Annotated in this window: 39 protein-coding genes and 1 tRNA gene (1 of these 40 cut by a window edge); 23 read left to right on the top strand and 17 right to left on the bottom strand. The window is 48.3% G+C overall.

From position 1 onward, the window contains the following. On the top strand, positions 1 to 861 hold the 3' portion of the coding sequence (locus DXZ20_RS14020) for a pentapeptide repeat-containing protein (RefSeq protein WP_163663598.1). 525 nt of this gene lie to the left of the window's left edge; only the last 861 of its 1,386 coding nucleotides appear in the window; its start codon lies off the left edge, out of view; its stop codon occupies positions 859 to 861. Between the two features lie 75 nt (positions 862 to 936). Here the strand turns inward: DXZ20_RS14020 and DXZ20_RS14025 are convergent, their stop codons facing one another. From DXZ20_RS14025 to DXZ20_RS14040, 4 genes are all read right to left on the bottom strand, one after another. Continuing rightward, a complete protein-coding gene (locus tag DXZ20_RS14025) occupies positions 937 to 2,619 on the bottom strand; it encodes a hypothetical protein (protein WP_163698776.1) in 1,683 nt (560 codons plus the stop codon). 50 nt (positions 2,620 to 2,669) lie between these two features. Beyond that, positions 2,670 to 3,146 (bottom strand): QcrA and Rieske domain-containing protein, encoded by a 477-nt coding sequence (locus DXZ20_RS14030; protein WP_163698778.1) that lies wholly within the window; start codon positions 3,144 to 3,146, stop codon positions 2,670 to 2,672. 70 nt (positions 3,147 to 3,216) lie between these two features. Beyond that, positions 3,217 to 4,899: a cytochrome c biogenesis protein gene (locus DXZ20_RS14035; RefSeq protein WP_163698780.1), complete on the bottom strand. Its 1,683-nt coding sequence runs from the start codon at positions 4,897 to 4,899 to the stop codon at positions 3,217 to 3,219. Positions 4,900 to 4,989: 90 nt separating this feature from the next. Further along, positions 4,990 to 6,789, bottom strand: a complete 1,800-nt coding sequence (locus DXZ20_RS14040) for a cytochrome c biogenesis ResB family protein (RefSeq protein ID WP_348918633.1) — start codon at positions 6,787 to 6,789, stop codon at positions 4,990 to 4,992. A 722-nt stretch (positions 6,790 to 7,511) separates the two neighbouring features. On the opposite strand from DXZ20_RS14040, the gene DXZ20_RS14045 reads away from it, so the two are divergent. The 7 genes from DXZ20_RS14045 to DXZ20_RS14075 all read left to right on the top strand — a co-directional run bounded on the left by DXZ20_RS14045 (position 7,512) and on the right by DXZ20_RS14075 (position 12,183). Then, entirely contained in the window at positions 7,512 to 8,501 is a 990-nt protein-coding gene (locus tag DXZ20_RS14045; protein WP_163698784.1) for a globin family protein, read from the top strand. A 21-nt stretch (positions 8,502 to 8,522) separates the two neighbouring features. Beyond that, positions 8,523 to 9,164, top strand: a complete 642-nt coding sequence (locus DXZ20_RS14050) for a cytochrome c3 family protein (RefSeq protein WP_163663612.1) — start codon at positions 8,523 to 8,525, stop codon at positions 9,162 to 9,164. 56 nt (positions 9,165 to 9,220) lie between these two features. Then, positions 9,221 to 9,970 (top strand): cytochrome c3 family protein, encoded by a 750-nt coding sequence (locus DXZ20_RS14055; RefSeq protein ID WP_348917924.1) that lies wholly within the window; start codon positions 9,221 to 9,223, stop codon positions 9,968 to 9,970. 73 nt (positions 9,971 to 10,043) lie between these two features. Further along, a complete protein-coding gene (locus DXZ20_RS14060; RefSeq protein WP_163663615.1) occupies positions 10,044 to 10,709 on the top strand; it encodes a Tll0287-like domain-containing protein in 666 nt (221 codons plus the stop codon). Between the two features lie 149 nt (positions 10,710 to 10,858). Continuing rightward, a complete protein-coding gene (locus tag DXZ20_RS14065) occupies positions 10,859 to 11,452 on the top strand; it encodes a hypothetical protein (RefSeq protein WP_163663617.1) in 594 nt (197 codons plus the stop codon). Between the two features lie 15 nt (positions 11,453 to 11,467). Next, positions 11,468 to 11,950: a thioredoxin domain-containing protein gene (locus tag DXZ20_RS14070; RefSeq protein ID WP_163698785.1), complete on the top strand. Its 483-nt coding sequence runs from the start codon at positions 11,468 to 11,470 to the stop codon at positions 11,948 to 11,950. A gap of 14 nt (positions 11,951 to 11,964) precedes the next feature. Continuing rightward, entirely contained in the window at positions 11,965 to 12,183 is a 219-nt protein-coding gene (locus DXZ20_RS14075) for a hypothetical protein (RefSeq protein WP_163663621.1), read from the top strand. Here the strand turns inward: DXZ20_RS14075 and DXZ20_RS14080 are convergent. The 3 genes from DXZ20_RS14080 to DXZ20_RS14090 all read right to left on the bottom strand — a co-directional run bounded on the left by DXZ20_RS14080 (position 12,161) and on the right by DXZ20_RS14090 (position 15,113). Further along, positions 12,161 to 13,021 (bottom strand): pentapeptide repeat-containing protein, encoded by an 861-nt coding sequence (locus tag DXZ20_RS14080; RefSeq protein WP_163698787.1) that lies wholly within the window; start codon positions 13,019 to 13,021, stop codon positions 12,161 to 12,163. The genes DXZ20_RS14075 and DXZ20_RS14080 overlap by 23 nt on opposite strands. Before the next feature lie 85 nt (positions 13,022 to 13,106). After that, entirely contained in the window at positions 13,107 to 14,033 is a 927-nt protein-coding gene (locus DXZ20_RS14085; protein ID WP_163698789.1) for a pentapeptide repeat-containing protein, read from the bottom strand. Between the two features lie 219 nt (positions 14,034 to 14,252). After that, on the bottom strand, positions 14,253 to 15,113 hold the full coding sequence (locus DXZ20_RS14090) for a LysR family transcriptional regulator (protein WP_006517655.1): 861 nt from the start codon (positions 15,111 to 15,113) through the stop codon (positions 14,253 to 14,255). A 115-nt stretch (positions 15,114 to 15,228) separates the two neighbouring features. On the opposite strand from DXZ20_RS14090, the gene DXZ20_RS14095 reads away from it, so the two are divergent. From DXZ20_RS14095 to DXZ20_RS14115, 6 genes are all read left to right on the top strand, one after another. After that, the gene (locus DXZ20_RS14095; protein WP_163698791.1) at positions 15,229 to 15,729 is read left to right on the top strand and encodes a redox protein; all 501 of its coding nucleotides are present in this window, start codon (positions 15,229 to 15,231) and stop codon (positions 15,727 to 15,729) included. Positions 15,730 to 15,897: 168 nt separating this feature from the next. Further along, on the top strand, positions 15,898 to 16,764 hold the full coding sequence (locus DXZ20_RS14100; RefSeq protein ID WP_163698793.1) for a hypothetical protein: 867 nt from the start codon (positions 15,898 to 15,900) through the stop codon (positions 16,762 to 16,764). A gap of 132 nt (positions 16,765 to 16,896) precedes the next feature. Continuing rightward, positions 16,897 to 16,967, top strand: a tRNA-Gly gene (locus DXZ20_RS14105). Between the two features lie 215 nt (positions 16,968 to 17,182). After that, positions 17,183 to 17,314: a hypothetical protein gene (locus DXZ20_RS37450; RefSeq protein ID WP_348917925.1), complete on the top strand. Its 132-nt coding sequence runs from the start codon at positions 17,183 to 17,185 to the stop codon at positions 17,312 to 17,314. 152 nt (positions 17,315 to 17,466) lie between these two features. Further along, entirely contained in the window at positions 17,467 to 17,847 is a 381-nt protein-coding gene (locus tag DXZ20_RS14110) for a DUF4359 domain-containing protein (protein ID WP_163698795.1), read from the top strand. A 4-nt stretch (positions 17,848 to 17,851) separates the two neighbouring features. Further along, complete coding sequence (locus tag DXZ20_RS14115) at positions 17,852 to 19,003, top strand: cysteine desulfurase family protein (protein WP_163698797.1); 1,152 nt, start codon at positions 17,852 to 17,854, stop codon at positions 19,001 to 19,003. Positions 19,004 to 19,019: 16 nt separating this feature from the next. Here the strand turns inward: DXZ20_RS14115 and DXZ20_RS14120 are convergent, their stop codons facing one another. The 3 genes from DXZ20_RS14120 to DXZ20_RS14130 form a co-directional block, all read right to left on the bottom strand. Next, positions 19,020 to 19,586: a TIGR04376 family protein gene (locus tag DXZ20_RS14120; RefSeq protein ID WP_163663635.1), complete on the bottom strand. Its 567-nt coding sequence runs from the start codon at positions 19,584 to 19,586 to the stop codon at positions 19,020 to 19,022. Between the two features lie 48 nt (positions 19,587 to 19,634). Continuing rightward, entirely contained in the window at positions 19,635 to 20,669 is a 1,035-nt protein-coding gene (locus DXZ20_RS14125; protein WP_163698799.1) for a hypothetical protein, read from the bottom strand. A gap of 324 nt (positions 20,670 to 20,993) precedes the next feature. Further along, on the bottom strand, positions 20,994 to 22,292 hold the full coding sequence (locus DXZ20_RS14130; protein ID WP_163663638.1) for a hypothetical protein: 1,299 nt from the start codon (positions 22,290 to 22,292) through the stop codon (positions 20,994 to 20,996). Between the two features lie 514 nt (positions 22,293 to 22,806). On the opposite strand from DXZ20_RS14130, the gene DXZ20_RS14135 reads away from it, so the two are divergent. The 4 genes from DXZ20_RS14135 to DXZ20_RS14150 all read left to right on the top strand — a co-directional run bounded on the left by DXZ20_RS14135 (position 22,807) and on the right by DXZ20_RS14150 (position 26,582). Continuing rightward, the gene (locus DXZ20_RS14135; protein ID WP_163698801.1) at positions 22,807 to 24,156 is read left to right on the top strand and encodes a UDP-N-acetylmuramoyl-tripeptide--D-alanyl-D-alanine ligase; all 1,350 of its coding nucleotides are present in this window, start codon (positions 22,807 to 22,809) and stop codon (positions 24,154 to 24,156) included. A 71-nt stretch (positions 24,157 to 24,227) separates the two neighbouring features. After that, positions 24,228 to 24,746, top strand: coding sequence for a M67 family metallopeptidase (locus DXZ20_RS14140; protein ID WP_348918638.1), 519 nt, complete (start codon positions 24,228 to 24,230; stop codon positions 24,744 to 24,746). A 67-nt stretch (positions 24,747 to 24,813) separates the two neighbouring features. After that, positions 24,814 to 25,986, top strand: coding sequence for a molybdopterin-synthase adenylyltransferase MoeB (moeB, locus tag DXZ20_RS14145; RefSeq protein WP_163663642.1), 1,173 nt, complete (start codon positions 24,814 to 24,816; stop codon positions 25,984 to 25,986). Between the two features lie 134 nt (positions 25,987 to 26,120). Further along, the gene (locus tag DXZ20_RS14150) at positions 26,121 to 26,582 is read left to right on the top strand and encodes a GatB/YqeY domain-containing protein (RefSeq protein WP_163698803.1); all 462 of its coding nucleotides are present in this window, start codon (positions 26,121 to 26,123) and stop codon (positions 26,580 to 26,582) included. 84 nt (positions 26,583 to 26,666) lie between these two features. On the opposite strand, the gene DXZ20_RS14155 is transcribed toward DXZ20_RS14150, so the two are convergent. The 7 genes from DXZ20_RS14155 to DXZ20_RS14185 form a co-directional block, all read right to left on the bottom strand. Further along, a complete protein-coding gene (locus tag DXZ20_RS14155) occupies positions 26,667 to 27,716 on the bottom strand; it encodes a fatty acid desaturase (protein WP_163663646.1) in 1,050 nt (349 codons plus the stop codon). A gap of 248 nt (positions 27,717 to 27,964) precedes the next feature. Beyond that, positions 27,965 to 28,402, bottom strand: coding sequence for a 23S rRNA (pseudouridine(1915)-N(3))-methyltransferase RlmH (locus tag DXZ20_RS14160; RefSeq protein WP_163698805.1), 438 nt, complete (start codon positions 28,400 to 28,402; stop codon positions 27,965 to 27,967). 136 nt (positions 28,403 to 28,538) lie between these two features. After that, positions 28,539 to 28,715, bottom strand: a complete 177-nt coding sequence (locus tag DXZ20_RS38730) for a hypothetical protein (protein ID WP_431732075.1) — start codon at positions 28,713 to 28,715, stop codon at positions 28,539 to 28,541. Positions 28,716 to 28,821: 106 nt separating this feature from the next. Continuing rightward, positions 28,822 to 29,409, bottom strand: coding sequence for a hypothetical protein (locus DXZ20_RS14170; protein ID WP_163698808.1), 588 nt, complete (start codon positions 29,407 to 29,409; stop codon positions 28,822 to 28,824). Between the two features lie 185 nt (positions 29,410 to 29,594). Beyond that, positions 29,595 to 31,229 carry a CHAT domain-containing protein gene (locus DXZ20_RS14175; RefSeq protein ID WP_250564909.1) on the bottom strand — a complete coding sequence of 545 codons (1,635 nt, stop codon included), beginning with the start codon at positions 31,227 to 31,229 and terminating at the stop codon, positions 29,595 to 29,597. Positions 31,230 to 31,275: 46 nt separating this feature from the next. Beyond that, on the bottom strand, positions 31,276 to 33,567 hold the full coding sequence (locus DXZ20_RS14180) for a protein phosphatase 2C domain-containing protein (protein ID WP_163698810.1): 2,292 nt from the start codon (positions 33,565 to 33,567) through the stop codon (positions 31,276 to 31,278). Next, positions 33,560 to 33,901 (bottom strand): NAD(P)H-quinone oxidoreductase subunit M, encoded by a 342-nt coding sequence (locus DXZ20_RS14185; RefSeq protein WP_163663657.1) that lies wholly within the window; start codon positions 33,899 to 33,901, stop codon positions 33,560 to 33,562. Before DXZ20_RS14185 ends, DXZ20_RS14180 begins: the two co-directional genes overlap by 8 nt. A 139-nt stretch (positions 33,902 to 34,040) precedes the next feature. Here DXZ20_RS14185 and DXZ20_RS14190 point away from each other — a divergent pair, with 139 nt between their 5' ends. From DXZ20_RS14190 to DXZ20_RS38850, 5 genes are all read left to right on the top strand, one after another. After that, on the top strand, positions 34,041 to 34,700 hold the full coding sequence (locus DXZ20_RS14190; RefSeq protein WP_163698813.1) for a histidine phosphatase family protein: 660 nt from the start codon (positions 34,041 to 34,043) through the stop codon (positions 34,698 to 34,700). A gap of 197 nt (positions 34,701 to 34,897) precedes the next feature. After that, positions 34,898 to 35,737: a hypothetical protein gene (locus tag DXZ20_RS14195; RefSeq protein WP_163663661.1), complete on the top strand. Its 840-nt coding sequence runs from the start codon at positions 34,898 to 34,900 to the stop codon at positions 35,735 to 35,737. An 859-nt stretch (positions 35,738 to 36,596) separates the two neighbouring features. Then, positions 36,597 to 40,076: an AAA-like domain-containing protein gene (locus DXZ20_RS14200; RefSeq protein ID WP_163698815.1), complete on the top strand. Its 3,480-nt coding sequence runs from the start codon at positions 36,597 to 36,599 to the stop codon at positions 40,074 to 40,076. Between the two features lie 7 nt (positions 40,077 to 40,083). After that, positions 40,084 to 43,587, top strand: coding sequence for an AAA-like domain-containing protein (locus DXZ20_RS14205; RefSeq protein WP_163698817.1), 3,504 nt, complete (start codon positions 40,084 to 40,086; stop codon positions 43,585 to 43,587). 833 nt (positions 43,588 to 44,420) lie between these two features. Beyond that, positions 44,421 to 44,596: helix-turn-helix domain-containing protein (locus tag DXZ20_RS38850; RefSeq protein WP_489670954.1), on the top strand; the 176-nt coding region annotated here is incomplete at its 3' end.

Here is a 44,596-nt window from a genome sequence, read left to right on the forward strand (position 1 = left end):
TTTGCTGAAGTTGCCATTGGCTTTATTGAGTCTCCAGAGACCGATGGACACCGCAGCAATATTTTGCGTGTGACGTCGACCGAAGAGTTTGGTGCTTACTTGTTAGAGCAGCTAGGCCGTGGAGATATTGGCGCTATAACAACGACACTAACCACACCCAACATATCTGTTGAAGATGCACGGCAACAGCTAATGGAGACCAATGCCTGCATTCGTTGTGATCTTAGCGGGGTCGATTTGAGTGAATTAGATCTGGATAAGGCTAATTTGGAAGGGGCTGTGCTTGCTGGTGCGAATCTATCAGGCGCTGATTTTTCAGAAGCCTATCTGGTGGGTGCCGATTTGAGTGGAGCCAACCTGACGGAAACAGACTTTAGTCGGGCAAAGCTAGGCTTAGCAAATTTATCAGCCGCCACCATGGATGCTGTTGATTTACATGCCGCCAGTTTGCCCTTAGCGAATTTACAGGATGCCAAGATGCCGAATGCTGAGCTGGGTGGTGCCCATTTGGCAGGGGCTAACCTGATCAACGTGGACCTGAGTAACGCCGATCTAACAGAATTCACCTCCACAGGATTTATTCCCTTTTTAGGACTTCAGCGATTTCGCCTCTATGCCAATTTACGAGGTGCTGATCTCACTAACAGTACCCTTTCCATGGCTGACTTTGATGATGCCGTTTTAGCTGATGCCCAACTAGTGGGTGCAAACTTAACTGACGCAAATCTCAATGATGTTGCTCTGCGAGGTGCTGATCTGACGGGGGCTACTGTTGCTGAAGATATTCTCGCTGAGGCAAGACTGTGTGGTGCAACAATGCCCAGTGGAGACGTGTTTACTGAAGGATGTGAAGATGAGTAATGTCAGTTTTAAGTGCTTGATTGTGCATTTTGCATTACGGCGATCTTTTGTAAATGAAGACGATTACATGAGCGGTCACCCCTGAATTTGAAGTATACAATCTGCTGAAAGCAGCGTTTTACCTTGATCACTGACTACGGTACAGGCAGGTGTGAGTTGCTGTAAGGCAGAGGGTTGTTGCTGTAGCTGTTCTATGGCTGATGATAGCTCTGCGTCAAACTGTCGTAGCCACTGGCGTGGCATATTATCGGCATTAAACGAGTTCTCATCGATCAGCCAAAAATCAATACCGTAGTCAGTAATAACTGAGTGGAGTTTGGATAGGTCTGGGCTATATTGGGCAGCCATCAAGTCTAAAATACGAGATCGAATTTGGCTGTAATAGCCTTGGTGGTAGGCCAAACTATGCCCTGGACTGACAAGCACTGAACGACCTGTAAAGGCTGGAATATTCTCAGCTTCCTTCGCTAAAGAAGCGATCCGAATATCGCGGGGCTGTTGTTGTAAATACCCATAGAGTGCGGTGCGATTCGAGTTCACATACACCACATTGAGAAAACTGTTGAGTAAACCCGGATAACCTACGGTAATTACAGTAAAGCCAATTACCAAGCTGAGAGCGACTCCCTGCCGCCATAAATGAGACTGATGCAAACGTCGGAGAGCTGCGTCTAATAGCGTCACTAATACTATGGCGGCGGCTAGAGAGAAAATGATTTTAATGCTGTGGCGGCTGTAGCGGCTAGGTAAGTGCAGACGAAATAAGAGGGCGTGGGAGGCGAAAAACATGATGACTGAGGCAAGCCATAGCTGATGAAGGATGGCACCGTTGCGGGTGATTGTTTTTAGCAGGGGCAGCCGCAGTCGATAGAACAGGGGCAACAATAATGCAGCGCAAATGGTGACAGGAACAACGGGCGGTAGCAGACCGCTGCGGGCGGCAAATAACCAGTATCTCAGCGGGTTGTTATAGAAAAAGGCGTTACGACTACCGGGTTGAAACTCCGCCATGCCCCTGGCTTGTTCTAGGGTGACCACAGGGCCATAGGGTGAGGTGCCCATGGCGTAGGGTAACAATACAAGACTAGCCACTGCCAGACCTACAGCCAAAAACTTCCAAGCATCTGGTTTTCGTGGCGGCCAGATCACCTGTAGCCCTAACAGCGTCAATGAGACAAACACAGTCTGGGGGTAAAACAATCCCTGGAGACCGAGCACTATGGCACAGGGGATAAGTTGTCGCCGCACTACATACAGTAAAAAGGCCAAAATCAACAAAATGTTGAAGGCTTTAGGGGTGGCGGAGGCTAGTTCATCCCACATCCACAGGGATTGATTGAGAATAATCGTGCTGGTAAACGCGACTAGCGGCACAGGGATAATGGCCATGGCCAGGTAAAAGGCATAGGCTGTGCCGATGACACCCAAAACGGGAGGCAGTAGTTTACTCAATAAAAATGGATGCAGTCCTACTTTGGCACCCAGCCAATAGAGGGCCTTGTAACCACCGGGAGCGACTGATTGAAAATAGTCGGCGATAATATCGTCTGGGAATAGGCCAGGATCAACATAACGTAGCATCCAAAATAGGTGCTGCCGACCGTCGTCTGGAATGGTGTACGGCCCCGCAAACGCAACTCGCCAGAACAAAATGCCATAAATCGTGGCAATAATCAGGCTCGCTGCTAACCAGATACGCTGATTTTTGGGGGTGGAACGGAGGCCGTGTTGATTGATCCAGGCCGCAATAGTCTTCAAGGCATCACCAGAAAATCGATCAGGCCTATCTTACTAGTGTTGCGCCAAGCTTAGGTGGCTTTCACCAGGACCAAATCACCATCGATAATCGCCTCATAGGAGGCTAAGGGGTCGGTGGCAGGACCGGTGGCCACGCTGCCGTCAGTGTTGAACTTTGAGCCATGGCAGGGGCAGGCAAAAGCGTCATCTTTCCACTCGACGCTACAGCCCTGGTGAGTGCACATGGAGTTAAGGGCGATCAGACTATCGGCATTCGCTGGGTCACGAATAACAATTACGGGACCAGCAATAAAGCTTTTCTTGCCTAAATAGCCATTGGCATCTAAATCGGCCACTTTACCGAGGGCGGCAAACCCATCTTCTCTAGGCGTTTCATCAATGGCTGCCGGTGCCTTTGTGGTGGCATCAGGTGCATCGGCGGTTTCTGTAGAGGTAGTTTCTGTGGGATTGCAGGCTGCGATCGCAATCGGCAAAGATGTAGCCAACAGCCCCAACCCAAACAGGTTGCCAAACTCACGACGTTTCATATAAAGTCCTCTCTCTTTTGGTTTTTAAAGCCTGACCCTGCACCTATGGATACCTTTGCAATACCGTTGGTTAGGTACGGGTCTCGGCTGTCTGCATGCCACTCAGCCAACCTTGATGACGAATGGCAGTAATTAGCACAAACAGTAAATCTAAACCGACGACTCCAGCAATCATCAGCTCGGAACCGCCGGTACCAAAACCATAGCTGTGTAGCCCAGTCCCCAAAACAAAGTTGACGCCATACCAAGCCATCAGCACGGCATTAAAGGCCACCACGCTGGCCACGCTAATGCCAAAATTGCCAATCCAACCGACTAAACGACCGTGAAGGGGTATCAGGTAGCAAAGCAATGCAATCAGCGCCCAGGTTTCCTTAGGGTCCCAGCCCCAGAAACGCCCCCAGGAGAAGTGGGCCCAAATGCCGCCAAGGATAATGCCAGCGGTCAGCAGTAGCACCCCCACTTGCAACACCCGATAGTTGAGCTGAGACAACAATTTAATGCGTGACTTGGCATTGGGGGTAAACAGATAGCTGCCCAGGGCTACGTGCCCTAACCCTAAGGCCAGGGCAAAGCTGGCATAGCTGAGGGCGATAGTGGGCACATGAATACTCAGCCAGAAGTTATCCCGCAGTACCGGTACCAATGGTGAAATGCTGGGGTCCAGCACAGCGGGTAGGCTATCGGCCAAAATTAAACACACCACAGACAGGGGAGCGGCAGCCAGCAAATAGTATTTAGAGCGATGCAAAAGCTCGAACATGAGAGCGATGGCTGCAATCCCAAAGCCCACCCATACCACTGATTCATACATATTGGTCACAGGAGGACGACCAGCAATTTGCATCCGAAGCCAAAAGCCGAAGTTTTGCACAGCGACACCGGCCACAAAGGTACCAATGGCCGTCCAGTACAGATTAAAAGGCTGTACCCACAGAGCCACAAGCATTAAGACAAAAGCGATGCCGTAGAGCTGCCAGGCCTTGGCAAAGGGATGGAAGTGGTTGAAAAATACCTCCCGTCGCATCACACCATCTGGGGGATAAACGTCAGGGCTAAGGGCGGCCAGTCCAGCTTTGAGAGACTGGGCCATGGGAGCAAGCATGGGCAGATGATCGGTGCCCGACAAAATTGTCTGCTTGATAATGGCGAAGTTGGCTAGCAGCGGAGCCACAGATTCTGCATCGTAAAGAGTTTGAGCCTCGTTGATGCCCACCCATTTGCCTTTGATATCATTAGGGTGAGGGACGATTGCGATCGCATCATCGTTCACCATGCTCAGCATTAGTTGCAACCGGTCCTCGATGGTCAGGGCTTCCCGTTCGTCGCGAGTCAAATCCTCTTCATCAATCTGCTTACGATGGGCCGCTCTAACCACATCTCCCAACGGTTGGTTGCGCATCAGCGTCTCAAAAGAGAAATGCTTCTGCTCCACATCCAGCCCCGCTAGCTCCTTTAAGGGACGATAGCTGACCAACACAAACGGCTCTTCGTTCCAGTTGCGATTGTTAAGCCAAAGAGACATAAAAGTTTCCATGGCACTTTCCTGAACGCCATCGTGTTTATAGGTCGTTGCCCCATGAATCTTAGCAACGGTCTCCTGCGCAACGGTATCCAGTGGCTTTTTGCGTCCACCCTGCTGCACAGTCATGGTTTGTAGGCTATCCAGGGCGGACGGCTGAAACTGACTAATGGGCAGAACAATCAGCAATAGCCCAAGGCATAAACCAATCGCAAATTTAAGAAGTTTCATGGGATGTGACTTATGAATGCGGATACTCGAATCACAGGGACTTAAGTCCCTATTTTGATACAGATAGGATGATGCAGATAACTATTTCCTCTATGTAGCGGTTTTGCCTGCACCATTAGAGAAAACGTTAAAAATGGGAATCTGTTTGGTACCAACATCTTGGTTATCTTCAGCAGCCCCTAAGATGTCACCCACAAATTTCAGCTTTTTAGCCACAGCTCGACCGTAGAACATGATGGCTACGCCCAGGGTCACCATGAGTGAACCCAGCCAAGTCAGGCCTGTCACCCACCAGGGTTCACGCTTAACCTGCAACGTAGACTGGGCTAAATCACCCGGATTCCACGATGCCTGAGCAACTTTCCACCCCTTAAACCACGTAGGATGATTCATCCACACTCGACGTTCTGTCAATTCACCGGTTTGTGGCTCCATCAGGGTAACCAGACTTGTCCACATGGCCACAGACTCGCTCCCCTCATTGCGCTCCACGATAAAGTCATTGAGTTTAAGGGCAAAGGGTAGCTGCATCAGCTTGGGGCTGAAGGCTACGTACAAGTCGCCTGCCTGGGTTGTAATCGTGGTTGGCTCACCCCATGGCACCCAAGCTGTCTGGCCATTTGCAGTTGCAACCTGCAAAGCGGGTTCCCCACCTTCGGAACCTTCTGGTAAAGGCACAATATCTCGCTCAATTCGTGCCTGTGGCACATAATCTTCAAGGGTGATTTCAAAATCTGCCCAGCCGGGTGTCACTGCTTCGCCTAAACCAAGAGGACCAGATTTAAAGCCTTTAGATGACTTGGCCGCATAATGCAGTTCACCTTTTTTATCTACAACGACTTTAAAGAAGGCATCCGGTTGCGCATTAGCTGAAATTTCGTAGTTGATATCCACAGCCAAAGGGGTGTCTCCGGACAACTGTGCACGAATGGGTTCGAACGCTGGGTTGCCAAAGATAAACCAACGCTCAGTTGCATCACCCATCGATAGCTCCAATTGCACAGCTGGATTTCGCAGCTGCTGCGTTACAGTTTCTGGCTTGCCATCACCATCAAGGCGAAAATCAGGCCAAAAATCTTTGATGGCGAGTTCAACATCCCTCAGCATGATGGTTTGATTCACACTAGATTTCACATCTACTGTTTGAGTCATGTCTGGGAGATTAAGAGTCAATGTGCCCCAGACAGCATTACTGCCTGGAGAAGGCATGGTTAACGCTTGCTGCAGCTCCTGACCAGAGTGCACCTGGATGATTTGTAATTCAGCAGGCCCGATATCCATGCGATCATAGGACGCCGGAGCAACTGCTAGCCAACGCTCCAGGGTTTGACCCATGCGATCGCTACTGAGAGACAGTCTTACAGCTGGATTGTCAATGGTTGCGCCATCTGTAAAGTGAGCCGTCTTAATGGCGTGATTGGTATAGCCCAGTAGAGATAAATCTCCTAGGTGACTGGGAACAACACTGCCATTGTCCTTAATGAATAAGGATGCCTGCTGTGTCTCTTGACCAAGGGCGGCAACTTCCAACAGGTCACCCTCCACCCGCAAGGTACTAACAGGACCACCGTCTGTACGTGCCAACAGCATGCCTTCAACACTTAAATGAATAACCGCCGCTGACCCAGCGATAATCACCACCAAACCCCAGTGAGCAATGGCAAAGCCAACTTTACGAGCCCCCTTCCAGGGATAACGGAGTAATGTGGAAAGACTTAGATTCATGGCTAGGAGAAATATTAGACCCCCAAACCATGGACTCTTATAAATCTCTTGCTGAACAACAGCTGACCCTACCTCTGACTCATAAAATGTTGCACCGATAAGAACAGAGCCAATAATCACCAACAAGGGAACAGCTAGTCTAATCGAACCTATAAATTGAACCACGGCAGAGGTCATAAGCGAGGAATTACCAGATTACTCACATTGCTGGGTTGTCGATAAAACAACAACATTTGACAATCTTCACCGTGATTTGATGTCTTGTTTGTATACATAGGCACAGAAAATCTCTGTTTCTTATCATCGCGACCGATATTATTCAAAAAACGAATCGATCTATGTCGATAAACGCAAATGAACACTTATTTTCGTAATTATTTAGAACTCAAAAAACATATGTGAGTGGAGATGAATAGAAGTGTGAAAGCTTCTTAAATAAAGAGTTTTGGCAGTTTTAGTTTAAATGAAAAAATGTTGTCTTCCAAAATTATTTTCCAAAAGCAAGATGGATTCAATTTTTGCAAATATCAGATGCGTTAAAGGGATTTAGCTGTCATTTTGGTATCTGAAGCCACAAAAAAATAGTTGTGATCGCAATACGGTGATAGTCAAATACGCAGATACCGATCCATAGACATAAAGCTTTGTTACTGCCGAAGCTGGTCTCAGGCATTTGGTTTTATGACGCTGTATTTGTCTTTGATTGCCTTGGGTGCTCTGAAAAGGCATCTGTGGAATCGAGCCCCACAATCATCACTTAGCTTGTTTCAGTGCATTTAGTTGATTTGTTGGAATGCTTTGTGCTTTCCGAGCATCTGTGCATGGCATTTTTTGGTTCCTTGAAACAATGCTTGTGACGAAAACTTGTTGAAGTGAGACTAACAGGAATGTCCTTAAACGTTGAGTTGTTAGAGCAGAGTTTCGAACTTGTGAAGCCCAAAGCCGATGAGTTTGTAGGTAGCTTCTATAACAACCTTTTTACAGACTATCCAGCAGCTCAGCCATTGTTTGAGCATTCAGATATGGCTAAGCAGCAACAGATGCTTAAAGGTGCTCTGGTGATGGTTATTGAAAATCTCAGGAAGCCGGAGGTTCTGAGTAATGCGCTTAAGGGCTTGGGTGCTCGTCATGTCAAGTATGGTGCTTTGCCAGAGCACTATCCGCTGGTGGGCAACAGTTTGTTGAAAACCCTTGAACAATATGCCGGTGACGCGTGGACATCGGATCTCAAAGAAGCTTGGGCCGGTGCGTATGGAGCGATTACTGAGCTAATGCTTGAAGGAGCTGATTATACACAGGAAGAAGTGGCATTAGAAAGTGCGCCTGCCGAAGAGGGTGGTCTCAATGTAGAGCTGCTCGAACAAAGCTTTGCGTTGGTTGCTCCTAAGGCCGATGACTTAGTATCGACATTTTACGAGCATCTGTTTACCGATTATCCAGATGCTCGCCCCTTATTTGAGCACACGGATATGGCCAAGCAGAAGCAAATGCTTAAGGGTGGTCTGGTGATGGTGGTTGAAAACCTACGTAAGCCAGATGTTTTGAGCAAAGCCTTAAAGGGCTTAGGGGCACGTCATGTTAAGTATGGTGCTCTGCCTGCTCACTATCCTTTGGTGGGGAATAGTTTGCTGAAGACTCTGGAGCAATATGCAGGTGATGCCTGGACATCTGATGTCAAGGATGCTTGGGTTGGTGCATACGGTGCCATCACTGAGCTGATGCTTGAAGGAGCTGACTACGATCAGCAGGATATTCAGTTGGAATCTGTAGCAGCTGTGCCAACTGAGGTGCCAGAAGGTATTGGTGCGGGAACAACGGCGGGCATTATCGGCGGCGGTGCGGCGGCCCTCGTCATTCTACTGATGGTGTTGCTTTAATGGTGGTTGCTTAGGGATTTGATGGCACGCTCTTTTAAGCAAAGACTAGGTAACGTATTCTCCCTCAAGACAGGCATCATTCTGGCTTTGGTTATTTTGCTTGTGTGGGTTTCAGCAGCGTTTGCTCTAGATAAGAAAGAGGTTTTTCTACCTGGTGAAACCTCTGAAGGGCATCATGTCTTTGAGGCGTCCTGTGCTTCTTGTCATGAAGGGTTTAAACCCGTTAGTAATGAGACCTGCACCCGTTGTCATGGGGCCGAGCTAGCTGATGATTTGCATGGGGTGAAAAAATTTCGAGACCCCCGCTGGGCAGAGTATCGAGAGAGAGTTGACGTACTGACCTGTACGGCTTGCCACAATGAGCATGTGCACATGTTTGGTCGGGGAGTGAATCTGCAACCTGATTTGTGTATGGCTTGCCATGAGGAGCTGACCCTGACACAGCTCAAGAGCCATGAAGGATTTGCTCCGGACGGTTGCTGGACTGCAGGTTGTCACAACTATCATGATCACAGCACGGTATCAACGGGTTTTTTGCGACAGAACATGGGAGCGCCAGAGATGTTGCCTGTTCAGGAGGTCCCTGATCGGGTGGTGACTACATCCCTAGAAGCAGCCCCTGAGCCTAACCTCAGCAAAGAGTTTTTGGGAGGTGGCTCATGATGTGTCAGATATCTAGGCTGCTGCGTTCTCTCGTGCTTTTTGGATTGATACTGCTAGTGAGTTTTGCTCCTAGTCAGATAGCTGGAGCGACGACAGAGCAGGAGCTAAGTGATATTAATAGTCTGTGGCAAAGCAGCGCCCATGCTCTTAACGATGTGAATTGCGCCAGCTGTCATCAGCATAGTGAGACTAAAGAGTTTCTGGCAGCTCCTAATCACGAGACCTGTCAATCTTGCCACGAGCAAGCGGTGGATACATTCTTACTAAGTAAGCATGGTGTCCGTCTGCTAGAAGGTGATTCGCCTTTAACCCCGGCGATGGCCAGACTACCTATGAAGCATGATGCAATGGACAAGCAGATGACCTGTAATGCTTGTCATGATGTGCATTCTGCTAACACGGTGGAAGCGTCAGTTGATGCATGCTTAACCTGTCATAACGACAATCATTCCCTGAATTATCAAAATTCCAGGCATGCTGAGTTGTTTTCAGCGAGTCAGCAGCTTCCTCGCCCTGGACCGGGTGCTGTGAGTTGTTCTACTTGTCATTTACCCCGTGTGCCCCATGGCCAAGATGATAGTACTACTGTCAAGGTGAATCACAACAATACATACAACCTCAAACCACAGGATCGCATGGTGGGGGATGTGTGCATGAATTGTCACGGCCTTGAGTATAGCTATAACAGTATTTTCGACCCTGAACTGGTCGAAGCCAATTTTGACCGACCTCCAACCCTTGAAATGGAGACCTTTGACATGATGAAGGCTGCTGAGGCGAGGAGATCGGGCAATGCCTCTGAATAGCGCATGGTTGTTGTTCAGAATCCTCTGTCGTGAACAAGATTGAAATATCCGGATGTACCAGGAGATGACTAATATGTTGATAAATTGGTTTCAGAGCATTCGCGCTAGGACAATTGGGTTACTGGGCTTAGCCGCTGCAGTTTGCTTTACTGCTGTTGCTTGTAGTGGTGGTGCTTCTTCCACCGTAGCAACTGCGACAGGTCCTAGTATTGCCCCTGATCTTGTTGCTGATTACATTCACACTGTGCTAGCAGCGGATCGTACTGCTTACACCAAGCACGTAGTAAACCGTGTAAAAACCCTTGAGGGTAAGTCTAAGGACAAGGGTGTACTTGACGTTGAATCTACTGAAGGCTGGCAGCAAACTGATGGTATCCCTCTGCCTGCACAGATGTTCCGCCTGGGTTCTGAGATTGCCAATGAATCTGGTTACTTTACCTATAACTTGATTTCTACTTGGTATATCAACGACAACCATGGACCTAAGAGTGACTTTGAAAAAATTGCTCTAGAGGAAATGGAAGCCAGTGGTGAGGCCTATAAAGATTATCAAGAAGTGGGTGGTCAAGCATATTTCTCGGCAATGTACCCCGATAAAGCCGTTGCTGAAGCTTGTGTGACTTGCCACAACACCCACCCCATTCACCTTGAACGCTATCCCGACAAGCAGTTTGAGATGGGTGAAGTGATGGGTGGTGTTGTTATTAACATTCCTGTTGAAAGCATGCCTGCTTCTTAGTTTGCCCTTTGGCATAACGGTTGTTTGACACAGCTTTAGCGGGCGTCTTTAAGAGGCTCTTCTAACATTAGGGGTAGTTGTGTTGGTTGCACGAATAGTTCTATCCCTAATGTCGTTTATTTACTGTTGCTGTTTGTTGCCTTGGGGTAATGAAGCCTAAATTTTCCACGCTAATTTTATTGACACTGGCGAGTGCTTTGTTATTGTTGCCCTTTGCGATCAGTCCGATTTATTTGGATGCGCTACGGGATCGTTCGGTGGAGCTTCATCAGTTTATCCGTGGAGAAATCTACAAGCAGGTGACAGGCTATGTTGCTCTAGCATTTGTTGTCTTTGAAATGTTGCTATCGCTACGTAAGCGAGGTCGGAGCTGGCTCGGTAAGATTAAACTGCCTGGTTCTGTGATGTTGTGGCGGAGTGTGCACATTTTCCTGGGCGTGGGTCTATTAGCGATTGTAGTTGTCCATACCATCGGGGCTACTGGCCTTAATTTCAATTATTTATTTTTGTGGGTGTTTTTTGCAGTTACCCTCTCTGCTCTTGTAGGAGTAGTGGCAGAAACAGGAATACTTGAGTCACCACGTAAATTCTTTGGTGTACCAGGGAATAAAGATTTAGTGATGACGAAGGGGCCATTGATCCGCAATATGCGGGCTGTTTGGCTGCCTACCCATATTTTTCTAGTCAGTGTTTTTATATTGATGCTGGGGGTGCATGTGTTCCTGGCTTACTACTATCGCTAAGGGAACAGTGAGTTGATGGTTTTTACGACGAAGGACGGTGCAACTGGCTCGTCAATCAAATTAGTGGGTGCCATGATTGCGATTTTGGTAGCGATTTTGGTGACCCTATTGATTACGCGTCCGGCGGCAACGACGACCAGTTTCACGCCCCTTTCAGGATTGATGACCTTAAAAACGATGGCAGCTGAGGCGACGCCCTATGAAGTTGCGATCGCATCTCCAAACCCTACATTCATCGAGTTTTACGCTAACTGGTGCACGACCTGTCAGGGCATGTCCCCTGCGATTGCTGATCTACATCAGCAGTATGGCGATACCATTAGCTTTGTTATGCTAGACATTGATGATCCTCAATGGGCGAATCAAGTTTCAGACTATGGTGCATCTGGTGTCCCTCAGTTCACGCTGCTCAATGCCCAACATGATGAGGTCAAAACATGGGTTGGCAAAGTGCCAAAACCCATCCTCGCGAATGTTTTTGACCAGTTGCTTGGATAGGGAATGATATAGCTATGACATTATTAGATCGATTTCTCAAACTATTAGAATTTCTAGAAGCAGCCCAAGAGGTATTCGAGTTTTTGACTACCCCCACTGGCCTGTCGGGCGTTCTGGCCATTTGCCTTTACTTTCCAATGCAGGCGCTAGGGTGTGACGCATCGGCAGCAGCTACCCTCGCTTGTACAGCTGCTCTAACCTTTTTCTGCCTTATTGAAAAGCCCGATTTTTGAAGAGTTGGGCACTATGGCAACGCGCATCAGGTGGCCATTCTGTAGGAACTTTACTATGACTGGTAATTCCTATGGCATCGGTCTGTAGGATGTTGGTCAAGTTTGCACCCTTGAGATTGGCTCCAGTTAAATCAGCTCCTGATAAATTGGCGTTTGTTAAGTCAGCTCCCCGTAAATCAGCATGCTGTAGGTTGGCCCGTTGTAGACAGATTCCCTGGCAATTAGTAGCTGTTAAGTCAGCTTTTCTAAAGCATGCCCCTGTGAAATCTGCGTCACTTAAATCGCTACCTTCTAGGTTTGCAGATGTCAGATTGGCCTCTGTGGCCAAAACTTGTGAAAGATTGCTCCAGCTAAGGTTGGCTGTCACCAATTGGGTCCCCATCAGTCGAGCTGTTGCCCAATTGGTTTGATGTAAACAAGCGCCACTAAAATCAGCTTTTGTGGCCAAAGTTCCCCAGAGCTGAGCGTTTGAAAAGTTAGAATCTTGAGCAGATACCTCACACAAGGTTGCACCAGTCAGCTTAGCTAGGACAAAATCCGCCCGGTCTAGCTTTGCTGCCGTTAGGTTGGCACAGCTCCAATCAGCGTGACAAACATCAGCGTCAGTTAAGTCAGCCCATAATCCCTGTAGCCAGATGCCGACCGTGTTTTGCAAGTTGGCAGCTACCAATATGCCCCCGCTGATATCAGCCCAAATAAAACTAGCTTTAGATAAATCACTGCGGCTAAAATCTAAGCCACTTAGATTAGCCTGATAGAAATTAGCTTGGTACAAACGAATACCAACAAAGCTGCGTTCAGTTTGGTGATATTGCTGCCAGAAAGCGAGGATATCCATAACCTTGAAGAGGTGAAACAACTCAACTCTCCCCACTGCGTAAGCACCTATGTTGTAGCACTCTACATTAGGTGGCGTAGCATTTTTAACCAGGCAAATTTAGTGCCCCGCTCTGATTGAGCCAGACAATCTGAGCCTCAGTCAATCCCTGTACATCAGTAAAAATAGCGCCTGCGACTTGAGCATCGGTAAAATCAACAGCTGTCAAGTTGGCATTTTCAAGATTTGCTTGCTGCAAGTTCACCCCTGCCAAGTTAGCGCCTGCAAGATTTGCCCCCTCTAGCTGAGCACCCATCATAGAGGCATCAGTCCAGTCAGTTTCAATTAAACTGGCTCCATTCAGTGTTGCCCAGTCAGCTTGGGCTGCCATCAATACAGCACCGTCTAGCTGTGTTTGCTCCAGAATGGCGTTGAGCAAGTTCGCTTTAGTTAAATTAGCGCCATTCAAGTTAGCTGCGCGCAACCGAGCTGCCTCCAGGTCAGCTTGTTGAAAATTAGCGCCTCGCACTGTTGCACGATGCCAGTTGCTGCGAGTCAGATTAGCGCCTTCAAAGACCGCTTCGCTAAAGTCAGAATCAATTAGCTGCGCCTTGACTAGATTTGCCCAACTGAAGCGGGTGCGATGACCAATGGCATTGGATAAATCGGCCTGGGTCAACGTGGCAAATGATAGGTCAGCTTCAGTGAGATGCGCGCCATGAAACTTGGCTTTAGGTGCCTGTAGTTCACGGAAAATCCCCCGCTCTAAACGAGCACGGGTCAATTCAGCCGCATCCAATCGGGCTTTAGCAAAGCGAGCGTCTGAAAGTACCGCCAGAACTAGGGTGGCTTTTGAAAAGTCAGTACCTTCACAGGACGCACCGGTCAAATTTGCTTGCCGTAGATACGCATGGGCAAAATTCCCTCGGTCCAGTGCGGCTCCTCCCAGATCTATCTTGCTCAGCTCAGCTCGACGTAACGATTGCTGATGGCTAATCTTGGAGAGCACTTCGTTAACGGTAAGCTGAGCCATAATGCCAAAAATCCTTACTGCGGTATCAGAAGCAACAATTTAATCTTAATAACCGTATAATACACAACAGTTTTATCTGATTCCCTGTGAATTAAGAATTGTTAGGCCTAATTTGTCTAGATTTGATGACATTGTCAGGCTATGGCTGTTCTAGCTTCGATTTAATCTCACTGACGTTGTTAAGGTCATGCTCATGGCGTGGCCTCCTCAGAGTGTTCCTTAGCTGTTCTTCATAACTTCTAAAAACCTGGTGACAGCCGGTGAGGGTGGCACGTTAGCCAAGATAGCGACGCCAATCACCCGTTCTAGGGGGACAGGCAGGGGACAACTGTCGACCGTATCAGGAATGGGCATGGCGGCTAAACGCGGTAAGATAGCGGCTCCCAGGCCTTGGGCCACCATACTCACAATGGTGGAATCTTCTTTAACGTTATAGGCCACTTTCAATGGCTGTTGCCAGCGTGACCAATGTTCTCTGACTGCGGTGGTGCATTCGGCATAGTTAAGCAAAATAAAAGAGCGGGTGGACAGTTCATCCCAAGTAATGGGCTTGGCTGTAGGATGTTGGGCTTTGGGAAGGAGTACTACATACTCATCCCGAGTAATTTCCCAGGTTGTAAAGTCTTCGGAGCGGGGTAAAGGCAGCAACCCCAAGTCTGCGCCGCCAGACCGTAGTGCTTGTTCTACACCGGCTGGGTCAAATTCATCCAGACTCACTTCTACCCGTGGGTAGTGCCGTTGAAACTCGGCAATTTTAGGTGGCAGAATGTGGGTGGAGGCGCTCCGAAAAGAGGCGATACGTAGACGGCTATTGTAGAGAGCCTTTTCGAGATTGACTTCGTATTCGATCGATTCACGCAATTCTAAAATCTGTTTTGCATGGCTGACTACACGTGCGCCAATGGTGGTGAGCTTGGCCCCCATGCGCCCGCGCACAAGCAAGGGGACATTGAGTTCATTTTCGAGGGATGCGATCGCACGACTAACCGCCGACTGAGACATATCCAACTGCATGGCCGCATCCGAAAAACTGCCACATTTGCCAATGGTCACGAGCACTTGAAGTTGGGAAATGTTCATCAATAGAATCTATTCGGTTAGCGCATAGATACTTTCCGCTGGGCGATTTGATCCTTCAAATGGAGGCCGTTAGCTTAAATGCATCATCACGCTTAAGCAGCAAAGTTTAATTTCTATGTTTGAACTATATCCGTTCGAAAAGTTTCGAGATACTCCTAGCGTTCAATTTTTTGACATTACAGTCCCCAAGTCGAATGCCCGTGATTTAGTGTTTCACGATGGCCCTGCCATTAGCCCCCACAGCACTAAAACCGGTGATTGGCAATTTTATTTACACCCGCGCCAAGAAGATAATCTGTTGGCACTGTCTGGGGGACGGACGTTCTATCTGGTTAACTTTAGCTGGGACTATCCGTTCCATCGGGTACGCCTTGAGCAAAATGCCTATATTTTGCGGATTCCACCGGGCACATTCCATCGGTCCGAGTCGGACCCCAAGGGTTCCCTTGTGATTAATCAAGCAGTACGTCAGGCCGCTGCCACTGTGCACAGTGAGTTTCGAGTCTATAACAGTGCTGAAATTCCGAAACTGCGAGCTTTACTTGCCTCTGGGTTGCCGCCCATGGACCATGGGTTTCCCTCAAAGGAAATGGTTGCGCCGCCGTTGGCTGCGTAGCACTCCCATGCAAAATTCAAATTCCTACAGCGTCTATCGACCATCGGTAGACGCTTTTATGATAGACATTCAGGCAATTTCCACTTAGGAAAGTGTGCCAGTGATAGGGGAATGCGATCGCACATCCTCTAATTTAAGAGGCATAACCTACTTGCGTGGGGAGCATCTATGGCTGAAACCAATTTCACACAGTTAACCCAGTTGCCCTGGCCAGCATTCATCAGTGCATCGTTGATATTACATGTTGGCGCTTTAGTCGCGAGCCTACCGGTCATTTTACAGGTGGATGCGCCCCCTGATAATTCTGTAACCATTCCGGTGACCCTGGTGGGTGAAGGGGATATGCCAGTTGCTGCCGTTGACAGTCCACCACCAGACATTCCTCCAGCTGAAGCCCCCTTACAACAGCCCAATGCCCTTGGTGGCCAAGACCCAGCGGTTGAGCCAACTAACCAGAATCAGGGATTAGCACAGCAGGCTCCGCCACAAAACGGTCTAGCTCAAAAGCCTGAACCAGAGGCTGTAAATACCGATCCTTCTGAGAACCCCACCACCAAGCCAAACAACGGCACTGAAAGCTCTGACGGAACTACTACAGAGAATCCACCAGCTTCAGATCACCAGACCCACGACACCGAAAAGCCCCAAAACCCTGAGTCCGCAATAGGTGATGGCGCAATTGCCATCAGCATTGTCGGCACCTCGACTGTGCCGCCTGGCACCCCAGGTGATTGGCCAGATGTTTTGCCTACGTTGCAGAGTGCCTCTGCATTGAGCGTGACTGATCACACGTGTAATAATGCCTTACCGGCTGGCGAGGTCACGTTGGGATTGGTGATCGCAGCCGATGGCTCTGTTATCCAGGTTTTTGCCCCGCCTGATGAGGACACGATGTCAGCACAAATTGCCAGCTGCTTACTCACCCATGCCCTCAGCGTGAATCCTGCTGCGATCCGATTTGCGCCTGCATACACTGGCCAGCAAGCCATCATTACCGATCGAATGCAGCTCACATTACGATTCTCCCCAGGATAAAAACCTTGATTTTCAACCAGCTTTCTTATGGCAAACTGTGTTAACCTAGCAAAGCTGGTTGAGCGAATACTCAAAGTAAAGCTGGTCAAGCACATGCTTGCTGTCACGCTGGTCAAGCACATGCTTGAACTTGCGGGTGTAGTTTAGTGGTAAAACCTTAGCCTTCCAAGCTAATGATGGGGGTTCGATTCCCCCCACCCGCTTTGAAAATCTAAATATTCAGTTATCAGGTGTCTGTTAGTTTCGAGCTAACGCTGTCTAAGAGATGAATGTTAAACACTGAATCAGTACAGCGTTGATATTCCATAACACTTCAAGCAACTCTCCAGAAAAATTGTTGTTTGGATGCATGTTGTTGACACAGCGTTGAAAATTAAAAGTAAACAACAGGTTTCTGATCGTAGCTGGAACTGGTGGTGTGCCCACAAAAATAATTGACGAACTCTACAATGCAGGCGACTCGATTGAAGACATTGCCCACGAATATAGCTGCACTACAGTCCAAATTTATACGGCTATTTGGTTTGAGTCTCAATCACAGGTTGCATGAGTAAGTCATGGGCCATCTTCTTCACCGACCGTGCATGAAGCTATTGAAACTTTGGGATGATGTGTAGTGTAAATAATCTAACCCATGTTCATTGACCTGCTTATGTTAGAACGGTAGGACGACCATAATTACCAGGACTCTACTAAAGATCAATGAAAGTCAAAGCGTTTCTAGGAATAGTAGGGTTAGGCGCATTGGCAGCCGTGCTGATCGCGACTAACCCAGGTCAAGAGCAGTACAATACATTTGCAGCGGAAACCCTACAAACTGAAGCCCGCGCGGCATTTTGCCAGGCAGACGAACTTGATGACTGGTTAGGGGATTTGGGTAAAGCCCTTGGTAATATTTGTGAGACGGCCATTGAAAATGGAACCCTCATCGGAGAAGAGGATCTTACGGAATTTATAGAAGACAACACTCAGCGCCAAAACTTTTGGGTCTTTAGCCTATACACGACAGAAATTCCAGCGGTGCGGGTGAGAATACTAGGAATTTTCACCCGATTTATTCCTATTCAACAAACCGTGGGATAATCCTATGCCAGGCTCTCCGATTTATCTTGATTGCCATGCTACAACACCCGCTGATCAACGGGTTGTTGAGGTAATGCTGCCATTTTTTACAGAATATTTTGGTAATCCTAGCAGCATCCATCACTATGGTTGGCCGGTTGAAGCTGCTATTAAAAAAAGTCGTGAAACTATCTCACATAGCATCAATGCACAACCAGAAGAGATTGTTTTCACCAGTGGTGCTACTGAGGCTAACAACTTAGCCATCAAAGGTGTTGCGGAAGCTTATTTTAGCCATGGCAAACATATCATCACGGTGCAAACAGAACATAGCGCAGTCTTAGACCCTTGCCGCTATTTAGAATCCCTGGGTTTTGAAGTGACCTATTTGCCCGTAGAGCCTGATGGTTTATTGTCTCTACCCTTATTAGAAAAGGCAATTCGTCCAGAGACTATTTTGGTCTCGGTCATGGCGGCTAATAATGAAATTGGAGTGCTGCAACCGCTGAAAGAGATTGGGGCTCTATGCCAAGAGCGAGAGATTTTGTTCCATACAGATGCGGCCCAGGCGATTGGTAAAGTACCTTTGGATGTTCAGGCGATGAATATCCATCTGATGTCGATGACGGCCCATAAAGTCTATGGGCCAAAAGGGATTGGGGCTCTCTATGTGCGACGACGTCATCCTCGGGTAAATCTGGCGGCTCAACTCCACGGCGGTGGTCATGAGCGTGGAATGCGTTCGGGTACACTCTATCCACCACAGATTGTGGGGTTTGCCAAAGCGCTTGAGCTGGCTACGGCAGAGATGGCTGTAGAACGTGAGCGGTTAAGGGGGTTGCGATCGCAACTCCTAACCCACCTCAACCCATTGCCAGACAGTTATCTCAACGGCCATCCCACCCAGCGACTCCCAGGCAATCTCAACATGAGCTTTGGCGGTGTAGACGGCCAAAGCCTATTGCTGGGGCTCCAGTCAGTTGTCGCTCTTTCCTCAGGTTCGGCCTGTAGCTCAGCGAACACGGCCCCATCCCATGTGCTTAAGGCTCTGGGGCGCAGCGATCCGCTAGCCTACGCATCCCTACGTTTTGGCTTAGGCCGCTTTACCACTGAACAAGAGATTCAGCAGGTGGGTCAAGCGGTTGTCGAAACGGTGCAGGCACTACGATCTCTGTAGAAAGCTTAATCCCTGCCTACTTACCCATTTGGCGTTTTAATTCTTCCAGTTCCGCCTCAGTTTCCCAACGCTGAAAGCTCTCTTCTAACGGATCCAGCGGCTTGGATTGGAATGGACTGCGATGCCAACCGGTAGTACTAGAATCCCTGGGAGGTGTCTGAGCAGCAGCTTGGGCCGTGGCAATTTTGGCTTTTAATTCCTGGCGCTTAGCATGGATTTGCTGTTGCAGGGTTTGAGTTTCTGCCAGCCGTGACTTGATGCTCTTCATCTGGCCCCACAAATGATTCCCCTGGCGCAGCAAGGTTGCCTCCCGTTCTTTGGCAGGCTTTACCAAATCAAGGCGCTGGGCAGACTCTGCCTTAGCAATACGTTCATGCCAACGCTTAATATCCTTTGCGGTATCTAGAACAGCTGTTTCCAACTCGGCTTCACGACGTTTGAGGGTGGCTAATGTAGCGATCGCATCTTCTTCTTGACCCCGTAGTTGTTCCTCAAGAGCCATCATCTCTAAATGAGGGTGGGCTTTGAGGAACTCATCTAAGCGGGTCTCCAAAAAGCGGCTGAAATCATCAAATATGCTCATATATTTGCTATGCCGACACCATGCAATCAACCATCAAGCCCAGTGTACTTAAAATTGTTGACCAATGTAGATGGAGCGCACCTCACCATTACGTCTGACAACGACCTCTTCATTACTAATTGATACAATGCTCCAACCACTGCTGCCAATGGTTTCACCAATATAGACTCGCTGTGATGTGCCATTGACTTCAAACAAAGCTGCCGAGCGCTCTCCCAATTCCAGCACACCGACGAGCTCGTAAGTATTGGCAGTAGAAATGTTCGGAATAGTCGCTGTTGTGTTGGGCGACTCGGTGCTTGCACCGTTGGGAGCAGGTAAAGACGGTGATGTCACAACATTGGAAGGTGAACCTTGATTGTTCCCTGAACCAGGCTGTAACAGGGGAACAAAGACACGTTCAATCACATTGTTGGAAGGTTTTCCTGCTGCCGCCTGATTGCCAGATGGGTTGCCAGGTACTGTAGCAATGGCACCAGGGGACTGGGTTTCAGTTTGAGCACTGCGCTCACCCCGGATCACCCCTAGCGACCGCTTGAGGTATTCACCAAAAGCAGTTTCCTGGGATATGGCAGGTAAGACAGCCTCTTCTGATGCCGTTGGGAGGGCAGCTGGGGCGGTTGAGGAATCTGCTGTTTGCACATTAGGTTGCTGTCGCATCCACCAGATACCAGCGGCAGTTAAACCTGATAAACACAATGCACCCAGCATAAAATTGCCCAGGCGTTTCTTGCTGAATCGCTTGCTAGACCATATTTTTGGTTTGTCAGACTTAGCTGAGCTAGTTTTAGTGTCTGTGGTAGAAGCCTTAGCACTCTGCTCTACTGCTTGGGTAGCAGTAATGGGCACAATCATCGCCGGGACTGTAACCGATTGATCGCTCAGCAAGGACTGTGTTCCCTGAGAGGCTTGAATACCAGGATCTGCATAAATAGCGGATTCTTCACCCGCCAAAATGCGGTCGACATCCTCAAAGATTTCATCCATCAAATCTTCAGCATAAGCATCGACCAAAGTGTCAGCTTCTTGGGACGTGCCTGCAGGGGCAGCTGCTGCGGCATTGGACTGTCTAGATTGGCTCATAAATTGACATGTACGATTTGACAGTGGGGGGCTACGGACGGACCAACAATAGCCAATTGTTCTTAGGCAAGATGCCTAGAAAGTTAGCAGAGTATACAGCAAACTGAAAAGGAAAATTTCGATTTTATAGAAAATATTCTGACGCATTATATAAAAAATATGCACAAAACCCTTGCACTGGAAGACTTGCAGCGGCTCTTGGTTGCTTGAGACGAATAATGCACATTAACGTATTCAGCGCCAATTGTTTATATTTGTGCAACAAAATAACTGCATGTACTGCGCATGATACCCAGCGAATGCAGTTATTTTTCAACGTAATACCTACGCAAATGTATGGGATATATCCAGATGGCCAAATGTTAAGCTCAGCGCTAAATTCAAGGTCTCCAGAATTTTCACTAGCCAGCCGACAGAATCCTGCTTGGCTAACTCGTAGTGATTAAACAATGTGGACAACCGACGCTCTAGGTAAGGCTTAACCTTACGGCACAACAGCAAAATTCTGAGTAATAGGCCTGTTGTCAGGGTTGCACCCAGATTATTGATCAGATCAATGAAAACAAAGTGAGAGTGGGAACCAGCAGGGTCAACGACTAAAAAGTTGAACAAGTTAGAGCATGTCCGCACTAGCAAAAAGTCATTAAGCCGTTGATTATCATTTTCAGGATAGATATCTTTTAGATTCTGGTACAGGGCATTATTGAAGTGCTGACGCCCATAGGCAGGGTCGACACCTGATACCAAATATTCGTAAAAATCATCCTTAAACGACTTGAAGGATGCTGTCTCGCAACATTGGCTACGAAACTTTAGGGCTAAGTCATTATAGGTACGCCCATGGGCATCCCTGCCAGAGAACTGCTGTAGGGAGTCAACTAGCTCGCGATCGCTAAGTAATGTGGGATTATTCGATGGTCGTAACCATTGGCCTTGTTTTTCTAAGAGCCCCTCTCGCTTCAGTCGTGAGCGGCGTACACGGTAGTTTACGTACTGAGACAGATCCAACTCTACTTTCTTTTGAGCCTGGTGCTGCATCCGTCGTACGTGGGTTTGCTGCTCCTTGGGGCTTTCTTCACTTAGCAAACAATGCTCATATAAATATGGGTAGCGACCAATTAGAGTGCCTAGGGGTTGACGAGCGCGCAAGCTAGGGTCACTGTCTCGTTCCATGACCTGGACCAAGCGCTTGAGCATGAGGTATTGCTCAGTTTTTCTAAACTGAGACACAATTTCTCTCAAACGACGCACGGAGCGTGCCCTCGACACCTCACGGACGGCATGGCTGGGAGCATATTCAAAGAGACTGACGAGTTCCGCAATGGCTGGCTGATGATCTCGGTTTTTCTGCCATCGATTGATCAGAATATGACAGCAACGATTCAGAATATGGTGGAAATACATATCCGCATGGGAGTCCAGCAGAATCTTATCGAGACTGGTGACTACCTGGTAATCACCATATCCAGTACCGTCGATAAATAACGTGTTGAAGCGATTAATTAGTACATCAGGTCGCTCGGAATCTACACAGCCAAGCCAATGATCGTAAAGCACCTGTTCCTGTGGACTAACTAATCGCGCACCATAATCAGATTGCGAGTAGCCTGATTGGACATTCACCAGTGAAACCTCAGCAAATACACCTTATGTAAAGACAAACTTCTACAGGGAAAACTTGCGGCGATCGAAACTACAGACAAACTTATTTTTAAGTCTAACTGCTCCTGATGACCTAAGACAGCATAAAAACTTACAAAAGACCTTGAGAGATGCTGAAGAGGGGGCAATCTAGCAGCATAACTAGACTTAAAGCTGAAATGGTCGAAGGTTTAACTTAAATCACAAGCGTTTCAACGGAGGCACATTGGTAGGTTTGATCTACGGGTCTACAGCGGCGCAAACTGAGACTAACATCCCCCTAAGTTTAGATTCGTGTTCTTCCCCACAATAGACTAACGTCTTACTAGTTTAACCCACAGGGATTTTCAGATAGGATGCGACTGCACCGTCTCTGCTGAAGCTTCTGTAAATTCACAGAACTTTCTTCATCAAGCCTATATGTGGTTAGCATAGCTAATGCTGATGAAACAGTGCTGATGAAACAGAGTCTGCTTAAATTTCTCACAATACTGTTATGTCTAGCTTTGCTGCCGTTTCCCAGCTTTTAGATGCCCTTGATGACGAATTGGTCGGACACACTCTGAGGCCTACTCAGCTAGACCAGATGGTGGGACATATCAGTACAGATACTCGCACCATCCAGGTCGATGACTTGTTTTTGGCGTTAGAAGGTGAGCGGTTTGACGGTCATAGGTTTGTCGAGCAGGCACTGGCATCTGGTGCGATCGCAACCATCACTCGCCAAGGTGTGATTACGGCTGAGGTGCCCCGTATAGAAGTAAAAGATACCCTGGTGGCTTACCAACGCATAGGCCGCTGGTGGCGTCAGCGATTAGGGTTACCCGTGGTAGCCATTACTGGCTCTGTGGGTAAAACGACGACAAAAGAACTGATCTCAGCAGCCCTGGACCTACATGGGGGCGTCCATAAGACCCGTGCCAATTTTAATAATGAAATCGGTGTACCCAAGACACTCTTGGAGATCACCCCCGAGCATGACTATGCCGTTGTGGAAATGGGGATGCGAGGCCCCGGGGAAATTGCCGTGCTGACGCAGATAGCTCAGCCCAATGTGGCTGTGATCACGAATGTGGGTACGGCCCATATTGGGCGGCTAGGCTCCGAACAAGCAATTGCAAATGCTAAATGCGAGCTACTGGCCAATATGCGGCCCGATGGCATTGCTGTGCTCAATCAAGATAACCTCCGATTGATGGAGACGGCGGCTCGGGTTTGGTCGGGTAAAACCATTACCTATGGCTTAACTGGTGGCGATGTCCATGGTCAGTTTCAGGGGCAAACGGTTGTGGTAGATGGTCAGGTGCTGCCATTGCCCTTAGCAGGTGAGCACAATGCGCTGAATTATTTAAGTGCGATCGCAACTCTTCAGGCCCTAAACCTTGACTGGTCTGGTTTAACCAAAGGCCTGGATGTCAATATGCCCGCAGGTCGGGCTAAACGATATGAGCTGGCCCATGACATTGTGCTGCTGGATGAAACCTACAATGCTGGTGTTGAGTCCATGAAAGCGGCCCTAAGGTTACTAAAAGATCAGCCAGGAAAGCGCCATATTGCCGTTCTTGGCACCATGAAAGAGTTGGGGCACAAGTCTGTAGAGCTGCACCAGGCCATCGGCGAAGTGGTCCAAACGTTAGGTATCGATCATCTATTTATCTTGGCGGACCCTGCTGAAGCTGCGGCAATGGCAACGGGGGCTGGAGCCATACCCCATCAGCAATTTACGAGCCATACTGATTTAACACAGCGCCTACAGCAATTTATTCAGCCAGGCGATCGGTTACTGTTCAAAGCATCACGCTCAGTGGAAATGGATAAGGTCGTGAAGCCATTACTTGAGTCTTAGATCGTTAAGGATATTAATTAAGGGTCACAGAATCTGCTCTACAATAAAAAATCTGACACTTTCATCTGGTTGTGGCTCTGATCCTTACACAAGAGCATATTGAACGCATGCAAACCCATGCGGAGCAAGCCTATCCCCATGAGGGGTGCGGTTTGCTAGTGGGGACGTTTGACGCTGCAACCGACCAAAAGACATTAGCGAATGTAGTTCTATTGGATAATGCGTGGTCTGCTGATGTTGCTGTGGCTCTGGCTGAACGAGGCCAGGGTGACTCGGCGGCGATGACAAAAACGCGACGCTACTGGATTGATCCCAAAGATTTATTTGAAACCCAGCGCCAGGCTAGGGAAGAAGGCCTGAGCATTATTGGGGTATATCATTCGCATACTGATGCTGACGCGGTGCCGTCGCAGTGCGATCGCGATCTAGCTTGGCCTGCTTATGCCTACATCATTGTGCCTGTCCGTAATGGTATCGCTGTGGATATCCGCAACTGGCAGCTAGATAACAATCATCAATTTCAGCCTGAACCATTCAAAATTGTGCCAGCCTCTGCGGCAAAGGATCGAATGCCGCGCTTGTCGTCCTGAAACTTGAAAAACGCTCACCCGTAGCGTTGCAACAGACCATTACATCTCTTTTCGTTCTCAAGGAACCATGCTGAATCCAAATCTGGATGACATCCAACTAACTAAAGAAGACTATGAGCGCTACTCACGGCATCTAATCCTGCCCGAAGTAGGCGTTGACGGTCAGAAGCGACTAAAAGCTGCCAGTGTACTGTGTATCGGTACGGGCGGTCTTGGCTCTCCCTTAATTCTGTATCTGGCAGCGGCTGGCGTTGGTCGTATCGGCCTTGTCGACTTCGACGTGGTTGACTACTCCAACCTGCAACGCCAAATTATTCACGGCACCTCTTGGGTCGATAAACCTAAAATCGAATCGGCCAAGCATCGAATTCTTGAAATCAATCCCCATTGTCAAGTCGACCTACACAATACTCGTCTAAGTGCTGACAATGCCCTCAAGATTTTTGAACCCTATGACATCATTGTAGACGGCACCGATAACTTCCCCACCCGCTACCTAGTGAATGACGCTTGTGTGTTACTCAACAAGCCCAACGTCTATGGCTCTATTTTCCGGTTTGAAGGCCAGGCGACGGTCTTCAATTATGAAGATGGTCCCAACTATCGCGATCTCTATCCCGAGCCCCCACCGCCGGGCCTGGTCCCCTCCTGTGCAGAGGGAGGGGTTCTAGGTATTCTCTGCGGTATTGTCGGCTCTATTCAAGCCACAGAAACCATTAAGATCATTTTAGGTGCGGGCAATACCCTCAGCGGTCGTTTATTGCTATATAACTCTCTGGATATGTCGTTCCGTGAGTTAAAGCTACGCCCCAATCCAGTGCGACCTGTGATTGAAAAATTGATTGATTATGAGCAATTTTGCGGTATCCCCGATGCTAAGGCAGCTGAAGCTCAACAGAAGGCAGCTATAGACGAAATGAGTGTGACTGACCTCAAGCAGTTGCTTGACAGCGACAGCAGTGATTATGTCTTACTTGATGTTCGTGATCCAAACGAATACAAAATCGCCCAGATTCCCGGCTCAGTGCTAATACCGCTCTCCGAAATTGAGAGCGGTGCTGGGGTTGAGAAAGTTCGAGGATTAGTGAACGGCCATAAACTCATCGCCCATTGCAAGATGGGTGGTCGTTCTGCCAAAGCACTCTCTATTCTCAAAGATGCAGGCATTGAAGGGACCAACGTGACGGGCGGCATTCTGGCCTGGAGTCGTGAGGTTGATCCTTCAGTACCTCAGTACTAAATTTAGTGTTTTCTTCCGAAATCCCTTTCTAACGAGAAGGATTTAAGCCATTGTCTTCTACAAAGGCAATGGCTCAGTTTCATCAATAGCTCATTTTTTTGTGTACAGACGTTGCTTGCAACGTCTTTTTAATCATGTCCCTTAAAGACCGCATCAGCGACGAAATTAAAGCTGCCATGAAAGCCCGCGATAAGATTCGCCTAGAAACCGTTCGTGGTATTAAGAAAGTCATTCTAGAAAAAGAAACAGAAGTACGTCCCAAGGGTCAGGATGCGCTGACTCCTGAACAAGAAATTGAAGTTGTCACTCAGCTAGCTAAACAGCGTAAGGACTCGATTGAACAATACAAGAGTGCAGGTCGCGACGACCTGGCTGAGAAAGAAGCTCAAGAACTAGCTATTTTGCAAGAGTACTTACCTGAGCAAATGTCTGATGATGAAATTGCAGCAGTTATCGATGAGCTGATTGCCAAAACTGGAGCTAGTGGTCCTCGCGATATGGGGAAAGTGATGGGGCCTGCCATGAAAGAAATGAAAGGCAAGGCCGATGGTGCCAAAGTGCAGGCGTTAGTAAAAGCGAAGTTAGCGGGTAGTTAATTCAAGCTTTAAAGAAAGAGTGTAAAAAAAGAGCGTGCAACAATTGTTGCACGCTCTTTTTTAAAGTCTCACTGTAATCTCAGACTATCGGCGAGGCTGATAGTATACTTTTTGACCCTCGTTGGGCACAAAAATACACTCACGAGCAGAGCGCCAGAAGCTAGTCCAGATAGAGTCTTTACCTTCTCGGTAATAATCTCCTAAGATTGGCTTGATTGCCTCAGTTGCATCTTTTAAGTGGTAGTGAGGCATATTCAAAAAGATATGATGAGCCACATGGGTGCCAATGTTATGGTGAATGTTGTTGATAAACCCATAATCGCGGTCAATGGTAGACAGTGCACCCTTGAGAAAGTACCAGCTATCATTGCGATACCAGGGGATATCAGGTTCTGTGTGGTGTAGAAATGTGACCAAATCTAGCCACATCACGAAGACTAAATAGGGCATGACGTAGAACTTAAACAGAAAGACTAGGCCAAACTGTAAGCCAATCGCACCCAGGAAGCCGATAAACAGGGTCCATAGCGTTGTGCTTGTAATCACATCCCACTTTTCGGAGGGGCGAAATAGATCGCTGCCGGGCATAAAGTGAGATCCTTTACGACCAGGTGAACGCTTGAATAGATAAAAAGGATAGGCTAAAAGAAACAGATTGAAACGGATCGCTTTGCCAATCGCATCCATTTCGTTATATTCATCTTCAGAAACTGGATACCAGCTTTCGTCTGTGTCGATGTTGCCAGTGTTGGCGTGGTGAGTACGGTGACTAATTCGCCAGCCATGGAATGGCACCAATATGGGGGTATGGCTAAGGTGACCAATGAGATTATTTAGCCACTTGTGCTTTGAAAAAGAGCCATGGCCACAATCATGACCCACAACAAACAAGGCCCAGAACATAGTGCCTTGCATTAACCAAAAGAGAGGGAAAAACAACCAGGAGTTGAGGGCGTAAGCTATGCCATACAGGCCAGCAATAATACCAATATCTAGAAAAAAGTAAGCTAGGGAGCGACTAGTAGACGGTTCAAAACAGTAGTCCGGAATCGCATCCTTTAGATCTTTAAGGGTAAATGGAAGCTCGCTCGTAGATTGGGTTGAAGACCCAGTTGGGCGGGTAGTTAATTGCACTTATTACCTACGTTTGACATCTAAAATCAAGCTTTGCAACCTGATATATTACGGACTGGAAAAGCACCCGCATCAAGCCTTAAAGCCGATTCACAAAGCTTTACAATACTATAGATTGAGTCACAGACGTGACGCTAGATAGTCAATTCGAGGAAATGTTCTGACAAAACACGTAGTCTTTACCGGTACTTAACAGAGACCGGCACGACAATTATCGGATGAAGTGCTGCACTTCAGGTAGTGATGCATTACTTGTGATAGCTGCCGCCTTGCAGGATAGTCTTACCGCGATACAGCTGTTCTAACAACAATAATCTTGCGACTTCATGGGGGAATGTCATCGCCGATAAGCTCAGTACCTGATAAGCCTTGTGCTTGAGATGGTAGCTAACTCCAGTAGGACCACCAATAAAGAATACCAATGCACCAGAAGCTTCTTGACCTAACCACTGGCTAAAGGCAACTGAATCGTAATGCTTTCCGTCCTCTGAGAGCACGATCAGTTTGTCATAGGTCTTCAGTACACCGAGTACCTTGGTTGCTTCAGTATCTGGGTCAGTATCTTTGATTTCCAGGAACTCAATTTCGGGTAGCCGCTGAATATATAGACCAATACCGTCTTTGAGCCAGCCCTTTTTAATTTTGCCGACCGCAATGATTTTTACCTTAGGAAAGCTTTGCCCCATATGTTGCCAGTTTTGAGTGTTAAGTGCTGAGTTTTGAGTTGGTTAACCGAGTGCCACTCCTCTCAGAGTAGCCTGGGAGCTAACTCAAAATTCAAAACTTTACTCTACCGGTGTGGAGGCAAACTCTGGTAACTTTTCAGCGTTGGCAGAGAAGGCTGCAAGCTTTGGGTAATTTGCGGGGTTGATTGACGTCAGCTATGTATAGCTGGGTAAACCACCAGGCCACAGCGACAGTAATATCCGACTGCGTGGGTAAATAGCAGGCTGGGGACATTGCCACCCGCCTGACATAGGGAGAATCAAGCATGCCCATCAGCTGCGTAGGCGTACCAAGGGTAAGCGAACACTTCTGAACAAAAGGGAAGCTTGATGACTATACGTCACCCCTTAGATGTTTCTGTAGATCGTGCTAGGGTCAGTTATTTATTTTGTTCAGTAGTGACATAGTCAATGGCCCATCTAGCTGCTGCTAGGCTAATACGGGCTTGTTCCATCGATGATAGGGATTCCCATTCGATGTCACGCACTGAGTTAATGGTGGCATCCAATATTTCCTCTTGACCACGCATGGCGTGAGCTAAAGGACGGGCCATAACTTGCAGATCGGCATCATCCCATCCAGTGAGAGTGTCGCGAACACAGGTAATTAGCTGCTCTGCTAGAGGGCGACCGGTATTGACCACTTGAGTGGCTTTGGCCGTGATTTGATTAATCACGTCTTTAGATAGACGACTAGCAAAACGCTGGGCTAAAGCTGCTTGGATAGATGTTCCACCCCAAAATGCATCTAGTTGAGCTGAGAATGCTTGCCAACCAATCTTGGCTTCCTCATCTGACAGTGCTAGCTCATCACCAGCAGCAGTAGCCTCTGCAAAATAATTCGATGATTCTGCAGGGGTCCATGGATAAGGTTCTTGAAGTGCCAAAATTGACTGCAGCATTTCCTGCTGAGCTAGATTTTCTGCGGATAGATGTTGCTTCGAAGAAGAATTTTTGTGGTTGACCATGGTAGTTTTACCCTCCCATAAGTTCATTGAGCTGTGACAGGAAGAGGATACAGGCTTGATTCCAAGTGTTCCGCATCTAATTATTGAACTTACGGCAAACTTACGCTAAAAGACGTAAGTTCGTATACCCAAACATCGAAATTTTGTCTAAAAGCAGCTCTGAGATTGACCAAATTATGGGAGTTCTAGGTCTCTCCAGTGGGCTCGATTAAAAATTCTAGCAAACAGCCATCTGAGCTACCAAAACGCAATTGTGTGCCTGATGATAGGGGAATTTCTTGGCGATGGATTTGCTGCCATCCTTCATCACTGAGATAGTAGGTGCCATAACGTGAGAAGTCCCGCAAAAAGTAGGTGGGTTCTGAGGCTTCTTCCGCAGCAGTGGCACGACGATAGAAAATTTCAGCGTGCTTGCTAGATACCCAGGGTTCTCCTATGACCAGATCATTGTCGGGCAGACGTCCCACGCGCATTAAACCTCGATAAATTGGCCATACTTTGCCATCGCCACCAATTTCACGAATGCTGATGGTGTGGGCAGCAGCACGGCCACCAATGCCGGAATCGCCTGGGAGACGGGTAATGTCTGTGGGCATGGGGGTGAGTAGCTCCCCATCAAAGTCGGGGTGCATGTAGAGCACGGGCAAGGTCCATGCGGGTTGATTGAATTTGTAGAGTGTTAGCAAGTGCTGACGTGCGATCGCAACCGCTTCATCCACAGGTTTCCGCTCGGCTAATGCTTGGGCAAATTTCTGAATAAAGCTCAGAGCCTCCTCATCCGCAATGGAATCCCGCATCGCCAATACAGCGGGGACACCATGGTGCAACAAGACCTCTGCCAGGCTGCTGCGGGGAATGGCCTGCTGGCCGCTGCATTCGGGCTGGGCACCCCAGCAGGTATTGAATACAGCTAGCTTCACACGACAGCGGGTGAGCACCTGGGCTAGCTCTGTACCGTTGAGGGTGGCATTGGGCTGGAGAAACAAGAGGCCACCATCGGGCGCAGGGATGCCATGGCCAGCGTAGAAAAAGACATTGTAACGATAGCGCTCTAAATGTTGTACAAGCTCTGCTGGCGAAGGCTGTAGCAGCACATCTACCTGACGCACCACCCGGCGACCGGGTCTGGAGTCGGCTCTGCTTTCCAGAATGTTTTTGAGCAGATCGGCTTCTTTCTCAAGACTCAGGGTGGCTGCAGCCCGATCGTCTGACGCCCCCCCATCGTCATGACCGACAACCAATAATATTTTCAGCCCATTGTCCAAGCCCCAATCAGCTAAGGGATCAACGTCACTGGTGGTGCGACTAAACAAGATCTGCTGGTTAAGCGCCACTGCCGGACGTCCGGGTTGGGACTGCATAATTTCCCAGGGCACGCTGATCAGTTCTGGATCTCGTATTTCTAACCGCAAGCGCATGACCGTGCTCTGACCTTGAGCAATACCGCAGCTGTGGTCCAGGCTACTTTGGACGGGGCCATCAAACAGCCACTGCCAAAGATTAAGCCCCAGGTGCTGCATTAACCGACTGCTGTAGCTATTGGTCTGACTAGACTTGGACAAATCATTGTTCTCGTCTAGCAATAATTGGGGTACATAGGCGGAGGGTATGTGGGGAACCTGGGGCAAACCGCGTAACGAAAACATTGACTGCCAGGTTTGCCAGGCTTGGGATAAGGTATGGTTCCAAATCCGGTCATGATGCACATGGCCACTGGGAAATGGAGACTTGAGCACCCAAATAGCGTAATGTTCTGGATCAGCTGCCGTGAGCCGATCCAATGCAAGCCATAGACAAAGTGACTCTGAAGAAGATGACATAGAAGCGGTCATAAACGTCCTGCCACAGTAAAAATACAATACACACCTATTCGGGAGGGCAGTTGAGTACCTCAGCAGTGCGAGCAATTTGCGCCAACTCTGCTTCTAGCACCCAGCCTTCTTCTCCGGAAGTTAGTGGAATGGTTCCAGGGGTTGTGACAACTGAATTGGAATTAGCTGGATCTAATTCACTGGTACGTGGTCCAGTTTCTTCGGTGCTGGTTGGCGGTTGGTCAGTAGACTGACCAACCGCAGGAACAGCACAAACTTTTAGCTTGACCCAGCGGGATTGATCAGCCGCTGGCTCCTGTCGGGTTAAAACTTGGACAATGGCACCATCCGTCAGTTGTCCCAGTTGATCACTATTATCGTCCTCGGGGGTTTGGGGAGTCGCCACCAGCTCAACGGGTTGACTTAATTGTAAATAGCTTCCTGGGGTTAAAAGTGGATTGGTCAGCTCATCGTCAGAAATACCTACCGTCTGTGTTTCTTGACCAGTTTCCTCCTGAATAGTTTCGGGAACTCCAGTTTCTGAGCTAATGGAAAGCTCCCTAAAAAACACCATGGTCAACGTGGTTGCTGTACCAAGAATGGCCACTAGTCCGATTAAAACTGGCCATAGGCTCGACTTTTTCTTGATGGGTTGGACCGCAGGGGGGGCCTCTCTAGCAATTACCGTTGCCTGGGAGGAGGCTACCGTTCGTTGAGACTGGGTTGGGACAGAAAAGGCTAGTTGATTGGGGGACGGTATCGGTACCCTAGGCGGTTTTAAGGCTTGGGCGCGACCTGCAACTACCCCAACGGTGACGTTGTCATGACCGTTATAGGAATTGGCAAGCTTGACCAGATTAGTAGCGGCTGTGGCAGGCTTTGATTGGCCTGTTAGTACTGGTAATAGATGGGTTTGCCAAGATTGTTCAACCCGATCATAGTCACTTAATCCATCGGAGCACAGGAGCAAAACGATGTCATCGTCAAGGATTAAGCGCTTTATGGCTACATGGAGTGCAGTGGAATGTCCCATGCCTAAAGCCTGAATCAATGCTCCTGTGGCTGGGCGATTCACCACATCGGCATAGAATCCATATCCCAGGCGGACTTCGCGAGCTGCTACATCATCATCAAAGGTAATCTGGCGGCAGTTGTTAGCACTGATGCGGTAGGCGCGGCTATCGCCCACATGGGCAATGTAAATTTGGGCACCAACAATCAGCGCCATGACCAAGGTGGTGCCCATGCGATCGCGAGCCTGACGTTGCCCCCGGTCATTATGCTCAGAGATATTGTCATTAGCGACACCAATGGCTTGTTCAATGGCCAGGTTGACTGCGATGGGGTCATGCTGGGGTTGATGGGCCAGTTCATCTAACAGCGGGGCCAGTTGTTGTTGAATCGTTGCGATCGCAAGCTGGCTGGCCACATCTCCACCTTCGTGCCCACCAATTCCGTCACAGACCAGTAGCAACAGGGGTTGCTGACTGCGGCGCTTACTATTAGGTCCAGCAGCATGGGTTTGGTTCGTCCCACTGGCTGGATAGCAAGCATCTTCATTACGCTTGCGACTAGGCCCTTGATCGGTCAGTACTGACAGACTATAGTCCGCCTGATAGCCTTTAGTTGTCACCGCAATTGCCTGGTCCAGACAAGCTCCCAAGACCTCTGGTGTCTTAATCTTGCCAGTCGTAAGTTGGTCACACAGACTTTCGAAAAACTCTCGAATCGAGGGTTGCGCCTCAGGGACCAGTGATTGCCAAAATTTTCCTAAATCACTAAGTGTGACCGCCTGCAAATCATTGGTCAGCTCCAGCAGCCGCACCAACGAACCATGAACCCGTAAAAGCGTCTTAGATAGCAGACTGCTAGCGACTTGTTGCTCGGTAAAGTCTGACCATAAACCTGCTATTTGCCACAGCCAGTTCAGCTGCCTCAGGGGTGAAGCCATCGGCCATTCCTCCATGAGGGTAGGCAGCAGTTTAGGCTGGTTATCACCCGGTTCAGCAGCAATGGCGGCTGCATCTAAAAGCAACATCTCACGCCCTGTGCCTTTGTTGAGCAGGGCATAGGGTTGGGGCACATGTAGTCCGTGGGAGGCCAGTATCAAATATGGCCAAATATGAGCTGGAACAGGTTCCGGTGATACCGGAGGAATTCCAGGCTCAGTATCTAGCACAATCTGCTGATGCTGCCAGGCATAGCGTTTATCCAGATGGTCAAGAGCCAACTTCCCCTGTCCCACGGCCCATAGGTAACGGTGGGGCAAAAAAGTTTGACAGGAGGTGCAATGCTCGTTGCCCTCTGGATTAATGACCTGACATTCAGGGTTTGGACACTTAATCACTCTCAGATACCACGCGGGGTAAGCCCATACTATAGTTGAGTACCCGACTTCTCAGGTTGTAGCTAATTTGACCTGATTGCAGCAACGTTCTCACAAAATGCTCAAGATCAGAGCCGATGCGACGTAAGTTGTAATCGGTAAGTGCTTCCCCGGTGGCGGCTTCAACTAATCGATCAAATTCTTTATAAATCTGCTGCAGAGCCTCATCAGGCCAATTAAACTCGTTGTCGGGATCAACGTCTAACGTCAGTTGATTCTCACTCGGTACAAGCTCATTGTTCTCAATGTCTGCCGCAAAGATATGGATATGACGTGTGGTGGACTTGAGCAGCATGGATTTAGTTGCATGGTTGAAGACGCCTATATTGTAAACGTTTCCTCGCAACCGCTTTATGGGCGATTTTTTAGCTTTGTTGGTAATTCATATATCCCTATACTTCACGAGTATTGAGTCAAGCGCTGCAAGATAAGGGATGGCTGAGTATCTGAAGTTACTGCTGGTTCGGCACGGTGAATCACTTGGGAATCTAGAGGGCCGTTTAGAAGGGCAAATGTCTACGGCTCTATCTGCTACGGGTCAATGGCAGGCTCGCCAGTTGGCAGCGTATTTACAGGAATATCAACCTGACCCTGTCTGCATTTACAGCAGTCCGTTACAGCGGGCGGTTGAGACGGCGGTTTATTTAGACGCATTAATTGAACGCCCTATCCAATATGAAGTGGCCCTACAAGAGCTACACCAGGGAATTTTTCAAGGGTTAACTTGGGCTGAGGCGAGTAACCGTTATCCTCAGATCTGTGAGGCGTTAACAAAAACGTTAGATTATCAGCCCGTACCTGAAGCCGAAACGTTAGTGGCAGCTTATCAACGGGCGGCAAGCTGGTATCAAACCCTGTGGCAGCGCCATCAACCAGGTGATTGGGTTTGGATGGTGACCCATGGGGGCTTTATGCAGCAGCTGATCAGGGTGATTTTAGGGTGCGATCGCACCTGGCAAATTCCCATTCGCCACACCGCCCTATTTGAGTTCTGGCTACTTAATCCGGATCTGACTAAAGACCGTCAGCATAACTCAGAGTGCTGGAAAATTTTTAAGTTTAATGAAACTCCCCATCTAGGGCAGAATACTTGAACCATCAAGGCACTCAATTTTTTGCAGGCTATCCATATATATACGGAAATTCCGGAGCAAATTGGATAGCTATGACATTTTTGAGGTAACCTTAATGCCCAGCACCTGGAACATCTTGTGCAACTAGATGTCAGCTGTAACCAGGTGTTCTACCACTCTGGGATGATTGTAGTGATGGTCTCTTGGAGACTATTTGCATGTATACTACTACACTTACTGATATCAATGATGTCTTTGGGCAAGCCCAAGACGGCAGCGTAGCGGCCATTATTCAAATTCTTAACGATCGGTTAGCAAACAACGGCATCCGTACTCGTGCTGTCTTTGTCGATAATGTGCTTCAACTTTTGTGTGAAGCTCCCACCAATGAGCAGCTTGAGAAATCGGTGGTCGTTGAAAATATTCGAAATATTCTAGAAAATATTGCCCCTCGCCGAATTCGGCGAGTCAAAATTAATAGTCGCCTTGTCCAAGAACAGCAGCTACTCTGGCTTGAAGAAATTAGCCGCGACCCTGATAATCATCTGCTTTGGGCAGAAACGATTATCCTCAAGCAACCCCATTGGTTTAAGCGCACCCTGCGTGATCTAAGGCGTCCTAAATTACGAACGGACATGCCAGAGGGAGCTTCTAAGTCTGATCTGCGGCAGCGTAAGTCGTTTCTTGGCAACATTATTGGCGGTCTATCCGTTGCTCTCTTACTAATTGGTATCACTGCTTGGGCTTATAAACGGTTGGCAACGGCTCCTTCAGTTGCTGACTCTTCAGAGCAAACAGCCTCGGCTCATCTGCCTCTACCTGAATCCTATGATTCGTTTGCCCGAGCCGTTCGCATTGCTGAGCAAGCTGCTAAGGATGGTTCAACGGCAGAGACGTCATCTGATTGGCTAGCATTAGCCGCCCGCTGGCAGCAAGCCTCTGATCTAATGGCGGAAGTGCCAGTGGCTGATGAGCGCTATCAAATTGCTCAGGATAGGGTGAGTGCTTATCGCTCAAATAGCGAGAGTCTACTGCAAAAAGCCAGACAGGTAGATTAGGTGTATTGATAACCACTACTCAGCAGTAACAGTGTGTTAGACGCTTGCGCTTAAATAATTACCCCATTACCCATCACTCATCCACCCATCGACAGCCCCAACCGGGGTTTTATTTTTGTGCAGTCCCTTAGCAGGCAGTGGAGCCTGACTATCGACGTTTTACCTTGGCCATTTTTGGGGTGGCTGCACCAGCGAATCTGAGTGCAGCCACACAACAAACACTATTTCATATCGCTCGCTCGATTATACTCCATCGATTCAGTCTGCCTGGAAGTGAATGGAACCAGTGGTTTAGGCATAAAAGATCGATAAAGATCGATAGTGACAATTGAGAGAAACAACACACAAGATCTTCATACACAACAAATCGAGCAATTGTTGTTTAGTGTCACTAGATGGCGACAGCAAGGATGTTGTTGCTAGCTCTACTGAGGGAGAAGACTATTGCAGACTAAAGACCATAAGAGCCATGGGAAATTCTTGTTAAATCAAGATCATAAAACTAGAGAGAGAGAGAACAAAAAGTCTCTAAAGCAACAGTTCCAGTTTCAACTATGTAACACTTAGTCTCGTTGCAAATTTAGCGATTGTTTATTTAGGGAATGCACCAGCCTAGCACCGTTGCTATTTGACGGTGTCTCACAACTAACGTTATCCCAAAGATCAGCAATACCCACATTTACTAGCAACCGTTGCCGAAAATGGAACGTTAACCATGGAAAGTCTGGATACAATCTTGACACTTAATGAACTCAGCTAAGCCTGCGATTGGCTCAAGGATCACTTGAGTACTAACGTAATGTCTTAGCTAGCGATCGCAATCTCTGCGACAGTGTTCCCCCTCTAGCCCAGCTTAATCATGGCCAACTACTATCAAATTGGAGGCAGTCTTGACTATCAAGCCCCCACCTACATTGAGCGACAAGCGGATAAAGAGCTATACTCCGCTCTGTTAGCGGGTGATTTTTGCTACATATTCAACTCTCGCCAGATGGGAAAATCTTCTCTTATGGTGCGCAGTTGGCACCGTCTACAGGAAGAAGGCTATCGCTGTGCCGTTATCGATGTTACTAATATTGGCAGTGATCACATTACCCCCGAACAATGGTATAGGGGGCTGATGGGCATCCTGGCACTACAGTTTGGTCTCCGAAAAACAATAGACATTCGGAGCTGGTGGGAAGCACACAGCCACTTATCGTTGACCCAAATTTTGAGTCAGTTTATTGATATGTTACTGGCTCAGTGTCCAGACCAACGGTTATTTATCTTTATCGATGAAGTGGATAGTCTGCTGAATCTACCGTTTTCAGTCGATGACTTTTTTGCGCTCATCCGCTTTTGTTATAACCGTCGTACGGTGGAGCCAGCTTACCAAAGGCTTACCTTTGCCATTTTTGGTGTGGCGGCTCCGGCTGATTTGATTGCCGACAAACAACGCACACCGTTCAATATTGGTCGAGCAATTATGCTCACAGGATTTAGCCTCGAAGAAGCCGCATCCTTAGGCCAAGGCTTAAAGATTCAAACCGAAAATACCCAAGCCATTTTACAAGAGGTATTGAATTGGACAAATGGACAGCCCTTCTTGACTCAGAAGGTTTGTCAGTTATTAGTTACCTCTAGTCAAACAGCGGTCAATGACCCATTAAATATACCGCTGGGGATGGAAAAGTTTTGGGTGGACAGTGTAGTACGAGATCAAATTCTCACCCACTGGGAATCGCAGGATGAGCCTGAGCATTTGCGCACCATTCGCGACCGATTACTCTATGATGACCGTCGTACAGGACGCTTGCTCGGGATTTATCAGCGCTGGTTAGAAGGTCAAACAATACCCACCGATGATAGTCGCGATCAGATTGATCTATTGCTAAGCGGGTTGATGGTGCAGCAACAGGGAAATCTCTGTGCCAAAAATCGAATTTATGAAACCGTTTTTAATCTGGAGTGGATACAGCGGCAGTTGACCGCCCTCCGCCCTTACTCGGAAGCCTTTAACGCTTGGGTGGCTTCAAAGCAGATTGATGAATCCCGATTGCTACGGGGACAGGCACTGCACGATGCCCAAACCTGGGCCAGGGGAAAAAGTCTCAGCGATTTAGACTATCGCTTTTTGGCCCTGGGACAAGAACAGGAGCAGATTGAGATTCAGCGATCGCTAGACCTCGAAAAGGCTGAAGCCGCCAAACGGACCACCCGTCTACAACGCATTCTTTTAGGCATCACGTCAGGGGCATTAGCAATCGTTTCACTGCTGGGTGCGGCAGCATTTTTGCAATATCAGCGGGCGATCGCCAGTGAACAAACCGCCCGCCTCAACGAAGTTCAGGCGCTAATTTCATCGGCAGAAGGGCAATTTGCCTCCCATCACGAACTGGAAGCGCTGATCGATGCTATCAGGGCAAAACGCCGACTTCAGGAACTTGAGCAAGCTCCTACAGAGTTGACCGTCGCAGCAGATCGGGCTCTTAACCAGATTATCTACTGGATGAGTGAGCGCAATCGCCTATCAGGCCATGAAGGACATGTTTTGGGCGTTACCTATAGTCCGGATGGAGAATTGATCGCAACGGCGAGTGGCGATCAAACCGTCAAGCTCTGGGCCAAGAACGGTCAACTACTACACACCTTTGCAGGTAATGCCACTACCTTTGGTATCGCGTTTCATCCCCATCTCCCCCTACTAGCGGCAACTAATTTGGACGGTAGCTTACAAATTTGGCATCTCGAATCCAAAACATTGTTGCAAACGATTCAAGCCCATGAAGGAGCTGCCTGGAGTGTGGCCTTTAGCCCCACAGGAGAATTTTTAGTCTCAGGTGGAGCCGATCATCACGCTAGGGTATGGACTCTAGACGGAAATTTGCTCAAAACGCTGTCGGGGCATCAAAGCATGGTTTGGCAAGTTGCGGTGGGTGCAATTGAGCAAACAATTGCCTCGGCCAGCTTGGATAATACCGCCAAAGTGTGGACTGCCGATGGTGAACTCTTAAGTGTATTACCTGGTCCCCTCGACGGTGGCAGTCTTTGGAGTTTGGCTTTTAATGCGATGGGTAACTTACTAGCTACCGGTGGTGACGGTGAAGTGATACAGCTCTGGAACCTTGATGGCAACCTTAGCAAAACCTTGGAGGGGCACACAAAGCGCGTTGAAGACGTGGCCTTCGCTGCTGATGGTGCTACGATCGCATCCGCAAGCCTGGATAGAACCCTTTGGATTTGGGGCACAGATGGCAGTCCCTGGCGTATTCTTCAAATTCCAGGAGATATCCGCGAACTCAGCTTTTCTCCAACCGATGTGCAATCCATCGTGACAACCGGAACTCAGAACACCGCTCAACTCAGACAGTGGGAAACACCGCTGCTCAAAACCATTTTTCTAAATGACGAGATTTGGGATCTTGCCATCAGTCCTCAAGGTGATCGAATCATCTCTGGCGATAGCTCAACAGTTAATGTCTGGGACACCGAGCGAAACATCGCTGCCACCCTACAAACGGACACAATTCTGTTTGGATTTGACTTTAGTCCAGACGGCCAAATGATTGCAACATCTGGACACAATGGCACCCTTAAACTTTGGACCCAGGAGGGGCGTTTCCTAAGAGATTTAGAGGGGCATCACCTACAGATTTGGGATGCTGCCTTTAGCGCTGACAGTCAACGGGTGGTCGCTGGTGCAGAAGACGGTAGTATACGAGTGTGGACTGTTGAAGGAGACCTCATCCAGACTCTAGACGGTCATGATGGACAACGAATTTATCGTGTAGCATTTAGCCCTGACAATCAAAATTTCGTCTCAGCAGGTTCAGATGGCACGCTACAGATTTGGAACGCCGATGGGAATCGCCTCCATACAATTGAAGCCCACGATACAGATATTTTTGGGTTAGCAGTAAGTCCGGATGGTCAGTTCATTGCCTCTGCCAGTGCCGATAGCACCGCTAGGTTGTGGCGATGGGATGGCACATTGGTCAGCACCTTTAAAGGACATACCACCGGTCTTTTCGGAGTGGATTTTAGTCCTGACGGACACATGGTAGCTACTGCCAGCGCTGATAACACGATTACCCTGTGGGCCCTAGACGGTAAACCTATCAAGACCCTATACGGCAAAGATTCTGGCTTCAAAAGTGTGAAATTTAGCGCCACAGGAGAACTCGTCACTGCCACTGAAGACGGCACACTGACCCTGTGGAACTTGGAGAAGATATTGGCATTGAACGAGTTGGAATATGCCTGCAACTGGATAGCGGATTATTTACAGACCAATATCGACGTGGTGGAGAGCGATCGCACCCTCTGCAAAGATATAACAACAGTTAATCCGTCTTAATAGAACCATGGCTAACTACTATCAAATCGGTGGCAGTCTTGATTCTGATGCCCCCACCTATATCGAACGGCAGGCGGATAAAGATCTCTACACTGCATTGTTAGCAGGCGAATTCTGTTACGTGTTTAACTCTCGCCAAATGGGCAAGTCGTCTCTAATGGTGCGCAATTGGCATCGTTTGCAGACAGAGGGACATCACTGTGCGGTAGTAGATGTGACCAACATTGGCAGCGACCACATTACGCCGGAGCAGTGGTACCGAGGCATGATGGGGACCCTGGCAATGCAGTTTAACCTGCGTACCCGTGACATCCGCATCTGGTGGGAGGATCGCAGTCATCTGTCCTTCACACAAATTCTGAGTCAGTTTATAGAAATGCTGCTGGTTCAGTGCCCGGAGCAGCGATTGTTTCTCTTTATCGATGAAGTAGACAGTCTGCTAAATCTGCCCTTCTCAGTTGATGACTTTTTTGCGCTGATTCGCTTTTGCTATAACCGACGGACCATTGAGCCAGATTATAAACGACTGACCTTTGCCATTTTTGGGGTGGCAACTCCCACGGATTTGATTGCGGATAAACAGCGTACACCGTTCAACATTGGTCGAGCAATTGTATTAAAGGGCTTTAGTTTGGCAGAAGCCATGCCCCTTGCTCAGGGATTAAATATACAAACGCCCAATACTCAAGCGATTTTGCAGTCAGTGCTGCATTGGACTGGCGGACAGCCCTTTTTGACTCAGAAGGTGTGTCAACTTTTGGTAGCGTCTAGCCAAACTGCTTTGAAGGAGCCCTTGAGTATTCCCCTTGGGATGGAACACTTTTGGGTAGACAGTGTGGTTCGCGATCGCATTCTGACCCATTGGGAATCCCAAGATGAGCCAGAGCATCTGCGCACGATTCGCGATCGACTGCTCTACGATGACAACCTTGCAGGCCGTCTGCTCGGCCTGTATCAACAGTGGCTAGAAGGGCAAGCCATTCCCACTGACGATAGCCGGGATCAAATTGACTTACTGTTGAGCGGCCTGATGGTGCGACACGATGGCCATCTCCAAGCCAAAAATCGAATTTATGAAAATGTTTTTACCCTGGAATGGGTGCAGCGCCAGCTAACTGCTCTGCGCCCCTATTCAGAAATGTTTAATGCCTGGGTAACCTCGCAGCAAACTGACGAATCGCGACTGCTACGGGGGCAGGCACTCCATGATGCTCAAGTCTGGGCACGGGGTAAAAGTCTCAGCGATTTAGATTATCGTTTTTTATCTTCAAGCCAGGACCAGGAGCAGGCAGAAAATCAGCGAGCCCGGCAGCTAGAAAAAGCACAGGCCGCCAAGCAAACGGCTCGTCTGCAACGAATTCTCTTGGGCCTAACCTCTGGGGCATTGGTCATCGTGTCACTTTTGGGTTTGGCCACCTTTTGGCAATATCGTCGAGCCGTCGGCAGTGAACAAGCGGCCCTTTTAAGCGAACAGGATGCCCGACTCAATGAAATTCGAGCATTGATTTCATCAGCAGATGGACAGTTTGCCTCTCACCATGAATTAGAGGCCTTGATCGATGCCATTAAAGCCAAGCGTAAGCTTGAAACGCTCCAAGGGGACCATCCTGAACTAACAGAAGAGGCTGATCGCGCTCTCAACCAAATTGTTTACTGGATGAGTGAGCGTAATCGATTGTCAGGACATCAGGGGCCGGTTTTAGGGGTTGCCTACAGCCCTGATGGAGAATCGATTGCCACTACCAGTGGAGATACAACGGTCAAGCTTTGGGCCAAGGATGGTCAACTGCTGCACACCTTTGAAGATAGCAGCGTCACGTTTGGTGTTGCCTTTCATCCCCAGCGTCCTGTGCTAGCGACAACCAATCTGGACGGCCATCTAAAGCTGTGGGACTTAGATGCAAACACTCTCTTACAAACGATAGAGGCCCATGGAGGCGCAGCCTGGGATTTGGCCTTTAGCTCCAAGGGAGATTTTCTGGTTTCTGGTGGAGCTGATGAGCAGGTGAAAGTTTGGGACCTAGATGGGACACTACGTTACACCCTGGGCGGACATGAAGGAATGGTTTGGCAGGTGGCTGTGAGTCCAGTCGAGCAGACGATTGCTTCGGCGAGCCTGGATAACACGGCCAAACTTTGGTCGTCTGCGGGTCAACTCCTGAGTACTCTGCGGGGTGAGACTAAAGGCAATAGTCTTTGGAGTGTGGCCTTTAACCCTACAGAGGCCACTGTCGCAACCGGAGGCGATGAGGCCGTCATTCAATTGTGGCAGCCCAATGGAAACGCCACTAGAACCTTGAAAGGGCATACAAAACGGATTGAGCATTTGGCTTTTAGCGCCGATGGCAGAACTCTAGCCTCTGGAGGGTTGGATCAAACCCTGCGTATTTGGGGTAAAAAGGGAATTGTCTGGCGCATTGTCCAAACCCCAGGTGATATTCGCAACTTAAGCTTTTCTCCCACGGATAGTCGTTCTGTTGTCATCTCTGGGACAGGCACTACGGCTGAACTCAGACAGTGGGAAACGCCTCTGCTCAAAACTATCTTTCTGGGGGATGATTTGTGGGATATTGCGATCAGTCCCAGTGGTGAAAAAATTGTCTCTGGTGATAGTTCTAGGCCTTTGGTCTGGGATACAGAACGCAACATTGTGACTGACCTGGAAGCAGAGCAAGGGACCCTGTTTGGGTTTGATTTTAGCCCAGACGGACAGATGATCGCCGCTGTCGGCACCACTGGCACTGTAAAACTATGGACCCAGAATGGGCAGTTTCTACGAGATCTAGAAGGCCACCAATTCCAGTCGTGGGATGTTGCCTTTAGCCCTGATAGTCAGCGCATTGCCGCTGGTGCAGAAGATGGCTCCATCCGAATATGGACCGTTGATGGCCAACTGATCCATCATTTGAAGGGCCAGCAGAGGCGCGTCTATCGGGTCGCCTTTAGTCGAGATGGCCAGCAATTAGTTTCATCAGGGTCTGGAGGCACCGTTCAAATTTGGAATACTACAGACGGTGAGCTGCACCACGATCTTGAGGCCCATGGTGCAGATATTTTTGCTCTATCGGTCAGCCCTGACGGTCAATTTTTTATCACCGCCAGTGTTGATCAAACCGCTAAGCTTTGGCGCTGGGATGGCACATTGGTCAGGACCTTTGATGGCCATACGAATGGCCTATTCGGGGTGGATTTCAGTATTGATGGACAAATGATAGCCACCGCTGGCTCTGATAATACCCTTGCTCTATGGTCTATAGATGGCAACAAAATCAAAACCCTCTATGGCAATGGAGCAGGTTTCAAAAGTGTGAAGTTTAGCCCCAATGGAGAATTATTGACCGTTGCTGAAGATGGCAACATCACCCATTGGAATCTGGAGAAAGTACTAGCCTTAAATGAGCTGAGCTATGCATGCGACTGGATTGCTGACTATTTGCGGACAAACGTTGACGTGGTGGATAGCGATCGCACGCTCTGCCAAGATTTACCAGGCACTGAAAATAATGCCTGAAACTCGCTTAACGCTTGATAACTAACGTCCATTAAAAAAGAGTAACAAATTCACTACATCTAAAGTTGCCTCCTCAAGGAGGAAGCTCAGCGAATCATAGATAAAGCAGTAACAAACGCTACCGGTGGAGAAAAGTATTGGAACTGAACAATGAAAATAGACAGAACATTATGCATACACAAGAGTTCTGTCTATATGTTTTGGCATAATTGTCATGAATGTAATGTAGTCAACCCGACAAAATTACTATTCCTTTAAGAAAAGGCTGCTATATAAATTTTCGCAAAAAAGACGGAAAAGTCTGAACACCTGTATGGCAGAAGAAAATTTGAGAGAATTCACTACGCCTGAAATCATGAACTGCTAGTGGTTCACCAGGATTCAAGATTGGGATAAAAGAAGAAAGCAATCAAATGATTGTCATCGCTGAAATCCTACTCATTACTCACGGCCCACAGTCCCATCCAAAGCATTAAACCCCACAAAATACAACAACCCGTAGCCTTTGCCTAATAGATGACAGCAAAGATTGAGCGTGAGTTTTAAGTCAGTCCAACAATTTGCCGATCAATATCTATAGACAGCATAGAAAACCTGCTGTGCTTAAAAATGCATTTGTCGACTACACTTACCGTATTTAAATTGTTCGACGAGATCTGTTCGACGAGATCGCTATAAAGATTTGAGAAATCAAGAATGTATCGAAGTATGAACATGTCTGACCCAAAAGTCGGAAAAGTCGGAAAGCTCTTTATGATTTATTTGAGACTTAATATTTTATGCGAAAATATTAGGTAGTTTCCTGTAGATTGCCTCCTGTCTTTTTACCTTCTATGAACCCTGATGCAGTTCTTCTTGCCATCGAAGAGTGCCTACTTAAACGTAAACTTACTCCAGCGGAGCGGATTGTTTTAGGGCAAACATGGAATAAGCAAACCTATGATCAAATGGCCAAGCAGTCAGGGTATGGAGATGCCCACCTTAAAGACACAGGCTATAAGCTATGGCG

The sequence above is a fragment of the Adonisia turfae CCMR0081 genome, assembly GCF_011009555.1.
Classification (GTDB): domain Bacteria; phylum Cyanobacteriota; class Cyanobacteriia; order Phormidesmidales; family Phormidesmidaceae; genus Leptothoe; species Leptothoe turfae.

Excerpts from the sequence above, each read along its gene's own strand:
- DXZ20_RS14090 (WP_006517655.1), bottom strand. The coding sequence starts at position 15,113 with ATGAACATTTCCCAACTTCAAGTGCTCGTGACCATTGGCAAATGTGGC.
- DXZ20_RS14160 (WP_163698805.1), bottom strand. The coding sequence starts at position 28,402 with ATGGGGCAAAGCTTTCCTAAGGTAAAAATCATTGCGGTCGGCAAAATT.
- DXZ20_RS14200 (WP_163698815.1), top strand. The coding sequence starts at position 36,597 with ATGGCCAACTACTATCAAATTGGAGGCAGTCTTGACTATCAAGCCCCC.
- DXZ20_RS14060 (WP_163663615.1), top strand. The coding sequence starts at position 10,044 with ATGTTGATAAATTGGTTTCAGAGCATTCGCGCTAGGACAATTGGGTTA.
- DXZ20_RS14065 (WP_163663617.1), top strand. The coding sequence starts at position 10,859 with ATGAAGCCTAAATTTTCCACGCTAATTTTATTGACACTGGCGAGTGCT.
- DXZ20_RS14115 (WP_163698797.1), top strand. The coding sequence starts at position 17,852 with ATGCCAGGCTCTCCGATTTATCTTGATTGCCATGCTACAACACCCGCT.
- DXZ20_RS14125 (WP_163698799.1), bottom strand. The coding sequence starts at position 20,669 with ATGAGCCAATCTAGACAGTCCAATGCCGCAGCAGCTGCCCCTGCAGGC.
- DXZ20_RS14190 (WP_163698813.1), top strand. The coding sequence starts at position 34,041 with ATGGCTGAGTATCTGAAGTTACTGCTGGTTCGGCACGGTGAATCACTT.
- DXZ20_RS14135 (WP_163698801.1), top strand. The coding sequence starts at position 22,807 with ATGTCTAGCTTTGCTGCCGTTTCCCAGCTTTTAGATGCCCTTGATGAC.
- DXZ20_RS14085 (WP_163698789.1), bottom strand. The coding sequence starts at position 14,033 with ATGGCTCAGCTTACCGTTAACGAAGTGCTCTCCAAGATTAGCCATCAG.
- DXZ20_RS14205 (WP_163698817.1), top strand. The coding sequence starts at position 40,084 with ATGGCTAACTACTATCAAATCGGTGGCAGTCTTGATTCTGATGCCCCC.
- DXZ20_RS14120 (WP_163663635.1), bottom strand. The coding sequence starts at position 19,586 with ATGAGCATATTTGATGATTTCAGCCGCTTTTTGGAGACCCGCTTAGAT.
- DXZ20_RS14100 (WP_163698793.1), top strand. The coding sequence starts at position 15,898 with ATGGCTGAAACCAATTTCACACAGTTAACCCAGTTGCCCTGGCCAGCA.
- DXZ20_RS14050 (WP_163663612.1), top strand. The coding sequence starts at position 8,523 with ATGGCACGCTCTTTTAAGCAAAGACTAGGTAACGTATTCTCCCTCAAG.
- moeB (WP_163663642.1), top strand. The coding sequence starts at position 24,814 with ATGCTGAATCCAAATCTGGATGACATCCAACTAACTAAAGAAGACTAT.
- DXZ20_RS14095 (WP_163698791.1), top strand. The coding sequence starts at position 15,229 with ATGTTTGAACTATATCCGTTCGAAAAGTTTCGAGATACTCCTAGCGTT.
- DXZ20_RS14080 (WP_163698787.1), bottom strand. The coding sequence starts at position 13,021 with ATGGATATCCTCGCTTTCTGGCAGCAATATCACCAAACTGAACGCAGC.
- DXZ20_RS14045 (WP_163698784.1), top strand. The coding sequence starts at position 7,512 with ATGTCCTTAAACGTTGAGTTGTTAGAGCAGAGTTTCGAACTTGTGAAG.
- DXZ20_RS14185 (WP_163663657.1), bottom strand. The coding sequence starts at position 33,901 with ATGCTGCTCAAGTCCACCACACGTCATATCCATATCTTTGCGGCAGAC.
- DXZ20_RS14075 (WP_163663621.1), top strand. The coding sequence starts at position 11,965 with ATGACATTATTAGATCGATTTCTCAAACTATTAGAATTTCTAGAAGCA.
- DXZ20_RS14070 (WP_163698785.1), top strand. The coding sequence starts at position 11,468 with ATGGTTTTTACGACGAAGGACGGTGCAACTGGCTCGTCAATCAAATTA.
- DXZ20_RS38730 (WP_431732075.1), bottom strand. The coding sequence starts at position 28,715 with ATGGGCATGCTTGATTCTCCCTATGTCAGGCGGGTGGCAATGTCCCCA.
- DXZ20_RS14110 (WP_163698795.1), top strand. The coding sequence starts at position 17,467 with ATGAAAGTCAAAGCGTTTCTAGGAATAGTAGGGTTAGGCGCATTGGCA.
- DXZ20_RS14035 (WP_163698780.1), bottom strand. The coding sequence starts at position 4,899 with ATGAAACTTCTTAAATTTGCGATTGGTTTATGCCTTGGGCTATTGCTG.
- DXZ20_RS14150 (WP_163698803.1), top strand. The coding sequence starts at position 26,121 with ATGTCCCTTAAAGACCGCATCAGCGACGAAATTAAAGCTGCCATGAAA.
- DXZ20_RS14195 (WP_163663661.1), top strand. The coding sequence starts at position 34,898 with ATGTATACTACTACACTTACTGATATCAATGATGTCTTTGGGCAAGCC.
- DXZ20_RS14170 (WP_163698808.1), bottom strand. The coding sequence starts at position 29,409 with ATGGTCAACCACAAAAATTCTTCTTCGAAGCAACATCTATCCGCAGAA.
- DXZ20_RS14030 (WP_163698778.1), bottom strand. The coding sequence starts at position 3,146 with ATGAAACGTCGTGAGTTTGGCAACCTGTTTGGGTTGGGGCTGTTGGCT.
- DXZ20_RS14175 (WP_250564909.1), bottom strand. The coding sequence starts at position 31,229 with ATGTCATCTTCTTCAGAGTCACTTTGTCTATGGCTTGCATTGGATCGG.